The organism is Undibacter mobilis (assembly GCF_003367195.1).
Classification (GTDB): Bacteria; Pseudomonadota; Alphaproteobacteria; order Rhizobiales; family Xanthobacteraceae; genus Pseudolabrys; species Pseudolabrys mobilis.
In genome coordinates, this window is record NZ_QRGO01000001.1 from 994,206 (window position 1) to 1,049,285 (window position 55,080).

Genomic DNA, 55,080 nt, shown 5'->3' on the forward strand with positions numbered 1-55,080 from the left:
CATCCGCGTGACGGCGGTCACAGATTTGCGTTTTTACGGGACAGACCGACGCCGCTTGAGGCATGCCCGTAAAATAAGCAACGCCAACGAACCGGCTAACGTCCCGGCATCACTAAGATTTTAGGCTTTATTGGCAATGTCGTCTTGGAAATGACCGTCGATGGTATTTCCAGCACTTCGATCTCCCATTCCTGGCGCATGCGCGTGAGGAAGCGGTCGAGCGAGTGCCCGCTGAAGTAGTGCATCGGGATCAGCAGCGGCGCTTTCAGCGCGTGCAGCACCTCGATCATGCCATCGAGATCGAGCGTGTAACTGCCATCGACGGGCACCATCACCACATCGACGCGGCCCATCTCATCGAGCTGCGCCTGCGTCAGCGTGTGATGCAGATGACCCAGATGCGCGATGCACAGATTGGCGATTTCGAAAATGAAAATCGAATTGCCATGACGCTCGGTTTCGCCACCGCCCCAGGTGCGGATGTTGGTCGGCACGTTGCGCACGCGCACGTCCTTGAAGGTCATGTCGATGCGCGCGGGCCGCTCCTGACCGGCCCAGCCACGCAACACATGAGGAATACGCGGATCGGGACGATCGGTGTAATGCGTCGAATGGGCATGGTTCATCGTGATGATGTCCGGCAGCACATTCGGACGAATGTAGTCGTTGTAGTCCGTGGCGATGCGGACGAGCTGCGGACTTTCAAGCAGGAAAGTCGCGTGGCCGACAAAAGTGATGCGCACCTGATCGGCCGCCAGCGCGGCGAGCTGCAGCAACGCCGGATCGAACGAGGCGCGGCGGAACACCGGCGAACGTGACGCCACCAGCCCCGGGCAGTTCTCACGCATTTCCGGCTTGGCCGGCTGCGCCGGAGAGGCGCCTTGCGCCAGGGCCTGACCGCTGAAACCGGCGGCCAATCCTGCCGCGAGCAGCGCGATCCTCAGAGTCGTGCTTCCCATGTCCGACCGACCATGTCTCACCGACCGCACTCATCCGGCAGCGGGAAATCTGACACGGTTCGGACAAGGCCGCCACCGGCCTCACGGTAAAATGAAGCGGCGGTTGGTCGCCAGTGGACGCAGGTTCTTCGCCGCGATCAGAAGGAGCGGCGGTCCTGCATCGACACGATGATGCCCTTGGGGGTCGTCACCACCCAGCGGCCGTCGAGGCGACGGATCGATTCCACCGGCCCGAGGCCGGGCAGCGGCGCACCAGGAACCACCTGATAAATGTCGCCGTAACGGCCCTCGACATAGACATAGCCATTGCGCGCACCGCGCACCGACCAGTCGCTCACGACGGGCAGGCGCGGCGCCTGGCTCTGCGCCATCGCAGCACGCGGCGCCGGCTTCGGCGTCGGCACATCGGCAAAGATCGCCGACGGTGCGGCGGGCATTGTCTGCGGCGGCGAGATCGAGCCGGTGACGTCGGCCTGATCTTTCTTCAAGCGCTCGTTGATACGCTCATTGATCTTGTCGCTGATCCTCTTTTCGAGGCTCGCGGTCTGCGTCTGCGTCGTCTTGGTGGAGGCTTCGAGACTGGCTTTCAGCGTCGTCAGCTCCTTGGCCATTTTGGCCATGGACTGCTGCATCACCTTCTTTTCTTCCTGAGCGGCTACATCGACTTTCGGCGCATCGTTGAAACGGCCGATGGCATAGGTGCCGGCGATGGCGCCAAAGCCGGCGGCAAGTGTCACCGCCGCGGCAAGCCGCATGGCGCGCCAGTGGCGCGGCTTGAGAAATGCGCGCGGGCGCGGTTCTTCAACCTCAAGCGGTTCGAACGGTGGTGCCTCGCTGAAGTTGCGCGGCACCAGCACCAGCGCATTGAGCGCCTCGCGCCGGGCGGTTTCGACTTCCGGCTCGGCCTTCGGTTCGATCTTTTCTTCTTCGATGGCGACCGGCTCGCTCACGGCCGGCGAGATCGACGGCGAGTCGACCTCGGGCAGATCGCCCGGGATCTTCGCATTCGTCTTGGCCGTCGCCTCGGCCGTTGGCTCAGCGCCGGCGGCAGGCGGCAACAGGCCGCGATCGTCACCCTTATGTTCGAAATCTTTGCGCTCGAACTCGTTGGGGTCGGCCATGGGATTGCTCCGGGCAGGTGTTCACCAATCGGTAACCCTTCATGGTTACCAATTGGTTACCGGAGCATTCAGGAAGCAGTGCAGCTCGGCCGCAGGCCTACAGAACGAGGCCGTTTTCCGCCGCCAGTGCCTGCAGCGACACTGCCGGGCGGGCGCCCATGTGCTGGATGACCTCGGACGCCGCCAGCGCGCCCAGCTTCGCCGACGTCTTGTTGTCCTTGCCGCGCGCGAGGCCGGAAAGGAAGCCGGCGGCGAACAGATCGCCCGCGCCCGTCACATCGACCACATTGGCAACGCGCATGGCCTCGACCGCTTCGGTGCGGTCCGGCGTCACCACCACGCAACCCTTTTCGCTGCGCGTCACCACGGCCAACTTCGCATCCTTCTGCAACGCCACCGCGGCGGTCGCGAAATCGGACGTCTGGTAAAGGCTATGCAGCTCGTGCTCGTTGGCGAACACAATGTCGACGGTGCCCTTGCGAATCAGATCGAGGAATTCGCCGCGATAGCGATCGACGCAGAACGAGTCCGACAACGTGAGCGCGACCTTGCGGCCGGCCTTGTGCGCGATGCCCGCAGCCTTGACGAAGGCTTCCTTGGCGTGCGGCGGATCCCACAGATAGCCTTCGAGATAGACGACCGCGGCTGCCGCGATCATGTCCTCGTCGATATCGGCAGGCGTCAGGTCCTGCGCGGCGCCGAGATAAGTGTTCATGGTGCGCTCGCCATCCGGCGTCACCATGATGTAGCAGCGCGCCGTCGAGGGGCCGTGGGTTGCCGGCTTGGTCTCGAAAGCGACGCGCGCAGCGCGGATATCGTGCGCAAAGGCCTTCCCGAGCGGGTCGTCCTTCACCTTGCCGACGAAGGCCGCCTTGCAGCCGAAGGACGCGACACCGACGATCGTGTTGGCCGCGGAGCCGCCCGAGGCTTCCGTCGCCGGGCCCATGGCGTCGTAGATCTTGGCGGCGCGCGCCTCGTCGATCAGCGCCATGCCGCCTTTGTGCATCCCCTGCGCTACCAGGAAATCGTCCTCGGCGCGGGCAATCACGTCGACAATGGCGTTGCCGATGCCGAGAACGTCGTAGCGGGGAGCGGTCATGCGATACCTCGTTTGATAAAATCGCGCGCACTATAGCGGCGGGTGACGAGGTGGCAATGCGTGGGCGAGCGGCGGGCCGCTAGTGCGGCGGGGGCAGCCTGTTCAGCACTTCCAGACTCCACCACAGGAAGTAGCCGCCGATCAGGATGCCGAGGGCCACCTTCACCAGCTGGATGATCAGTTCGTCTTTTGTCATCTGAATTCCTTCCGATCGCAGCCGCGCCGCCTGTAACCTCGCCCCGTCGAAGCGGCGCGCCCCGTTTGATAATCCTCTGCGCCGCCTTGGCAACCCGGCCGGGGTTGCGCCCCAAACGCCGTTATGCGATGTGGCCCGCCATAATCTGCCCGGAGCAAGGTCCATGTCGTTCAAGGAATTGGTGTTTTCCGGCGTGCAGCCGACTGGCAATTTGCACCTCGGCAACTACCTCGGCGCCATCACGAAATTCGTGACGCTGCAGGAGACCCACGACTGCATCTATTGCGTCGTCGACATGCATGCGATCACGGTATGGCAGGACCCGGCGGAGCTGACCCGCAACACCCGCGAAGTCACCGCGGCCTTCATCGCCGCCGGCATCGACCCGAAGAAAAACATCGTCTTCAACCAAAGCCAGGTGACCGGGCACGCCGAGCTCGCCTGGGTGTTCAACTGCGTCGCCCGCATGGGCTGGCTCAACCGCATGACGCAGTTCAAGGAAAAGGCGGGCAAGGACCGCGAGAACGCGTCGGTCGGCCTCTACGTTTATCCGAACCTGATGGCGGCCGACATTCTCGTCTATCGCGCCACGCATGTGCCGGTCGGCGAAGACCAGAAGCAGCACCTCGAACTGGCGCGCGATATCGCGCAGAAATTCAACAACGACTACGGCGATTCGATTCGCGGCCGCGGCTTCGGCGACGTGTTCTTTCCGCTGCCGGAGCCGATCATCCAGGGCCCGGCGACGCGCGTCATGAGCCTGCGCGATGGCTCGAAGAAGATGTCGAAGTCGGAGCCGTCCGATTACTCGCGCATCAACCTCACCGACGATGCCGACGCCATCGCGCAGAAGATCCGCAAGGCCAAGACCGACCCGGAGCCTCTGCCGAGCGAATTGAAAGGGCTGGAGTCGCGGCCCGAAGCCGACAACCTCGTCGGTATCTTCGCCGCGCTCGATCACAAGACCAAGGCCGACGTGCTGCGCGACTACGGCGGCGCGCAGTTCTCGAACTTCAAATCGGCGCTGGTCGATCTCGCAGTGACCAAGCTCGGACCGATCGGCGGCGAAATGAAGAAGCTGGTGCAGGACCCGGCGCATATCGACGCCATCCTCGCCGACGGCTCGGAACGCGCCGCGAAAATCGCCGACGAAAACATGAAAGCCGTCAAGGATATCGTCGGCTTCGTGCGGCGATAACAGCCGGCCGCCATATACGCTGCGTAAAATGCGAGCAATACCGCAAACAAGCCAGGCTTGTGGTGCGATGGCGCGGCATGGCAGCATGAGAGGCTTGTGCGTCCGACATTGAGCCATACACAAGAGCCTAAACGTCCTTGTGTCTCCGACATCCACTTTGCCGACATTTGTCGGCGAACGCGTAAGGAGCCCCGATGCCGAAGAAGCGCCGCAGCAACGAGGCCGGCCACAAACGCAAATACCTGCTGATCATCGACGACTCGGAAGAATGCGACCGTGCGGTGTTCTGGGCCGCCTCGCGCGCCGGCCGCACCGGCTCGCAGATCGTCATGCTGCGCGTCATCGATACCAGCGAACGCAGCCAGCAATGGCTGGGTGTCGCCGACATCATGAAAGCGGAGGCGATGGAAGCGGCCAATGCCACGCTCGACCGATTCGGCGCCATGGTGAAGAAGATCACCGACGCTGTACCCGACCGCGTTATCCGCGAAGGCGCCGTCAACGATGAGATTCTCAAGTTGATCGAAGAGGATGCCGACATCGGCATTCTCGTGCTGGCCGCCGGCACCGGCAAGGAAGGCCCCGGCCCCTTGATCTCCGGCCTGTCGAAAACGGCGGCGACCTTCCCCATCCCGATCGCCATTGTGCCGGGCTCGCTCAGTGACGAAGAACTGGAGGCGATGGCGTAACACCCAGCGCAACACTCTTTGTCCCGCGCCGTCCGCCTTCTCGATCTCGTGCAACTGCTCCGCCGTCGCCGCCATCCGGTGCGCGGCGAGGTGCTGGCGCGCGAACTCGGCATCAGCCTGCGGACACTCTATCGCGACATCGCCAGCTTGCAGGCGCAGGGCGCACCGATCGAAGGCGAGCCGGGCTTGGGCTATGTGTTGCGGCCCGGCTTCACACTGCCGCCACTGATGTTCAACGAAGATGAAGTCGAAGCTCTCATGCTCGGCTCGCACTGGGTCTCGGAGAACAGCGACCCACGGCTAGCGCAGGCGGCGATGGACGTGGCGGCGAAAGTCGCGGCTGTTTTGCCGCCGGATAAGCGTGAACTGTTCGACAATCCGGGCTTGCTGATCGTGCGTCGCGGCAGCGGCGCTAACGACAACCTTGCGCCGATCCGCGAAGCGATCCGCAAGGAGCGCAAACTGAAGATCGACTACAACGATGTCGGCCGCTCGCCGAGCAGCCGCGCCATCTGGCCTTTCGCCGTCGGCTTTTTCGAACAGGCCCGCGTGGTCGCGGCCTGGTGCGAGCTGCGCCAGGACTACCGGCATTTTCGTATCGACCGCATTGTCCGTCTTACCGAAACCGATATCCGCTATCCAAAGCGGCGGGCGGTCCTTCTCAAAGACTGGCGCAAGCAAATGGGCATCGCGTCCCGCTGACGCACGCTACTGACAGAAACTGACAGGGCCGGCGTGTAACTCCTGGGCCTCAACAGGAGAAACAAGCCATGCTAACATTCGGATTGATCGTATTGTATGTGAAGGACGTCGCCGCCAGCACGGCGTTTTATCGGGATCTGCTCGGCGCCGCGCCGGTTGAATCCTCGGCCAATTTCGCGATGTTTCCGATGCCGCCCGTGATGCTCGGCCTCTGGAACCGCGACGAGGTCAAGCCCACGCCGTCCGGCAGCTCCGGCGCTCTGGAAATCGACTTCCGCGTCGCCGATGCCCAGGCAGTCCGCGACACCCATGCCGACTGGGCAAAACGAGACCTCAAGATCGCCCAGCCGCCGGTGCAAATGGATTTCGGCTATAGCTTCGTCGCTCTGGACCCTGACGGGCACCGCCTGCGCGTTATGGCCCCCAACCGGTCCTGAAAGCCTGTTTCGGGTCCGGTTGACCGGCTCTCCCAAACCTCCCATGTATGGTGTGTCCGCCGGGCCTTGAACCCGGCGGGATGGGAGATTTGAGCCATGTTTATCCAGACCGAATCGACGCCGAACCCGGCAACGTTGAAATTCCTGCCCGGCAAGCCGGTGCTCAAACAGGGCACGCTCGACATGCCGACGCGCGAGGCCGCCGCACAGTCGCCGCTGGCCGGGAAACTGTTCGATATTCCGAATGTCGGGGGCGTGTTCTTCGGCGCCGACTTCATCTCGGTGACCAAGACGGACGGCGACTGGCAGCAGATGAAGCCGGCAATTCTCGGCGCCATCATGGAGCACTACATGTCGGGCGCGCCGATCGTGGCCAACGAGGCTGCGGCCGCCGACGATGACGAATTCTTCGACGCCGCCGATACCGAGACGGTCGCAACCATCAAGGACCTGATCGAGACGCGCGTGCGCCCGGCCGTGGCCGGCGACGGCGGCGACATCACCTTCCGCGGCTTCAAGGAAGGCGTCGTATTCCTGCAGATGAAGGGCGCCTGCTCGGGCTGCCCATCCTCGACGGCGACTTTGCAGCACGGCATCCAGAACCTGCTCCGGCATTTCGTGCCGGAAGTGACGGAAGTCCGGCCGATTTAACCCGCCACCCCTGTCATGCCCCGCGCCAAGGCGCGAAGCGCGTCTTTTCGCTGGTGCGGGGCATCCAGTATTCCCGGCGCTTAAGATATAGTCGCCCCGACAAACGTTTACTGGATCGCCCGCCTTCGCGGGCGATGACACTGCCGGTTCAGCATGCACATTCTCGCCATCGATACCGCGCTTGAGGCGTGCTCCGTCGTCCTGATGAACGGCGACGCTGTCGTGGCGCGTGAGCATCAAGCGATGGCGCGCGGCCATGCCGAGGCGCTGATGCCGATGATCGAGCGCCTGCGCGAAACCGCTTCGCTCGATTTCGCCACGCTCGACCGCATCGCCGTGACCGTCGGCCCCGGCAGTTTCACCGGCTTGCGTGTCGGTATTGCTGCAGCGCGCGGTATCGGCCTCGCCGCCGGCAATCCGGTCGTCGGCGTCACCACGCTCGGCGCCTATGCTGCGCCGCTGATTGCGGCGGATACTTCGACGCCCGTGGTCGCCGCCATCGATGCGCGGCACCATCACGTTTATCTTCAGGCCTTCGACGGCGACGGTACGACGCGCATCAAGCCGGCCTACCTGTCCATTGCGGACGCCGCGCGCCGCATCGCGCCGTTCATACCGCGGCTGGTTGGCAATGCCGCGCAGCTCCTCGCGGCCGCGTGGCCTGACGACGAACCCTCGCCGGTCGCGGTCGAGCAGCAGGCCGCGCCGTCGATCGACTGGGTGGCCCGACTCGGCACCGTGGTCGATCCGGCTTCGGCGCCGCCCAAGCCGTTCTATCTCAAGGCGCCGGACGCGCAGCCGCAGGCCACAACGGCGCAAGTGCCAATTCAGGCGGCGCGGCCGTGATGTCGTGGCTCAAGCGGCTGCTCGGGCGCGGCGTGCCGCATATCGCGCCGGCGCACCTGCGCGACGCTTCCGGCATCGCCGCCCTGCATGCCGCCTCGTTTCACCGCGGCTGGAGCGATGAGGAGGTCGAAAATCTGCTGCTCGATCCCCAGGTGCTGGCGCACAGCCTGCGCGTCGGCGGCACTTTCGCCGGCTTCGTCATGTCGCGCTCGGCCGCCGACGAGGCCGAAATCCTGTCGATCGCGGTGACACGCCGCTCTCAGGGCCGCGGTCTGGCGCGCCAGATGCTGGATCTGCACATGCGGCGGCTCGCCGCGCTCGGTGTGAAAACGCTGTTTCTGGAGGTTGCCGAAAACAATCGGCCGGCCATCGGCCTGTACCGCAAGGCCGGTTTTCGTGACGTGGCCAAACGGCCGAACTATTATCCCTTGCCCGAGGGCGGCACCGCCGCCGCCTTGGTGTTGCGGCGGGATATCGCGTAAACTCATTCGACAATGACGACGGACAGCAAAACCAAACCCGGGCTGATCGCGTCGGCGCCCAACCGAGGCGTCGGCGGCAAGCCGAATATCGAAGCGCTCTGCGCGGCCAAGGGCATGCGCATGACCGAGCAACGCCGCGTCATCGCGCGGGTGCTCGCCGACGCCGAGGACCATCCCGACGTTGAGGAACTGTACCGGCGCTGCGCCAAGGTCGACGATCGCATCTCGATCTCGACCGTGTATCGCACCGTGAAGCTGTTCGAGGATTCCGGCATCATCGAGCGCCACGATTTCCGCGAAGGCCGCGCCCGCTACGAAACCAGCTCGGAAACGCACCACGACCATCTCATCAATCTGCGCACCGGCGAGGTGATCGAATTCCAGTCCGAGGAGATCGAGCGCCTGCAGGCCGAAGTGGCGCGCAAGCTCGGCTACAAGCTGGTCGATCACCGGCTTGAGCTCTATGCCGTGCCGCTCAAGGACGACAAGAACAGCTAGCCAATGTTGTATCCGCTGTTCGTCGCAATTTTCTTCTTCACCATGACGCCGCTGGTCATCGCGCTCCAGTGGACCATCGGCAAGCTCGGCCTGCCCGGCTGGGGCACGGTCGCCTCCGGCTATTACGCCGTGCTGTGCAAGCTGCTGCGCTTCAAGATCCGCATCGTCGGCGAGCCGATTCGCGACCGCGCCGTGCTGTTCGTGTCCAACCACGTATCGTGGGCCGACATTCTGGTCATCGGCTCGATCGCGCCGATCGCCTTCGTCTCCAAGGCCGAGGTCGGCAACTGGCCGCTGGTCGGGCCCACGGCGCGGCTGCAGCGCACCGTGTTCGTCGATCGCACGCGCCGCCAGCAGACCGGCGACGCCATCGCCGACATGGTGCAGCGCCTCGAATCCGACATCTCGGTGGTGCTGTTCGCCGAGGGCACCTCGAATGACGGCAACCGCGTGCTGCCCTTCCGTTCGGCGCTGATCGGCGCGGTGCGTGAGGCCGCCTCCCGCGCCGAAACCGGAATCATTATCCAGCCGATGTCGATCTGCTACACCGCGATCCATGGCATCCCGATGGGTCGCCAGCACCGGCCGCTCATCGCCTGGTACGGCGATCTCGATTTCCTGCCGCACTTCAAGGCGTTTCTGCGCCGCGGCGTCATCGACGTGGTGGTGAGCTATGGCGAGCCGATCGCCGCCGATGCCTCGACCGACCGCAAGAAGCTCGCCCGGCAACTCGAAGGCGCCGTGCGCGGTCTCACCACATCGACACTGCTCGGCCGGCCACGGCCGCTGCATGCCGGGCGCTGACGGCCCTCACGGCAAGTCGATCCAGCGCTCGAGGCTGTAGTCGAAGTAGCGCCGCACCCGCGCGCCGTCCCATTCGTATTGCAGGTGGCGCTCCTGAACCGGAATGCCCACCACATCCGGCCAGAATGCCGCCACGCATTCAAAGCCTGAGCGGCGGACGCTCGGATAGACAAAGCCATCGGCTCCGGCGTCACGGCGCGTCACCGCATAAGGCTGGCTCCGCGCATAACTGGCGTCGTCGAGCAGCCCGGCTTTGACGTCATCGCCGAGCGCGGCGATGTCGTCGAATGCGCGATCGACCGCGCCGACCAGCACGCGCATGTCCTCGCGGCGTGCCGGGTCGCCGGCATCTGCGGCGAAGAGGGCGAAGTGATAGACCGTTTCGGCGATCGCGGTCTCCAGCGTATCGGCGGCGTAATAGACGCCGAATGTGCCGTCCGAGAATCGCGAGCCGCGTTTGTCGATGTGCGTGAAGGCCGCCATCACCCATGAAGCATTGGCGCCCGACACGCGGCGCTCCGGCGGCACCAGACTGATCTCGCCTGTCTCGTCGCGCAGCCGGGGATTGGTCATCTGCTCGAGCGCGATGAGCGCGTCCCAGACTTTGGGATCGTCCGACACGCGCTCAAACAGATCGATGGGCGGAAAGCGCGAGGCGATGATGCGCCATGCCTTCGGCCAGACGACGTGGCGTCTTGGAACGTCAGGTCCAGGGAGCACTTCAAGACCAGGGAGATCTTGCGGCATCAATGTAGTCCCGGACCGCGGCGAGGTCGGTCACATCGCCCGCCGCCATCCGCGCCAAAGGTGTCTGGCCGCCGAAGGCGCGGTTCGGCCGGTTGACCCAGGAGTCGGCGAGTTGCGGATCGGAATAGACGATCTGCAGCGCCTTCCAGATGCCGGCGACGTAACCGATGCGGCGCAAAGTATCGTTCGGCAGGCGCGCGACCTTGCCCTTCTTCCATTCGAAGAAGGTGCGTTCCGGCGGCGCCCCCAGCACAGCCCGCATCACGGCGTTGTCGGCGCCCCAGCGATTCATGATGCCGACGAAGCCCTGCAGGGCAAGATCATGCGCCTCCACTGGAAGGGCGCTCGCTTTATGCGGATTTGCATTCATTTATTAAAATCCTGCATATTTGCAGAATATAGTCTAAAGCCCTGAATTGCAAGGTGGTTCCCGGCCCGCTACATAGGCCTGCCCTCGCTGGGCCGACAGCCTCTTGAAATTACTCGCTAAATCAGCGCGTCAGGGGGTGGGCGACAAACCTGGTACGGACCGGCTAGAATGGCGCTCGCTTTAAAGAACCGGCATGAACAGACCGCGCAAAGTCCACGTCAAATCCTTCGGCTGCCAGATGAACGTCTACGATTCGCATCGTATGGCGGACACGCTTGCGCCTGAGGGTTACGTCGAGACGCAGCTTCCGGCCGAGGCCGATCTCATCATTCTCAACACCTGCCACATCCGCGAAAAGGCGGTCGACAAGGTCTATTCCGAAATCGGCCGCATGCGCGAACTGAAAGACCAGGCCGAACGCGAAGGCCGTCGCATGCTGATCGCAGTCGCCGGCTGCGTGGCGCAGGCCGAAGGCGAAGAGATCGTGCGCCGCACCGATTCGGTCGATGTCGTCGTCGGCTCGCAGAATTATCACAAGCTGCCGGCGCTGATCGCCCGCGCACGCGACGGCGAAAAGATCGTCGACACCGAATTTCCGCTCGAGGACAAGTTCGACGCGCTGGCGCAACCGTCGCCGCAGGCCATCGCCAAGCGCGGCATCTCGTCTTTCGTCACGGTGCAGGAAGGCTGCGATAAATTCTGCACCTTCTGCGTCGTGCCTTATACGCGCGGCGCCGAAATCTCGCGGCCGGTCGCCAAGGTGCTGGCCGACGTCGAGCGGCTTGCCGCCAATGGTGTGCGCGAAATCTCGCTGATCGGGCAGAACGTCAATGCCTATCACGGCGTCGATGCAAACGGCGACGCGGTAACGCTCGGCGCGCTGATGCGCCGGATCGCCAAGGTGCCGGGCATCGCGCGGCTGCGCTACATGACCAGCCATCCGCGCGACATGCTCTCGCCGGTCTGCGACGATCTCATCGCCGCGCATGGCGATCTTCCCGAGCTGATGCCTTACGTGCATCTGCCGGTGCAGGCCGGCTCCGACCGCGTTCTTGCGGCGATGAACCGCAAGCACACCCGCAAGGAATACATGACCGCGATCACGCGCCTGAAGAATGCGCGTCCGGATATCGCCTTCACTTCGGACTTCATCGTCGGCTTTCCGGGCGAAACGGAAGAGGACTTCCGCGAGACCTTGGCCTTGGCGGAAGAGGTCAATTTCGCCACCGCCTACACCTTCATGTATTCGGCGCGGCCCGGCACGCCGGCCGCCAAGCTCGAAGACCAGGTTCCCGACGCCGAGAAATACGAGCGTCTGCAACGGCTGCAGGACCTGATTACCCGGCAGTGGCGGGCCTTCAATGGCTCTTTTGCTGGCAAAAGCATGGAAATTCTTCTCGAAAAGCCCGGAAAACTGACTGGGCAACTGGTCGGCCGCTCCCCATATCTCCAATCGGTCCATGTCATGGCGAAGCCGTCTCTGATCGGCCAGATCGTGCCGGTCAGCATTACCGATATCGGGACCAACACCTTGTTCGCCGAACTCGCGAACGCGACGCGCGGGCCGGCATTGGCCAGTCTGGGAGCTTGAGGACAACTTTGCGCACACCGGATCCCGTGATCCCCGCCGCCGCCGTTTCCGATGAAACGGCCACGACGCAGGTCGTGCTCGCTTTCGAGGACAACAAACTCGCATCGGTGCTGTTCGGCCAGTACGGCCAGAACCTGGCGCTGGTCGAACGCAAGCTCGGCGTGAAAGCCGACTCGCGCGGCAACCACGTCACGCTGGAAGGCTCGCGCAGCGGCGTCGAACAGGCGCGGCGCGTACTCGAAGGTCTCTACGAGCAGATCAAGCGCGGTCAGGACCTGTCATCGGGCGATGTCGAAGGCGCGATCCGCCAGGCCATCGCGCAGGGCTCGCTGTTTGATTTTGACTCAAGCCGGCCGCGCACCGCATTCGAGGAGATCAATCTGCGCAAGCGTCCTGTGCGCGCACGCACCGCCGCGCAGGATGCCTATATGCGCGCGCTCAAGCGCCATTCGCTGGTGTTCGGCATCGGCCCCGCCGGCACCGGCAAGACCTGGCTCGCCGTTGCGCAGGCGATCCAGATGTTTGAACGCAAGGAAGTCGATCGCATCATTCTGTCGCGTCCCGCCGTCGAAGCCGGCGAGCGCCTCGGCTTTCTGCCGGGCGACATGCGCGAGAAGGTCGATCCTTATCTCCGTCCGATCTACGACGCACTGCATGACCTCATGGACCCGCGCATCGTCGAGCGCGCGCTTGAGCAGGGCGACATCGAAATCGCCCCGCTCGCCTTCATGCGCGGCCGCACGCTCGCCAATGCCTGCGTCATCCTCGACGAAGCGCAGAACACGACCTCCATGCAGATGAAGATGTTTCTGACCCGCCTCGGCGAGAACAGCCGCATGATCGTGACTGGCGATCCGTCGCAGGTCGATTTGCCGAACGGTCAGGTCTCGGGGCTGGCCGAAGCGACGCGCCTGCTCAAGGGTGTCGAGGGCATCGGCATGGTCGAATTCGGCGCCGCCGACGTCATCCGCCACGAGCTGGTTCAGCGTATCGTCGAGGCCTACGATCGCCTCGGCACCGCGCGCGAGCCCCGGAAATGACCGCCGTCACCGCCGATATCGTGATCGAATCCGACCTCTGGGCGGCGGAGCCGCGCGCCGAAGCGACCGTCGGCGCTGCAATTTCAGCCGCCGCGGCACACTCAACACGCGGCGGCGAAGTCAGTATCCTGCTGTCCGATGATTCGGCTGTGCGCGACCTCAACCGGCAGTTTCGCGGGCTCGACAAGCCGACCAACGTGCTGTCGTTTCCGGCGGCCGATACGCCGGCGACGCAAGGTCATCTCGGCGATATCGTCATTGCCTATGAAACGCTGCGAAGGGAATGCGAAGCTGAAGACCGCTTGTTTATTCATCATCTCGCTCATTTGACCGCGCATGGGTTTCTTCACCTCATCGGCTACGATCATCAGACCGACGCCCAGGCGGACGAGATGGAAGCGCTCGAAAGCCGCATCATGACCGCGATGAACATGCCCGACCCTTGGCAGGATGCGCGCTCCGCGCGCGATCTCGAACACGGCGACGCGTAATGCCTGACAGCGACCCTACCAGTACCAACTTGCCGTTCGACGCGCGCAACCTGCCGGTCCCCGTGCCGGCCAAGCGCGAGAGCGACGGCAACTGGTTCCTGCGCCTGTTCCGCTCCGTGTTCGGCTCGCGCGCCAGCACCATGCGCGCCGATCTCAGCGACGTCCTCGACGCCATGACGCCCGGCGAATCCGGCTTCTCGCCGGAAGAAAGCCGGATGCTCAAGAACATCCTCGGCCTGCGCGAGCGCCGTGTGGTGGACGTCATGGTGCCGCGCGCCGACATCATCGCCGTGCAGCAGGACATCCAGCTCGGCGACCTCCTGATGGTGTTCGAGAAGGCCGGCCATTCGCGTCTCGTCATTTATAACGACACGCTCGACGATCCGGTCGGCATGGTCCACATCCGCGACCTCATCGGTTACATGACGACGCGCGCCACCATTGATCCCGCCAAGAATGCCAAGCGGCGCAAGCCGCTGCCGGCCGGGCTCGACCTCAAGGGCATCGATCTGGCGACACCGCTGACCGCGGCCCGGATCGTCCGCGAAGTGTTGTTCGTGCCGCCATCGGCGCGGGTGATGGACCTTCTGGCGCGGATGCAGGCCAAGCAAATCCATCTGGCGCTGGTCATCGATGAATATGGCGGCACCGACGGACTGATTTCGATCGAGGATATCGTCGAGCAGATCGTCGGCGAAATTGCCGACGAGCACGACGAAGACGACACCGCCGACATCGTGCGCCAGGCGGACGGCTCCTATGTCGCCGATGCCCGTGCCTCGCTCGAGGATGTTGTGGCCACGCTCGGCCAGGACTTCGTCGTCGAGGAGGATGTCGCCGACGAAGTCGACACCTTGGGCGGTTATCTGACCACGCGCGCCGGGCGCCTGCCGCTGCGCGGCGAACTGATTCCCGGCCCCGGCCTGTTTGAATTCGAAGTGCTCGATGCCGATCCGCGCCGCATCAAGCGCGTGCGCATCATGCGCCTGACCGAAAAACGCCAGAAGCCGCGGGAGTTGAAGAAGCGCGGCGAACCCGACGCCGTGCTCGCCGGCGTCGCGCCGCCGCAGCTCAACCTCGATGCTCCGCCGAATGACGCGGGCTCGCAGAACCCGCGGTCCTAGAATCTTGGCAGGCCCCGTCACCCGATTGGCCCACGCGATCGTGCTCGCCGATGGCTGGCGGCGCGCCGGCATTGCCCTGCTGGCGGGCGCGGCCTCGGCGCTCGCGATGGCGCCGCTCAATGCCTGGCCCATTCTTTTTGTCACGATCCCGGTTGCCGTCTGGCTGATCGACGGCTCGGCTTCGGGCCGCTGGAGCGGGGCCTGGTCGGCGGCGGTGGCAGGCTGGTGTTTCGGCTTCGGCTATTTCGTCGCCGGCGTTTACTGGGTCGGTTACGCGTTTCTCGTCGATGCCAAGACTTTCGGCTGGCTGTTGCCGGTCGCGGTGGCGGGACTGCCCGCTTATCTCGCGCTCTATACCGGCCTCGGCTTCGCGGCGGCGCGGCTCGTCTGGGTGCGGGGACCGCATCGGCTGCTGGCCTTGGCCATCGCGCTGTCGTGCGGCGAATGGCTGCGCGGCCATCTGCTCACCGGCTTTCCGTGGAATGCATTCGGTTATGCGCTGACGCAGCCTTTGGCGATGGCGCAAAGCGTGTCGCTGGTCGGCATTTGGGGGCTGACCTTTCTGGCGCTGCTGATCTTCGCGACGCCGGCGACGCTCGCCGACGATAGCGCCGATACGCGGCATCCTTATCGCCCGCTGGCGCTGGCGCTGGTCGCGCTCGCCGGGCTCTTCGCCTATGGCGCCGCGCGGCTGTCGATGCATCCGACGACCTACGTCAAGGATCTGAAGCTGCGCATCATGCAACCGAACCTGCAGCAGGACGCGCGCTTCAATTACGCCGCCAAGAACGAAGTGATGGCGCGCTATCTGACGCTGTCGGATCGCGCCACCGGACCGCAGTCGAATGGTGTGCGCGACGCCAACATTCTCATCTGGCCGGAATCGGCGTTCCCGTTCTTTCTGACGCGCGAACCGGACGCGCTGGCGCAGATCGTCAACCTCATCAGACCGGGCACGCGATTGATCACCGGCGCGGTGCGCCCGGGCAACGCCCCCGGCGCCAAAGGGCCGCGCGCCTACAACTCGGTTTATGTCATCGACCCCGATGGCTCGATCGGCGGCATTTACGACAAGCTGCACCTGGTGCCGTTCGGCGAATTTCTGCCTTTTCAGAGTTTCATGGAGCGGCTGGGCTTCCAGCAGCTGACCAAGGAAGTCGGCGGCTTTCTCACCGGCAGCCGCAGGCGCGCCATGGACGTGCCGGGCGCGCCGAAGATGTTGCCGCTGATCTGCTACGAAGCCGTGTTTCCGGATGAGGCCGTGCCAGCGGGCGAACGTCCCGGCTGGTTGATCAATCTCACCAATGACGGCTGGTTCGGAATCAGCAGCGGTCCCTACCAGCACTTCCACCAGGCGCGCGTGCTCGCGATTGCCGAGGGTCTGCCGATGGTTCGCGCCGCCAATACCGGTATCTCTGGCGTCATCGACCCGGTGGGCCGCGTGACCGCGTCGCTGCCGCTGGGCGTCGAAGGCGTCATCGACGCCAACCTGCCGCAGGCTCTGGGGCCGACAGTTTTTAGCAAATACGGAAACCTGCCATTTCTTCTATTCTTGATCATTACAACGCTATCACTAGGCAGACGCCGGTTTCGCGCCTAGATTGTAACTTGACGCTACCGCTGATTGTAGTTGCCGTGAATGCAAATTATTTTGTGAGTACCGAGAGGTACTTACAGATCAAATATGTAAAACCCATTGAAAGTAATAAGCTATTTTAAATTTGCGAGCGTTTCCGGTATCCGGCGCCATAAAATCATGGATTGCCTTGACGAACAGACCTGTGACATTACGCTCAGCGATGGTTTCATAGGAGATGTTTATGGCCAAGAAGGCGCCTAATCCGATCGACAAGCATGTCGGTTCGCGCGTGCGTATGCGCCGGATGATGCTGAGCATGAGCCAGGAGAAACTCGGCGACGCTCTTGGTCTCACCTTCCAGCAGGTGCAGAAATACGAGAAGGGTACTAATCGGATAGGCGCCAGCCGTTTGCAGGCGATCGCCAATATCCTGCAAGTTCCGGTTTCTTTCTTTTTCGAAGGCGCGCCGCACAGTCCTGGTGGCCCGGCGAGCACCGGCATGTCGGAAGCGCCGTCGCCGGCTTATGTGTCGGACTTCCTGGCCACCTCCGATGGCCTGTCCCTGACGAAGTCGTTCATGCGCATCAAGAGCTCCAAGCTTCGCCGTCGCATTGTCGATCTGGTCGAGCAGATCGCCGGCGACGAATAAGCAGCAGCCATCATCGCGGGCCGCTTTTACCTGATGACGAAGCGCAGGCCGCCTTACCGGCGGCCTTTGCTTTTGGGGCCGATGCGGGCGCAGGGACGTTTCCCCGCCGCCCCGCCACAAAGAACGACATTGCCCGTCTTGTTGGCTCGGCAACGCGGCTATTGCCCACGACAGCCCGCACCTTGACGTTGCGATTAGCCGCTGTAAGAACGGCCCCCCGATAGGCACCGGCGCGGCTCCCCCGCGCCCAAGGGGGAGATGAGCGTGGCTCACAAGAACTTTCTTTTTACCAGCGAGTCGGTTTCCGAAGGTCATCCGGACAAAGTCTGCGACCAGATTTCCGACGCTGTACTGGATGCCTTTCTTGCCAATGACGTGAAGCTCGGCATCTCCGACGACAGCGCGGTCAACACCCGTCTCGGCTGCGAAACGCTGGCCACGACCAACAAGATCGTCATCGCCGGTGAAGGCCGCGGCCAGGCGCCGTTCTTCCGCAAGCACGGCGACAAGGTCGTCGTCGATCGCGAATACATCACCCAGATCGCGCGCGATGTCGTCAAGGACATCGGCTACGACCAGGATGGCTTCTCCTATTACGGCGCCGACGTCGAAGTGCTGCTGCACGGCCAGTCGCCCGACATCGCGATGGGCGTCGATGCCAAGAAGAAAAAGAGCGGCGAAGAAGAAGGCGCCGGCGATCAAGGCATGATGTTCGGCTTCGCCTGCACCGAGAGCGAAGTCTACGAGAAGAACTCGTTCATGCCGGCGCCGATCTATTTCGCACACAAGATTCTCAAGTCGCTGGCCGACAAGCGCCACTCCAAGGCGCTGCCGGACCTGCAGCCGGACGCCAAGAGCCAGGTGACCGTGCGCTATGTCGACGGCAAGCCGGTCGGCTGCACCAAGGTGGTCGTTTCGACCCAGCACAATGAGCGCAGCCGCAACGGCAAGAAATATACGCCGGCCATGGTCAAGGACATGATCGAGCAGACCGTGACGCAGGCGCTGCCCAAAGGCTGGATGCCGGAGAAGTCGTCCGACTTCCTCGTCAACCCGACCGGCAACTTCGTCATCGGCGGTCCGGACGGCGACTGCGGTCTCACCGGCCGTAAGATCATCGTCGACACCTACGGCGGTTACGCCCCGCATGGCGGCGGCGCCTTCTCCGGCAAGGATCCGACCAAGGTCGATCGTTCGGCCGCTTACGCCGCGCGCTACCTCGCCAAGAACGTGGTCGCGGCCGGTCTTGCCGAGCGCTGCACCATTCAGGTCGCTTACGCCATCGGCGTCGCCGATCCGATGTCGCTGCTGGTCGACACCCACGGCACCGGCAAGGTCGATGAGAAGAAGCTGGAGAAGATCCTGCCGCAGCTCTTCCGCCTGACGCCGACCAACATCCGCCGCACGCTCAAGCTGAACAAGCCGATCTACCGCCGCACCGCTGCTTACGGCCACTTCGGCCGGGCGCCGGAAAAGGACGGCGGCTTCTCGTGGGAGAAGATCGATCTTGCCGCGCAGCTCAAGTCGGCGTTCAAGTGACCGGCTGCTGAGCGGGTATCCAGCTTTAAGGATTTAAAGGCCGGGCTCTTGCCCGGCCTTTTGCTTGTTACGTGATGTTTTCTGTTGTCATGCCCCGCGAAAGCGGGGCATCCAGTACCCACGAACGCCCGCGATTACTGGATCGTCCGCTTGCGCGGACGATGATGCATTATGAGCAACGACCGCGACGACGACATTCCCCAGCGCGCCTTCTTCGGCCGGCGCAAGGGCCACCCCTTGCGCGCGCGGCAGTCGGAGCTGTTCGACGAATTGCTGCCAAAGCTCGCGCTCGATCTGAGCAAGCCCGCGCCCGACCTTTCGACCTTGTTTCCGCACGCGCCGAAAACTTTGCGCCTCGAGATCGGCTTCGGCGGCGGCGAGCATCTGATCGCGCAGGCGATGGCGCATCCCGAGCAAGGCTTCATCGGCGCCGACGGCTTTCTCAACGCGGTCGGCAAATTGCTCGTCGCCATCGACGACGAAGACCTCACCAACATCCGCGTCTTCCACGGCGACGCCACGGACCTTCTCGACTGGCTGCCGGCCGGCGCTTTCACGCGCATCGATCTGCTTTATCCCGACCCGTGGCCGAAGCGGCGACAATGGAAGCGGCGCTTCATCCAGGATGAAAGCCTGCCGCGCATCGCACGGCTCCTGAAGAGCGGCGGCGAACTGCGCTTCGCCACCGACATTCCGAGCTACATGACCTATGCGCTGACGCGCATCGCGCGCTCGAACGATTTTGTCTGGACCGCCGAGCGGGCCGACGACTGGCGCAAGCCGTGGGATGGCTGGACCCGCACGCGCTATGAGGCGAAGGCGGTGCGCGAGGGAAGAACGCCGGCGTATTTTGTTTTTAGGCGACGCTAACTTGTCCCGGGCGCAGCGCAGCACGTCTTCGTGGTGCGCTGCTGAACCGGGACCATCTCGAATTCGGAGTCTGCGAAGGCCCCGGTTCTGCACAGCGTCACGCGCAAGAGCGCGCGCCGCTGTGCGCCCGGGGCAAGAGAATTACTCCCCAGTCCCCTGCCTGACCTGCCAGAAGCGCACGACGCGCTGGGCGGTCGGGCCGGTAAGCCGCTCGAAATTCTCGTGCGCGGCGTCGATCACCTGCTGCGACGGCTTGGGACCCGGGCGCGCGTTGATCACCGCCTTCACCGTCGGCCAGCCGAAATTGACCGAGCGCGCCAGAATGAGCACGGGGTCGGCGCGTTCGCCATTCATCAGACGATCGACGACTTCGACCGGCACGGCACAGATCGTCGACAGCGCCGCGATCGTCTCTTCGTATTTGCCGTTCTCGGCATAGTTGGCGACGTCGGCTTCGGTGAGCTTGCGCTCCTTGTGCAGCGTGCGCACCGCGGCCATGGCGGCGGTGTAGTTGCGCGGCGCCGCCTTGGCGCCGACTTCGTCGGTGACCTTGGCGAGAATCTTGCGGATCTCTGCCTGCGTCTCGGGCCGCGCGGCGGCCAGCAGACGTTTCTGCACGACCTCGCTCGCCTGCAGCAAAAGCTGGCGGAACAGGCGCGGCGGAATGTCGGTGCGCTTGCCGACCTTTTCGGCGAGATCGCCATCTTTCTGGGCGCGGCTGATCAGATTGGTGAAGGCGCCCTCGGACAGGCTGGCGCCGGTATTGGTGGCGATGCTGTGCGCAACGTCGCGGTCGCCGCGCTTGACCAGAACATCCGACACCACTTCGGAAAGCTGCCGGCGCGACGCCATCGCCAGCAAATGCGCCTGGCTTTTCGTTTCGGCAATCGCAACCAGGTCGGGATCGGACAAAGGTCCGGATTTGAGAACCGGGCCCGCGACATCGATGTCGTCATTTTTGGCGAGCGTGACGACCACGCCCACCGGCGCGTTATCGACATGAGCCAGGCGACGCGCCAGTTCGGCCAGCGCCTTGGCCTCGATCTCGGCGATCAGGCAGCCGATAACGTCGTCGAACAGGGCGACATGGTGATCGTTGAAGCTGGAAGCGCCGTCGAGAAATAGGGTCGTGATGCGTCGCAGCGTCTCGGCCCGCTTTTCGGCGGAGCCGTGCTGGACGACCTCTTCCAACTCGGGAAGCAGGGAGGCAGGAGCAGCCATCACGCAATACCTAATCGGCGCAGCTAATGACCCCGCGCGGCGCTTTAACCAATCGTAAGGGCAAGTCGTGAAGGAAGCGTTAGTCTTGCCGGTCGGCAGCCGCCCTTGCACAAGGCTGGAAATTCGCTATATTTCGGCTGTCAATCAATACACCCTCAAAACCAAATCAGGTTCTGAGAGTGGGTCCCCCGGGGCCCGCTCTTTTTCCGTTACAGGCATAGCGTCGATACCAGATGGCCTTGGGCGAACGCGACGAAAACCAGGTTTCCAGCGCGGAACCGGCTTCAGCCGGCGACGAGCCGCGCCTGATTGTCGAGACCGGCCTGCCGGCCCGGGTTGCCGCCATCGCCGATCCGGTGGTCGAGCAACTCGGCTATCGCCTTGTTCGGATTAGGGTTTCTTCCGGGGAAGAATGCACGATCCAGATCATGGCCGAGCGCCCGGACGGCACCATGACGGTGGATGACTGCGAAGCGATTTCGCGGGCTCTGTCGCCGGTTTTCGACGTCAATGAGCCCATCGACCGCGCCTACCGGCTGGAGATTTCCTCGCCCGGTATCGACCGGCCCCTGGTCCGCCGCTCGGATTTCGAGCGCTATGCCGGGCACCTGTTGAAGGTCGAAATGGAAGTGCCGGTCGGCGGCCGCAAACGCTTTCGCGGCATTCTCGACGGCGTCGAGGGCGACAATGCCCGCCTGACACGAGACGACCCCAAAGCGGGGGAAGACCCGGCAGTGCTGCTGCCGATCACGGATATGGACGAAGCAAAGCTTGTCCTCACCGATGAACTGGTGAGCGAGGCCTTGCGCGCCGAGAAGGCCGCCAAGCGCGAACTGCGCGAGGCGAAAAAGGAACAACGGCGTCTGAAGCAGGCCAAGAAGGCCGCCAAGACCGCCGCTCGATAAAACACGAGAGAAGGAGACAGAGCTATGGCTGTCAGCGCCAATAGGCTCGAACTGTTGCAAATCGCCGATGCGGTAGCCCGCGAAAAGTCGATCGACCGCAGCATCGTCATCGCGGCGATGGAAGACGCGTTTTCGAAAGCCGCGCGCTCGCGTTACGGCGCCGAAACCGACGTCCATGCCGAGATCGACCCGAAGACCGGCGAACTCAAACTGACCCGCCACATGTTGGTGGTCGAAAAGGTCGAGAACTCGTCGACCCAGATCATGCTCGAGGATGCGCGCAAGCGTCACCCCGCCGCGCAGGTTGGCGACACCATCGCCGATCCGTTGCCGCCGCTCGAATACGGCCGCATCGCCGCACAGTCAGCCAAGCAGGTACTCGTGCAGAAGGTGCGCGAAGCCGAGCGCGACCGTCAGTACGCCGAATACAAGGATCGCATCGGCGAAATCGTCAACGGCGTCGTCAAGCGCGTCGAATACGGCAACGTGGTGGTCGATCTCGGCCGCGGCGAAGCCATCGTGCGCCGCGACGAACTCCTGCCGCGCGAAGTGTTCCGCAACGGCGATCGCATCCGCGCCTATATCTACGACGCGCGCCGCGAACCGCGCGGCCCGCAGATTTTCCTGTCGCGCACGCATCCGCAGTTCACCGCCAAGCTGTTCGCCCAGGAAGTGCCGGAAATCTATGACGGCATCGTCGAGGTTCGCGCCGTGGCCCGCGACCCCGGCTCGCGCGCCAAAATCGCCGTGATTTCGCGCGATTCCAGCGTCGATCCGGTCGGCGCCTGCGTCGGTATGCGCGGCTCGCGCGTGCAGGCCGTGGTGAACGAGCTGCAGGGCGAGAAGATCGACATCATCCCGTGGTCGCCGGATATCGCGACCTTTGTCGTCAACGCGCTGGCGCCGGCCGAAGTCGCCAAGGTCGTGCTCGACGAAGACAAGGAACGCATTGAAGTCGTGGTGCCGGATGCGCAGCTCTCGCTCGCCATCGGCCGCCGCGGCCAGAACGTGCGTCTGGCTTCGCAGCTCACCGGCTGGGATATCGACATTCTGACCGAGCAGGAAGAATCCGAACGCCGCACCGCCGAGTTCGAAAGCCGCACCAAGACCTTTGTCGAAGCGCTCGATCTCGACGAAGTCGTCGGTCAACTGCTGGCGTCGGAAGGTTTCTCCTCGATCGAAGAACTGGCGCTGGTCGACGAAAAGGAAATCGCCGGCATCGAAGGCTTCGACGAAGACACCGCGCGCGAACTGCAGAGCCGCGCCCGCGAATACATCGCGCGGCAGGAGAACGAACTCGACGACAAGCGCAAGGAACTCGGCGTTGCCGATGAACTGCGCGATGTCGAGGGCATCACCACCGCGATGATGGTCAAGCTCGGCGAGAACGGCGTGAAAACCGTCGAGGATCTCGCCGGCTGCGCCGCCGACGATCTGGTGGGCTGGACCGAGCGCAAGGACGGCGAGACCAAGCACGAGCCGGGCTATTTCGACGGTCTCAACGTTGCCCGCGAAGAGGCCGAGGCCATCGTCATGCAGGCGCGTCTCAAGGCTGGCTGGATCACCGAGGCCGAACTCGCGGCGCAGGCTGCGCCGGCCGAGGCCGAAGCCGAAGCCGAAGGCGAACCGGCCTAAAGGGGAGAACCGGCCCAACCCATGCTCGCCATCGCGCAGACCGAAACAGACGATCTCGACCGCGGCGCGACCTCCGTCGCCGCGGGCGGTGAGCGTTTCTGCGCGCTGACGCGGGAGGTGAAGCCGGTGGCGGAACTGATGCGCTTCGTGGTGGGGCCGGCCGGCGAGGCTGTGCCCGACCTGAAGCGCAAATTGCCGGGCCGCGGTCTTTGGATCACGGCGACCCGCGAGGCGATCGAGGACGCGGTCAAACGCAACGTCTTTGCCCGCAGTTTCAAGCGCGAGATGAAGGTGTCGCGGGAGCTGGCCGCCGAGGTCGAGCGTCTGCTGGCGAAATCCGCGCTGGATGCGTTATCGATAGCCGGCAAGGCGGGGAACGTCGTGGCCGGCTTTGCCAAGGTCCAGTCGGTCATGACCGAAGGGCATGTTTTGGGCTTGATCCACGCCGCGGAAGCCGCCCCCGACGGCAAACGCAAACTGAATTCCGCCTTGCAGCGCAATAATCAGTCCCAAAACAGGGAAATTCCGCTGATCGAGACCTTTCCGGGCGCGGATTTGGATTTGGCATTGAACCGCCCAAATGTGGTACATGCTGCCGTGCTTGCCGGGCCCGCGAGCGAGACTTTTCTCGCCCGTGTCGCACGCTTAATGCGGTATCGGTCTGGAAATTCGCCCGATTCAATTAGCGCGGCCGCGCCCTGAAGGCGCCCGTGAATGCAATGCGTCCGAACTGAATGCGCCCTCCGGGGCAATAGGAAGAAGCAGTACTGAATGAGCGACACTAAGAACCCTGGCGAAAAGAAACTGACATTGACGCTGAAACCGCGCACGGAAACGGGCGTGGTGCGCCAGAGTTTCAGCCACGGCCGCAGCAAGTCTGTCGTCGTCGAGAAGATCAAGCGCCGCACCGTCGGCGGACCGGCCGAAGCCAAGGCCGAGCCGGCCCCCGTCGAAGCGCCGAAGAAGGCTGCCGCGCCAGCGCCGAAAGCGCCGCCCGCTCCGGAGGCGCCGAAGTCCGGCGTCGTGCTGCGCACTCTGACCGAAGAGGAAATGGCCGCGCGTGCTCACGCGCTCGCCGACTCGCGCGTCCGCGAAGCTGAAGAGCGCAAGCTGGCGGAAGAAGACGCCAAGCGCCGCGCCTCGCGTGAATACATCGAGAAGGCCGAGCGCGACGCCGCCGAAACGCGCAAGCGCGAAGAAGAAGCTCGCCACAAGGCTGAGGAAGAGCAGAAGCGCAAGGCCGGTGAAGTCGCCAAGAAACGTCTCGGCGATGACGAGAAGAAGCCGGCTCCGGGCGTCCGTCCAAAGCTCGAAGCCGAAGCCGATGAAGAAGCGCCGCGCACCTCGCGTCGTCCGGGCGCCGGTGCTGGCGCCGGACGTCCTGCCGCTGCACGTCCTGCTGCGCCGCGGGCCGCGCCGCCGAAGGAGCGCGGCCGCCTGACCTTGGTCACCGCCCTGCGCGCCGACGAAGTCCGTGAGCGGTCGGTGGCGTCGTTCCGCCGCCGTACCCAGCGCATGAAGGGTCATGCCGCCAACGAGCCGAAGGAAAAGCTCACGCGCGACGTGACGATCCCGGATGCCATCACCATCCAGGAACTCGCCAACCGCATGGCCGAGCGCGCGGTGGACGTTATCCGCCTGCTGATGAAGCAGGGCCAGATGGCGACCATCAATGACGTCATCGACGCCGACACGGCGCAGCTGATCGCCGAGGAAATGGGTCACACGGCCCGTCGCGTCTCCGAATCTGACGTCGAAGAAGGCCTGTTCGATACGGCCGACGATGAAGGTGCGCTCGAGCCGCGCGCGCCGGTCGTTACCGTCATGGGTCACGTCGATCACGGCAAGACGTCGCTGCTCGACGCCATCCGCCAGGCTGACGTCGTCTCCGGCGAAGCCGGCGGCATCACGCAGCATATCGGCGCCTATCAGGTCACCTCACCATCGGGCTCCAAGGTCACCTTCATCGATACGCCCGGCCACGCCGCCTTCACGGCGATGCGCGCCCGCGGCGCCAAGGTTACCGACATTGTCGTGCTGGTCGTTGCGGCCGATGACGGCGTCATGCCGCAGACGGTTGAAGCCATCTCGCATGCCAAGGCGGCGAAGGTTCCGATCATCGTTGCCATCAACAAGATCGACAAGCCGAGCGCGACGCCGGATCGCGTGCGCACCGAACTGTTGCAACATGAAATCCAGGTCGAGTCGCTCGGCGGCGATGTGGTGGACGTGGAAGTGTCCGCCACCAAGAAAACCAATATCGACAAGCTGCTCGAGATGATCGGCCTGCAGGCCGAAATCCTCGATCTGAAGGCCGATCCGCATCGCCCGGCCGAAGGCACCGTGATTGAAGCCAAGCTCGATCGTGGCCGCGGTCCGGTTGCGACCGTGCTCGTGCAGCGCGGCACACTTAAGGTCGGCGACCTCGTCGTTGCCGGTGCCGAATGGGGTCGCGTACGCGCCCTCGTTTCTGACACGGGCGCAACCATCGCCAGCGCCGGCCCGTCGACCCCGGTCGAGGTGCTCGGTTTCTCCGGCACACCGGATGCCGGCGATCGTCTGGCCGTGGTCGAGAACGAAAGCCGCGCCCGCGAAGTGACCGATTACCGCGTGCGCCAGAAGCGCGAGAAATCCTCCGCGCGCGCTACCGGCATGCGCGGTTCGCTCGAGCAGATGATGGCGCAGGCCAAGACTGCGGGCCGCAAGGAATTCCCGCTGGTCGTCAAGGCCGACGTGCAGGGTTCGCTCGAAGCCATCGTCGGTTCGCTCGACAAGCTCGGTACCGATGAAGTCGGCGCGCGCGTGTTGCACTCGGGCGTCGGCGGCATTTCGGAATCGGATGTCACCCTGGCGGAAGCCTCGGGCGTTCCGATCATCGCGTTCAACGTCCGCGCCAACAAGGAAGCGCGCGAGGCGGCGGAACGCGCCGGCATCGAAATCCGCTACTACAACATCATTTATGACCTCGTCGACGACGTGAAGAAGGCCATGTCGGGCCTGCTGCCGCCGACGATCCGCGAAACCATGCTCGGCAACGCGCAGATCCTCGAGGTCTTCAAAGTGTCCAAGGTCGGCAACATCGCCGGCTGCAAGGTCACCGATGGCACCGTGGAACGCGGCGCCAATGTGCGCCTGATCCGCGACAACGTCGTCGTCCACGAGGGCAAGCTGTCGCAGCTCAAGCGCTTCAAGGACGACGTGAAGGAAGTGTCATCCGGCATGGAATGCGGCATGGCCTTCGAGAACTACCAGGACATGCGCCAAGGCGATGTCATCGAATGCTACCGGGTGGAGCAGGTTGCACGCTCGCTGTAAGTCCAAGTCTTACACGCGCGTATAATCGACCGCCTCAAACACTAACACCGTCATGCCCCGCGAAAGCGGGGCATCCAGTAGCCCCGGTCCTCGCCGTGGTTACTGGATTGTCCGCTTTCGCGGACGATGACCGCGAGGATTGCTATGTCTCGTCAAAAGAATACTCGGCGCCACGAAACGGCGCCCGCCGGCGGCTCGCAGCGTCAGCTGCGTGTCGGCGAACTCGTCCGCCATGCCGTCGCCGAGATGCTGACCCGCGGCGATATCCATGACCCGGTGATCGAGGGCCACCTCATCACCGTGCCGGAAGTGCGCATGTCGCCGGATCTGCGACTCGCCACCGTCTATGTGATGCCGCTCGCCGGCCGCGACGCCGCCGAGGTCGTGGCCGCGCTCGAGCGCAACAAGAAATTCATGCGCGGCGAAGTCGCGCACGCCGTGAACCTGAAATTCGCGCCCGACCTGCGCTTTCACATCGACGACCGCTTCGCCGAAGCCGAGCGCATCGAGAAGCTGCTGCGCTCGCCGCAAGTCGCGCGCGATCTGGAAAAGGACGACGAGTGACCGATACCGTAAACGATCTCGTGGTCGAGAACGCAACGCCAGCGACCGATGGTCCGGCGCCGCGCAAACCCCGCAGGCAGCAGTTCAAGCGTGACAAGCGCGACGTCCACGGCTGGGTGGTGCTCGACAAGCCGGTCGGCATGACTTCGACCCACGCCGTCAGCATCATGAAGCGGCTGTTCTCGGCCAAGCGCTGCGGCCATGCCGGCACGCTCGACCCGCTCGCCTCCGGCTGTCTGCCGATCGCGATGGGCGAAGCGACCAAGACGGTCCCCTTCGTCATGGACAGCCGTAAGCTGTACCGATTTACCGTCCAATGGGGCGAGGAACGCGACACCGACGATTCCGAAGGCCGGGTGACCGAAACCAGCGCCAGTCGGCCAACGGCCGACCAGATCCGCGCCGCACTGCCCGCCTTTGTCGGCACCGTCCAGCAGGTACCGCCGCGCTATTCAGCCATCAAAATCGAAGGCGAACGGGCCTATGACCTGGCCCGCGATGGCCAAGAGGTCGAATTACAGGCAAGAACCGTGAATATCGGGCGTCTTGAGCTGATGGAGATTCCCGACGCTGACCACGCGGTGTTCGAGGCCGAATGCGGCAAAGGCACCTACGTCCGGTCGCTGGCCCGCGATATTGGCCGGCAGCTCGGCTGCTACGGCCACGTTTCAGCGCTGCGGCGCTGCTCGGTCGGCGGTTTCACGCCCGAAACCATGATTCTACTGGAAGATTTGGAGGCTCTGTGTCATAGAGCCGCCGCTGGCGAGGCTAGCCTCGCCGACGCGCTCATGCCCGTCGAGACCGCGCTGGACGACATCCCGGCGCTGGCCGTCAACGGGTCTGATGCGGCAAGGCTCCAGAGGGGCCAAGCCGTTTTGTTGCGCGGACGGGACGCTCCCAATTTCCGCGGTCCGGTCTACGTCACGGTCTCGGGCCGTTTGCTCGCCCTTGCCGAAGTCGACCGCGGTGAAGTCGTCCCCAAGCGCGTATTCAACCTCGCCGGCCTGCTGGGCAGAGCCGGTGTCAAGAAAGGATAACCGATGTCGCTGACGACTGCCCGCAAGGCCGAAGTGATCAAGGCCAACGCGACCAAAGCGAATGATACCGGCTCGCCGGAAGTACAGGTTGCGATCCTGTCGGAACGCATCACCCAGCTCACCGAGCACTTCAAGACGCACTCCAAGGACAACCACTCGCGTCGCGGTCTGCTCAAGATGGTGTCGACGCGCCGTTCGCTGCTCGACTACCTGAAGAAGACCGACGAAAAGCGTTACAAGACGCTGATCGAGAAGCTCGGCATCCGCCGCTAAACGAATTCGACGCGCGGGGCTTATCAAGGCCCCGCGCGTTTTCGCAATCGGCGGCAGCACATGCGGCCGGTTGACGACAAAGCGGGCGCCAGTCGCACCCGCTCATTGTGAACGGGCGTTTTGTTGCGTTCGTTTTTGAAAAGTCCAGGAAGCGATGGCGCTTCGGACAATCCGGGTCGGGACGAATACCCGGCCGCCAAAAGGCAAGGTTCTTGAGGTCATGGCAGGATCGCCAGACGCTGTTGCAGCCGCGCATGGAGCGCATCGCAGCAGTTTCTTGCCGTCTTGCACATGGCTTTCGGGAGCCTTTCCGAGAACCATGAGAGAAACAAGCTATGTTTAATATCCATCGAGTCGAACTCGATTGGGGCGGGCGCAAGCTCACCCTCGAAACCGGTCACGTCGCGCGCCAGGCCGACGGTGCCGTGCTCGCCACTTACGGCGAAACCACCGTGCTCGCCACCGTCGTCGCCGCCAAGTCGCCGCGCGAAGGCGTCGACTTCCTGCCGCTGACCGTCGATTACCAGGAAAAGTTCTACGCCGCCGGCCGCATTCCGGGTGGCTATTTCAAGCGTGAAGGCCGTCCGACCGAAAAGGAAACGCTGGTCTCGCGTCTTATCGACCGTCCGGTGCGTCCGCTGTTCGCCGATGGCTGGCGCTGCGAAACACAGGTGATCGTCACCACGCTGTCGCACGACCTCGAGAACGATCCCGACATCCTGGCGATGGTCGCCTCGTCGGCCGCGCTCACGCTGTCGGGCGCGCCCTTCATGGGCCCTATCGGCGCCGCGCGCGTCGGTTTCATCAACGGCGAATACGTGCTCAACCCGCAGCTCGACGAAATGCCGGAGAGCAAGCTCGACCTCGTCGTCGCCGGCACCAATGACGCCGTGCTGATGGTCGAATCGGAAGCCAAGGAGCTGTCCGAAGAGATCATGCTGGGCGCCGTGATGTTCGGTCACCGTCATTTCCAGCCGGTCATTCAGGCGATCATCCAGCTCGCCGAGAAGGCCGCCAAGGAGCCGCGCGAACTCGTCGTCAACGACAACGCGGAACTCGAAAAGGAAATTCTCGGCCTCGCCGAAAAGGATCTGCGCGCCGCGTACAGCATCTCGGTGAAGCAGGAGCGTTACGCCGCCGTCGGCAAGGTGAAGGAGCGCGTCATGGCGCACTTCTTTCCGGAAGGCGCCGAACCGAAATATCCGAAGCTGCGCGTCGGCGAAGTGTTCAAGGAACTGGAAGCGAAGATCGTTCGCTGGAACATCCTCGACACCAAGAAGCGCATCGACGGCCGTGATCTCGTGACCGTGCGCCCGATCGAAGTGCAGGCCGGCGTTCTGCCGCGCACGCACGGTTCGGCGCTGTTCACCCGCGGCGAGACTCAGGCGCTGGTCGTTACCACGCTCGGCACCGCCGAGGACGAACAGTGGATCGACGCGCTGCAGGGCACGTACAAGGAATCGTTCCTGCTGCACTACAACTTCCCGCCCTACTCGGTCGGCGAAACCGGCCGTCTCGGCGGCACCAAGCGTCGCGAAATCGGCCACGGCAAGCTGGCCTGGCGCGCGATCCATCCGGTGCTGCCGTCGAAGGAAGAATTCCCCTACACGATCCGTGTCGTCTCAGAGATCACCGAGTCGAACGGTTCGTCGTCGATGGCTTCGGTCTGCGGCGCCTCGCTGGCGCTGATGGACGCGGGCGTGCCGATGAAGCGCGCCACTGCGGGCATCGCGATGGGTCTCATCCTCGAAGGCGAACGCTACGCGGTGCTGTCGGACATTCTGGGTGACGAAGATCACCTCGGCGACATGGACTTCAAGGTTGCCGGCACCGAGGAAGGCATCACCTCGCTGCAGATGGATATCAAGATCGCCGGTATCACCGAGGAGATCATGAAGGTCGCGCTTGGCCAGGCCAAGCAAGGACGCATTCACATCCTCGGCGAAATGTCGAAGGCGCTCACCTCGGCCCGCGCCGAGCTCGGCGAGCACGCGCCGCGCATCGAGACCTTCAAGATCCCGACCGACAAGATCCGTGAAGTGATCGGCACCGGCGGCAAGGTGATCCGCGAGATCGTCGAGAAGACCGGTGCCAAGATCAACATCGAGGACGACGGTTCGGTGAAGGTCGCCTCGGCTTCGGGCGAGTCGATCAAGGCGGCGATCAACTGGATCAAGTCGATCGCCTCCGATCCGGAAGTCGGCGCCATCTACGAAGGCACTGTCGTGAAGGTGATGGACTTCGGCGCCTTCGTGAACTTCTTCGGCGCCAAGGACGGTCTCGTTCACATCAGCCAGCTGTCGGCCACGCGCGTGCAGAATACCAAGGACGTCGTCAAGGAAGGCGACAAGGTCAAGGTGAAGCTGCTCGGCATGGACGATCGCGGCAAGGTGCGCCTGTCCATGAAGGCCGTCGACCAGACGACCGGCGAGGACATTGAGAACAAGGGCAAGTCCGAGGGCGGCGAGCAGCCAGCGGCAGAATAAACCTTTCTCTCGTCAGAATGCGAAAAGGCGGCCCTGTGGGCCGCCTTTTTTGTTGCCGTTTCAATGGCTTGATGGATTGCGCCATTTTGTGACTCCGGTCACAGCCGGCCGTCGGTCATCGGCCTAGTTTTAAAACATCGGGGACGAGACGTTCCCACCGCAACACGAACACAAGAAGGGAAGGCCAATGAGCGCAAATCTGCCGAAGACTGTTCTGCTCGCGACCGCCACCCTGCTTCTCGCTTTGGCGGCGTTGGTGACCGACATCATCAGCCCCTATGCCGACGTCGCCGTGACCAAGCCGGCGCAAGTCCAGCAAGTGCCCTCGTCTCTTCGGGTGCCGGTCAGAACCGGCCCCAGCGAAGTTGCCTTCATTAGCTCTCACCCTGCGAGCTAACCCCCGACCGGCCTCGCCCCCCCAAACAACAACCACCGAGGCCGGTGGCTTACCCCAGCCCACCTGAGGCGGCCCGCTTGCGGGCCGCTTTTTTTTGCCCAGAGCCGAAACCGCCGCGGTTGTGACTCCGGTCACAGCGCGGAACCCCGTCCTTCAATAGGTTGTTAACCATAGACAACGCCACCGCCGCACTGCGGCTCCGGCCCAACCGGAAGGAAACAGGTCATGAAATCCGCCCTGATCAGCGTCGCCTTCCTGGTGCTGGCCGGTGCTGCTTTTGCCGCCAACCTCGTTATTCACGCGCCGCAGTTCAACGACGGTATCGATCCGCTTAAGCCGATCGCCGTATTCGTTGCCATCGATTAACGGTGCTTTGGCCCTGCGGCCAACGAACGCCGCGGCCGCACTGTCTCCTTGTCGCTCGCCATCCCGGAACTCTGCTACATTGCCCGGCGGGCGGCACGGCTGTGGCGCCCCGTTTTGATATGGGGTTTCGCATGGCGGCCGCCGGACCGGCGAAGAACAACCTTCTGTCGGATCTGCCCAAGGACCTGTCATCCGAGCTGATGGCTGGAGCGACGACGCGCAAGCTCGACGCCAACGAAGTGCTGTTTTTGGCCGGCGATCCTGGCGACGGGCTTTATCGTGTCGATGAGGGCCTGTTGAAGGTGAGCATTGCCTCGGCGAGCGGCGCGGAACGCATTCTGGCCATTCTCGGGCCCGGCGCCGTGGTCGGCGATCTCGCCATCATCGACGGCCTGCCGCGTTCGGCGACGGTCACGGCGCTGCGCGACTGCAAACTCAGCTTCCTCAGCCGCGCCGCCTTCGACGCCTTCGTCATGAAGGAGCCGCGAACTTATAAATATCTGGTCACCATGTTGGCCGCGCGGCTGCGCGACACCGACCAGCTTGTCGCCGCGGGAAGCTTCCTGCCGCTGAAGGGGCGCGTCGCCCGTGCGCTGCTCGATCTGGCGCATGCCTTCGGCAACGAAGTCGCCGGCGGGCGCGTCGTCATCCGCCAGAAGGTGAGCCAGAGCGAGCTTGCCGCGATGGCCGGCATTGCGCGCGAGAATGTCAGCCGCATCATGAACGACTGGATGCGTGCCAAGACCGTGACGCGGTTGTCGGGTTACTACTGTCTGGAAAAGCCGGCCGCGCTCAAGCGCGAGAGCGAGCTTTGACGTCGGCGGCCTGATCGCGCGCATGGGCGGCAATCATGACCTCGCCCAAAGCCTCGAAATCTCTGGCCCGCGGCGATGTTTTGCGCCACGCCAGCCCGACCGAGCGACCCGGTTCGGGGTCGCGGAAACGCAGCAGCTTAACGCGCGGGTCCTGCATCTTCGCATCGATCGCGACTTCCGGTACGAGCGTGACGCCGTAACCGTTGGCGACCATCTGCATCACGGTTGAGAGCGACGTCGCGCCCAATCCGGCCGGCTGATCGCCGCGCCTTGTGGCGCAAAAGGCGAGCGCCTGGTCGCGCAGACAATGACCTTCCTCGAGCAGGATCAACCGCCGCTGATCGACATCGCCCACGCCAATGCGCGCGCGTGGCGGCAGCGGGTCGTCCGCCGGCACAGCGAGCAGAAAGGCGTCGTCGAACAGAGGCAAGGTTTCGACATCGGCGCCTTCGGCGGGCAACGCCAGCATCACGACATCGAGACTGCCGTTCGCCAGTTCGTCGAGGAGCACGGTGGTCTGAGTTTCGCGCACTTCAAGCCGCAACTGCCGATACTGCCGTTGCAGATGCGGCAGCACCCGCGGCAGGATGTAGGGCGCGAGCGTCGGAATGATGCCGAGCTTCAAGGGACCGGCGAGTACTTCGCGATGGCGAGCAAAATCGACAAGGTCGCGCGTTGAAGCGAGGATGTGTTCTGCGCGGCGCGCCACTTCGGCGCCGATTTCGGTAAGGACGATATCGCCGGGACGACGCTCGACCAGCTCGGCGCCGATTTCGCGCTCAAGCTCGCGCACCTGCATCGACAGAGCGGGCTGGGTGACGGCGCAATCATCGGCCGCGCGACCGAAATGGCGGTGGCGGGCGAGCGAACTGAGATAACGCAACTGACGCAAGGTGATCATTTGGCCTTCCCGGCCGATAAGATATTCTTATCAGGAGGCGCAATCAATACGATTGGACCTGATTGGAACCTTTCAATAGAACGCCATCAAGCACCGGCAGGGTGCTACCAGAATATCCGGACATCAAAACGGACCCGCCCCCAGTTGGGCCCGAACGACAGCAGAATCGGAGAGACGCATGGATGCAAAAACCGAGGGCAAATGCCCATTCACCGGCGGCCGTGGCCCGACCAACCGCGACTGGTGGCCGGATCAACTCGACATCCAGGTCCTGCATCACAATTCGACACTGTCCGACCCGATGGGCGCGGGCTTCGACTATGCCAAGGAATTCAAGAGCCTCGACCTCAACGCCGTTATCGCCGACCTGACGAAACTCATGACGGACAGTCAGGACTGGTGGCCCGCCGACTTCGGGCACTACGGCGGCCTTATGGTCCGCATGGCCTGGCACTCGGCCGGTACTTACCGCATCACCGACGGCCGCGGCGGAGCGGGCGCTGGCCAGCAGCGCTTCGCGCCGCTCAATTCGTGGCCGGATAACGCCAACCTCGACAAGGCCCGCCGCCTCTTGTGGCCGATCAAGCAGAAATACGGCCGCAAGATCTCGTGGGCCGACCTGATGATCCTCGCCGGCAACGTCGCGCTGGAGTCGATGGGCTTCAAGACGTTCGGTTTTGCCGGCGGCCGCAAGGACGTGTGGGAGCCGGAAGAGCTGTACTGGGGTCCTGAAGGTTCGTGGCTCGGCGACGAGCGCTACTCAGGCGAGCGTCAGCTCTCCGAGCCGCTGGGCGCGGTGCAGATGGGCCTCATCTACGTCAACCCGGAAGGCCCGAACGGCAATCCCGACCCGGTCGCCGCCGCCAAGGACATCCGCGAGACCTTCGCGCGCATGGCGATGGATGACGAAGAGACCGTCGCGCTGATCGCCGGCGGCCACACCTTCGGTAAGACCCATGGCGCCGGTGATCCGTCGCTGATCGGTCCCGCACCGGAGGGCGGAGCGCTCGAAGATCAGGGCCTCGGCTGGAAGAGCAAGCACGGCACCGGCATTGGCGCCGACACCATCACCGGCGGCCCGGAAGTTACCTGGACGACGACGCCGACCAAGTGGAGCAACAACTTCTTCTGGAACCTGTTCGGCTATGAATGGGAGCTGGAAAAGAGCCCTGCCGGCGCCAAGCAGTGGCGCGCCAAGGGCGCGGGCGCCACGGTCCCCGACGCTTTCGACAAGAACAAGAAGCATGTCCCGAAGATGCTGACGACCGACCTGTCGCTGCGCTTCGACCCAGCCTACGAGAAGATCTCGCGGCGTTTCATGGAGAACCCGGATCAGTTCGCGGACGCTTTCGCCCGCGCCTGGTTCAAGCTCACGCATCGCGACATGGGCCCGCGCGTTCGCTATCTCGGCCCGCTGGTGCCGAAGGAAGAACTGATCTGGCAGGACCCGATCCCGGCACCGAGCGGTGACGTCATTGGCGACAAGGACGTTGCGGACCTCAAGGCGAAGATCCTCGCCTCAGGCCTCACGGTGTCGCAGCTCGTCTCGACGGCGTGGGCTTCGGCCTCGACCTTCCGTCGCTCCGACAAGCGCGGCGGTGCCAATGGCGCGCGCATTCGCTTGGCTCCGCAGAAGGACTGGGACGTCAACAACCCGCCGGAACTCGCCAAGGTGCTGAAGACGCTTGAAGGCATCCAGAAGGACTCGGGCAAGAAGGTGTCGCTTGCCGACCTCATCGTGCTCGGCGGCGTCGCCGCCATCGAGAAGGCGGCGAAGGATGCCGGCGTTGCCGTAACGGTGCCGTTCGCGCCGGGCCGCATGGATGCGTCGCAGGAGCAAACCGACATTCCATCTTTCGCACCACTCGAACCGCGCGCCGATGGCTTCCGCAACTACGTCAACGCCAAGAAGCATCAGTTCATGTCGCCGCAGGAAGCCCTGATCGACAAGGCGCAGCTTCTGACGCTGACCGGTCCGGAAATGACGGCACTGATTGGCGGCCTGCGCGTTCTTGGCGCGAACGTTCACAACTCCTCGCACGGCGTCTTCACCAAGACGCCGGGCAAACTGACCAACGACTTCTTCCTCAACCTGCTCGACATGGGCACGGTGTGGTCGCACAAGGACGGCGACATCTATGAGGGCAAGGATCGCAAGTCGGGTGAGTTGAAGTGGACGGCAACGAATGTCGACCTGATCTTCGGCTCGCACGCGCAACTCCGTGCCTTTGCCGAAGTCTATGGCTGCGCCGACTCGAAGGAGCAATTCGTCAAGGACTTCATCGCCGCCTGGACCAAGGTGATGAACGCCGACCGCTTCGACCTCGCCGGGCCCGGCAAGCAGCAAGCAGCGTAAGGCTCGCGCATTCACAACAACAAACGGCCGGAGGAAACTCCGGCCGTTTTTTATCGCTTCTGAGATTCCTTCGAAGGCCACTTCCGGATTTCGCCGCGCCTCATTCCGGCAACAGAAAAACGCTGGGTGGGCATGCCTAGGCCGCGGCCTTCATCCCATCCAGCTTGGCGCGGGCGGCGTCGCGATGATCGGGCTTGATGTGACTGGCGACGATTTTGAGTGCGGTCATCAGCACCGCGGCATCGTCAGTAAAGCCGAGCACCGGGAGCAGATCCGGCACGGCATCGAACGGCAGCACGAAATAGGCGAGAGCGCCGATCAGCGTGCCCTTCACCTGCAGCGGCGTCGCTCGGTCGAAGGCGCAGTAATAGGCAGCCAGCAAATCCTCAGCGAATGGGATATACGCCGCGACGCGCCCGAATTTGCGCCAGAATCGACGCGGCAGCGACGGATCGTTGCCGGTAGCCGAAGTTCCGAAGGTGGTGTCTGCGCTGCGCATAGTGAAACAGGTGGTGAGACCCAGCCCCGAGTTCAAGCGTCGAGAGATTGAACCCTTCGGCTCAGGAATCCGCAATCATCTCCATGGCTTCGGCCAATTCGAGATCGAGCTCGGTGACGCCACCGGCGTCGTGGGTCGACAACGTGACCTCGACGGTCCGATACACGTTGGACCATTCGGGATGATGGTTCATTTTCTCGGCAACCAGCGCCGCCCGCGTCATGAAGCCGAAGGCCTCGTTGAAATCGCCGAAAGTGAATTTCCTGACGATGGCGTCGCGGTCCTTCGCGTCAGCCCAATTGGGCAATCTGCTCAGCGCCGCCTTGCGGGACTCGGGGGAAAGTTTTTGCGCCATGTCAGGAGCCTCGCTTGCAATCGTGGCATGATGATGCCCGGCAACGCGCCGGCCTCGCAGGAGGTTCGTCGCGTGCTTATTTTATCGGTTTGGGCGAGATTTTCAGCGAGGGTTTCATGTCCTGGTCCCTGAGCATCGGCAAGATCGCCGGCACTGTCGTGCGTATCCACCTGACGTTTCTGCTGTTCCTGGCCTGGATTTTCGCCGCCGGCTACGCCCGCGGCGGCGGCACGGCGGCGTGGGACAGCGTCATTTTCATGCTCCTGCTGTTCGGCTGCGTGCTGCTGCACGAATTTGGCCACATCTTCACGGCCCGCGCCTTCGGCGTCTCGACCCCTTTTGTGACGCTGCTGCCGATCGGCGGCGTCGCACAGCTTGAGCGAATTCCGGAAGAGCCGAGCCAGGAGTTCCTGATCGCCATTGCTGGCCCGCTGGTGAATGTTGCTATCGCCGCGCTGCTCATTCTGTTTGGCGGCGCGGAGCTGACGCAGAATGCCGCGGCGGCCATCGACAACAGCCAGATCTCGATGGTCGACCGGCTCGCTGCCGTGAACCTATTTCTGGCATTGTTCAATCTGATCCCGGCCTTCCCGATGGATGGCGGCCGTATCCTGCGCGCCGCGCTCGCGGCGAAGCTCGGCTACGTGCGCGCCACCGAAATCGCCGCGGCGATCGGCCAGTTCGTCGCCTTCGCGCTCGGTTTTATCGGCCTGATGGTCAATCCGATCCTGATCTTCATTGCGATCTTTGTTTATCTGGCGGCTTCAGGCGAAGCGCATATGGTGGCGCTGCGCGCCGTGTCACGCGGCGTGCCGGTGAGCCATGCCATGATGACACAGTTCGCCGCCCTCGCCCCGGAGGCGCATGTCGACGAAGCGGTGCAGACGCTGCTCGCTACCAGCCAGGGCGAGTTTCCCGTGGTCGACGCCGGCGGCAAGCCGGTCGGCCTGCTGGCGCGCGGCGACATCATCAAGGCGATCAAAACGCTCGGCCCGGATGCCCGCGTCGCCGACTCAATGAACCCGGATTTTCCAACCATCGGCCATCGCAGCTCGCTCGATGAGGCGTTCAAGCTGTTGCAGGAAAAGGCTGCGGTCGCCGTCGGCGTGACCGATGCGTCCGGGCGCCTGACCGGGCTGATTACCTCCGAAACCATCGCCGAAATGGTGATGCTGGGCGATTCACTGCCGAAGGACATGCGAGGCCCCTGGGGACGGACCGCGGGCGTCTGAGGCGTCCGGTCGACGAGTCCTGCCCGCCGTTCATCATCCGGCGTATTTTCGGCTGATTCAGGCCTAAAATACGCGTCGGTGGCGGTTGCCAGTTGTTATTTCATCGCTATATTGCGCCGCAAAAGTGCTGCGTCGCGGGCCCTTGGAAAGCGGCCCGCGCTTTGGTTTTTGGAACACCCGCGCCCCGCCTCCGAGACAGGAACCGGCTCCTCCTCAAGGCCGCGCGCAAAAGGCAAATTTTATGGATCTCCGCAATATCGCGATCATCGCGCACGTCGACCATGGCAAGACCACCCTCGTGGACCGCCTGCTGCAGCAGTCGGGCGTCTACCGCGAGAACGAGCGCCAGGTCGAGCGCGCCATGGACTCCAACGACCTTGAGCGCGAGCGTGGCATCACCATCCTCGCCAAGGCCGCCTCGGTCGAGTGGAAGGGCACGCGCATCAACATCGTCGATACGCCGGGCCACGCCGACTTTGGCGGCGAGGTCGAACGCATCCTCAACATGGTGGACGGCGCGCTGGTGCTGGTCGATGCCGCCGAAGGTCCGCTGCCGCAGACCAAATTCGTCGTCTCCAAGGCGCTGAAGATGGGTCTCAAACCTATCGTCGTCATCAACAAGGTCGACCGCCCCGACGCGCGCGCCAACGAAGTGCTCAACGAGGTGTTTGACCTGTTCGCAGCGCTCGATGCCACCGACGAGCAGCTCGACTTCCCGATCCTGTTCGGTTCAGCCAAGCAAGGCTGGATGGCGACATCGCTCGAAGGTCCGCAGGACCAGGGCATGACGCCGCTGTTCGATCTCGTGCTCAAGCACGTCAGACCGCCGGTGGTCGAGGACGGTCCGTTCCGCCTGCTCGGCACCATCATCGAATCCAATCCCTATCTCGGCCGTATCGTCACCGGTCGCATCTTCTCCGGCGGCCTCAAGCCGAACCAGGCGGTGAAGGTGCTCGACCGCGATGGCAAGCTCATCGAGAGCGGCCGAGTCACCAAGGTGCTGGCATTCCGCGGTCTCGAGCGTGTGCCGATCGACGACGCCGAAGCCGGTGACATCGTCGCCATCGCCGGCCTGCCGAATGCTACCGTCGCCATGACCATTTGCGATCCGGCCGTGGAAACCGCGTTGCCGGCGCAGCCGATCGATCCGCCGACGCTGGCCATGACCTTCCGCGTCAACGACTCGCCGCTCGCCGGCACCGAAGGTTCGAAGGTCACGAGCCGCATGATCCGCGACCGCCTGATGGCCGAGGCCGAAGGTAACGTTGCGCTGCGCGTGCGTGAGTCGGACGAAAAGGACGCCATGGAAGTCGCCGGCCGCGGTGAATTGCAGCTCGGCATTCTGATCGAAACGATGCGTCGCGAAGGCTTCGAGCTGTCGGTGTCGAGGCCGAAGGTACTGCTGCGCAAGAATGACGACGGCCAGGTTGAAGAGCCGATCGAGGAAGTCGTCATCGACGTCGATGAAGAACATTCGGGCGTCGTTGTGCAGAAGATGTCGGAGCGCAAGGCCGACCTTATCGAAATGCGACCGTCCGGCGGCGGACGTACCCGCGTCGTATTCCACGCGCCGACGCGCGGCCTGATCGGTTATCAGGGCGAACTGCTCACCGACACCCGTGGCACCGCGATCATGAACCGCCTATTCCACGGCCACGCGCCCTACAAGGGCGCGATCCAGGGCCGCCGCAACGGCGTGCTGATCTCAAACGACAAGGGCGAGGCAGTCGCCTACGCGCTGTGGAACCTGGAAGACCGCGGCCCGATGATGATCGAGCCGGGCTGGAAGGTTTACACCGGTATGATCGTCGGCGAACACACCCGTGACAATGACCTTGTCGTCAACGTCCTTAAGGGCAAACAGCTCACCAACATCCGCACCACATCGAAAGACGAGGCGGTGCGCCTGACACCGCCGATCCGCATGACGCTGGAGAAGGCATTGGCCTACATCCAGGACGATGAACTGGTGGAAGTGACGCCGTCCTCAATCCGCCTGCGCAAGAAGATGCTCGACGAAAACGACCGCAAGCGCGAAGAGCGCAAGAAGGAAGCCGAAGTCGCCTAACCGCTTTTCGCCGCGCCGCGCTGCCGCCATTGCGATGGCGGCACGCCGGTACGCTTCTTGAAGGCGCGGCTGAACGACGCTTCGGAATCGTAGCCGATCTTTTCCGCGATCTCGGCCATGTTGCGCTTGCCGTGGCCGAGCATGTCGGCCGCCACCTGCATGCGCCATTTCGCGAGATAGGCCATCGGCGGGATTCCGACCAGTTCGGCAAAGCGCTCGGCCAGCACCGAGCGTGACACTCCGACCGCCTTGCCCAGACTTTCGATCGTCCATTCCTGCGCCGGATCGGCATGCAGAAGGGCCAGCGCCCGCCCGACCGACGGATCGCGCAGGCCCGCAAGCCAGCCGGCGCGCTCGTCCGGCAAAGTCTCGATGTAGTTGCGCAGCAGGTCGATCAGCATCAGTTCGCTGAGCTTGGTGAGCACGGTGCCGCTACCGGGACGCTTCTCGGCCATTTCGGTCAGCGCATAACGAAACAGGCGGTTGAGGCCGTCGTCACGGCCGTCGTCGGCACGCGCGCCCTTGATCACGCGCGGCAGATTGTCGAGTAGCATATTGAAGGGGCTGGCGTCGCAGGCAAGATAGCCGCAGACGATTTTGGTTCGCACCTGGCCGGAACATCCGAACTGAATGCAATGCGCTATGCCGCCCGCCGCCGCGCTGTCCGCTTCATCGGCGGTCAACTGAATGTGCGGCAGCCCTGGCGCGCTCGACATCACATGCGCATCGGCGCGCGGAAACACGATCACGTCACCGGCCTCGAGCCGCATCGCTTCGCCACCGGCCAGCGCGCCGTAGCAATGACCCGCGGTCACGGCGTGGAATGCGGCGAGATGATCGACGTTCGGCAGAAGGCGCGGCAGCATGACATCGGGTGTCAGCGCGCCGATCGACCAGTCCTCGCCCGCGGTGATCTCGAAGAACACCGCACCGGCGATACGTACCGTTTTCAGAACATCCGACAGCGTGTCATGGCTCATGGCGCATCACGTTCAGCATCGGGCCGTTGAATGACGGACGCCTTGTCATGAAGCCCGGACGATTGGGCATTCAGCGGCGCGTCGCCTGTGTGTTTGAAAGCGCCCGTGAGTTATCACGCAACAATCACTCAGGATAGAAAAACGATGCCGACGTACAAAGGCGCCTGTTTCTGCGGCGCAGTGGAACTGGAAGCGACCGGTAAACCCGAAGCTATGGGCTACTGCCATTGCGGCTCCTGCCGCTCCTGGTCGGCGGGACCGGTGAACGCCTTCACTTTGTGGAAGCCGGAGAACGTTACGGTCACCAAGGGCGCGCAATTCGTCGGGCATTTTCAGAAAACGCCGCTGAGCGACCGCCAGTATTGCACCCAATGCGGCGGTCACCTCATGACCGATCATCCGCCGCTCGGTCTGGTCGATGTTTACGCGGCGACGCTGCCCGGGCTCGACTTCAAGCCCGGCGTCCACGTTAACTATGCCGAGACGGTATTGCCGATCAAAGACGGTTTGCCGAAGCTGAAGGACTTTCCCGCGGCATTCGGCGGCTCCGGCCAAGAGGTTCCGGAATAGCGCCAGACCAAGAAAAGGAGCCGTGCCGGCGAGTCTTTTGTGCGACTTCGCCGGCGCTTTGCATGGCGTAAAACGACGCGCGAAAAAGCCGCTAAGTGCTTGTGACTGTGTCCCGTTGGGCCACCTGTGGCCGGTAATCCACACCCGTTAACCCATCGTTAGTCATAGGGCTTGAAGCGCACAGGGTTCATTGCTTGAATTCCGAAATGAGCACGACCCTTATCGAGATTCGACGCGCCAGGACCGCCGACGCCCCAGACGTCGCAGCAACGCATGACGAGGCGTGGCGGACCGCCTATCAGGGCATCATTCCGGGGGCCGAGCTCGACAAGCTGATTAACCGCCGCGGCCCCGATTGGTGGCAGTCGGCGATCCGCAAGGGCAGCCGGATTACCCTGCTACAGTTTGGCGATCGCATTGCCGGTTATGCTAATTACGGGCGCAATCGCGCCCGCAGCCTTTTCTACGAAGGTGAAGTCTACGAGCTTTATCTGCGCCCTGAGTTCCAGGGGCTCGGCTTCGGCCGCCGCCTGTTCAACGCCGCGCGCAAGGATCTCGGCCAGAGCGGGCTGAAGAGCCTCGTGGTTTGGGCGCTGTCGGACAACGAGCCGGCGATGGAATTCTACCGCGCACTCGGTGGCCGTGCGGTGGCCCGCTCGTCCGAGAAGTTCGGGCCGAAGACCCTCGACAAGGTTGCTTACGCCTGGCCGCAGGGTTGATTTTCTGCGGTGCGCGCCTTTTGACGCGCTGTACGGATCAAAGTCTGGGCGCCTTCACCCCGTTCTGCGCACACGCCGCGCGCAGGGTGTTGAGCATCAAGCAGGCAATCGTCATCGGGCCGACCCCGCCAGGCACCGGCGTGATCGCACCAGCGACCTTGACGGCTTCGTCGAAAGCGACATCGCCGACGATACGCGATTTGCCGCCATCACCCGCCACGCGATTGATACCGACGTCGATGACAATAGCGCCCGGCTTCACCCAGTCGCCGCGCACAAGTTCCGCTTTACCGATGGCTGCGATCAGGAGATCGGCGCGGCGCGCCAATGCAGGCAGATCCTTGGTCTTGGAATGCGCAACCGTCACGGTGGCATTCTCCGCCAGAAGAAGCTGCGCCACCGGCTTGCCGACTATGTTGGAGCGGCCGATCACCAGCGCGTCGAGCCCGGCAAGCGACGGCCACACCATCTTTGCCAGCATGATGCAGCCTGACGGTGTGCATGGCACCAGCGCCGGGAGGCCAAGCGACAAGCGCCCAACATTGACCGGGTGAAAACCATCGACATCCTTGGCGGGATCGATAGCCGCGATCACCTTCTGCGGATCGATCTGCGGCGGCAACGGCAACTGCACCAGAATGCCGCTGACGGCCTTGTTCTTGTTGAGCTTGTCGATCAACGCCAGCAGTTCGGCCTCGCTCACCGTCTCAGGCAGCTTGTGATCGGACGGCGTCATGCCGGCCTCAACCACCGCTTTCGACTTGGAACGCACATAGACTTCGCTTGCGGCGTTCTGCCCGACCAGCACGACAGCGAGCCCCGGCGTAACGCCATGTTCGCGCTTGAGCTGCGCCACTTCAAAGGCGACCTTGCCGCGCAGTTCGGCCGCTATTGTCTTGCCGTCGATGATCGTTGCGGTCATGCCTCGGTCCGTAATTCGGTCAGCAACCACTAGCCACTTCCGGCCGCTGCGTTCAATCGCGACGCCAACGCGTTTCCATCACCTGCGATTTCGAGCCGCTTTACCCGTGATGTCGCACCGGCGGCCAGCGTTACGTCGCGCGCCGGCACGTGCAGCGACTTGGCGATGAGCTTGCACAGGGCCGCGTTGGCCTCGCCTTCGCTCGGCGCGGCACGTACGCGCACCTTGAGCACGCTGCGGCCGTCGCTCATCGTCTCAATGCCGTCGATGGCGTCACGGCCGCCTTTCGGCGTCAGACGCACATGAAGCACGAGCCCGCCGGACGTTGCCGACCACGGCTGTCCGGCCATGAACCGCTAGAACACGTTCGGATAGATGTAGCGGACGATGACGTTCTCGAGCAACAGAATGAGCAGGATCAGGACCACCGGCGAGACGTCGATGCCGCCGAGATTCGGCATGGCATTGCGGATCGGACGCAGCACCGGCTCGGTGATGCGATAGAGGAAGTCGCCGATGGTCGACACCACTTGATTGCGGGTGTTGACGACGTTGAACGCGACCAGCCACGACAGCACGGCCGAGGCGATCAGGAGCCAGATATAGATCTGGAGAACCAGAAGAACGATATCGAGAATGGCGCGCATGAGACGGTTTTCCGATCCGAACGATGGGCGGAAACTAGCTTGTCGCACCGACAGGAACAAGCAGCCGCCCCGCCGCAGGCACAGGACCCTCCCGGCCGCGATCCTTGACAGGAAGGATGCCCGGTCCTAAATGGCGCCACTCAGCAAAAAGCGCGGGTTTCGGGTTCTCCCGGCACCGCCTTTGGGAAGGGGCCATAGCTCAGCTGGGAGAGCGCGTCGTTCGCAATGACGAGGTCGGCGGTTCGATCCCGCCTGGCTCCACCACCCACCCTCCCGGAACCTGACCCTCGGTCATGAATCCGGTACTCTGCCTCAGACATGAAGCCGGCATCCTGCCCGAATCAAGAAGCGCAGCATCCTGCGCCGGATCATGAATCCCCGCGCCGGCGTCAACCGGCGGAATTTTCGGCCGCGGACGTCCGCCGGCGCTGCCGCCGCCCGACCAGACCGAGCACGATCCGGCGCGGCAGAATGCGTGCCAGCACCATCACCAGCCTGTTGGCAAAGCCCGGCACGACGACGCGGTGGCCTTCCATGAAGCCGCGATAGCCAGCCTCGGCCACCTCCGTGGCGGTCTGCGTCAGCAGCCTGGGTCCCATCTTGTCCTTGACCCCGGCCCGCTCGGCGAATTCGGTCGGCACCGGCCCGGGACACAGCACCGTGACGCGAACACCGCGCTCCCTGAGCTCGGCATAGAGCGCTTCGGAGAACGACAGCACATAGGCCTTGCTGGCGTAATACACTGCACTGCCCGGACCGGGCAGAAAACCGGCCACCGATCCGACATTGAGAATGCCGCCCTCGTGACGCGCGATGCTGTCGACGAAGGCGAGCGACAATTCGGTCAGCGCCCGCACATTGACGTCGATGATCTGAAGCTGCTCCGCGCGGTCGAGACTGGAAGCCTGCCCGACCAGACCGAAACCGGCATTGTTGACGACATATTGCGGCTCGACGCCGGCGGCGTTGAGCGCATCGGCAATGCCGCGCGTCGCGCCGGACAGCGCAAGATCCGCCGAGATCACCAGCGGCCGTGGCTGGCCCATCTTCTCGATCTCGTCGGCCAGCGCATTGAGCCGTTCGACGCGGCGCGCAGTGAGCGCCAGCGCAAAACCGTTACGCGCAAAAATGCGCGCCAGTTCAACGCCAATGCCGGACGACGCGCCGGTAATAAGGGTAATGGGTTTCATCATTCGTCGGTGCCTTGCGCCGCGGCGACGCGCGTCTTGAGCGCAATGCGCTCCTCGCGCGACACATGCAACAGGTCGGCGGCACGCCAGATCAGGTTGTCCTCGAACTCGGTCACCTTGCCGTCGGCAAACACCACCTGCCACATCATTTCAACGACGCGGGCGCGCTGCTTGTCGTCGAGCGCGCGGTTGAGGCGCGTGGTGAACTGATAAAGGTCGATGGCCTTCTCATCGGCTTCCTCGGCGCGCATGATCAGCTTGTCGGCAGCCTTGTCGTCGAGCTTGAAGCGCTCCTTGATCAGGTCATGCAGCCGCACATGCTCGGAGTCGCTGATGCCGCCGTCGATCGCCGCGGTATGGACGAGCAGCGCCGCCGCGGCGAGGCGGTAGTCGGTTTCGGCGAATTCCTCCGGGCGCGAGTCGTCCTCGCTCAGGTCGCCAATGAATTTCATGATCGCGTCGAACATATAGCCGGTCCTGCTCGTCGGGCGCTTCGGAATAGGCCCCGCATCCCCCTCAATCTAGGGCGGATGCGACCGGATGCTCGTGACAAATTCGCAAGGTTTAGGCAACGCGGCTCTGGGCCGCGACCGCAGACCCGCAGCTCAGCGGCGGGTCTTGCCCTCGTTGGACGCCAGCAGCGCCAGATTGTTGGCGACGTATGTGTTGGCGGGGTCGAGGCGCTGGGCCGCGTTCAGGCTGTCGCGGGCGCGTTTCATGTCGCCGCGCAGCATGTAGGAGTAGCCCTGATTGTTGAGCACCTCGGCGGTCGGCCCGGCAATTTCGCGGGCCTTGCTGTAGGCGCGGTCCGCTTGCGCGAAATCGCGCAGCCGGTCGGCCGAAGCAGCCAGCCCGATCCAGGCTTCGGAACTGCGCGGGTCGAGCTGGGTAGCCCGATGGAACAGGCGTTCGGCCTCGCGGAAATGGTTGGCGCGATAGGCGGCCCGGCCCTCGGCGATGGCTCCGGCGGCGCCGTTGTTGCCGCCCGTCGCGGGCTCGTCGCCGGGCAGGACGGGCGCCGGCTTGGCTTCGGCGACTTTCGGTTTCTCGGCGGCCCTGACGCTCCCAATGGACCCGGTCACTTCAGTGGGCGGCGGCAGGGTGTCGCGGGCCGTGCTGGCGGCCAGCCGGTCGCCAGTCGTGTTGCAGGCGGCAAGCATGAGCGCCACCCCGGTCAGAAAAAGAGCTTTGCTGGGAGCGATAGGCATCGGCCGGACCCATGGAATCGCGGTGAGCATGCGAGCCGGAGGCTAGGGCGACATGGTTAACGGAACATTACAGATGGTAATTTGGTGCTTCCCGGCGCCGGCTGGTTACCCGCCCGGCTGGCCCTGTGGTATGGCCCGGTTAAAGCCCAGGGAGCCCTCGATGCCGTCGACCTATCTCGATTCCGCGGTGTTCCGCGACGTCTTCACAACGCCGGCGATGCGCCAGGTGTGGTCGGACGAGAATCGCACCCAGAAGTACCTGGATTTCGAGCGGGCCCTGGCGGTGGCGCAGGGGCGGCTGAAGATCATCCCGCAGGACGCCGCCGACGAGATCGCCCGCCATTGCGTGCTGGCCGAAATCGACATGGCCAAGCTCAAAGAGGCCACCGAGCGCGTCGGCACGCCGGTGATGCCGGTGGTCCAGCAACTGGTGAAGCTGTGCAACGGCAAGCTTGGCGAATGGGTTCACTGGGGCGCCACCACACAGGACGTGATGGACACTGCGACCGTGCTGCAGATCGCCGAGTCGCTCGACCTGATCGGCGCCGAACTCGACGGCATCTGCGACGGTCTCGCCGCGCTGGCGAAAAAATATCGCGACACGCCGATGGCCGGCCGCTCCTATCTGCAGCAGGCGGTGCCGATCACCTTCGGCTACAAGATGGCGACCGTGCTCGCCGGTTTCGAGCGTCACCGCGAGCGCTTGAAGCAACTCAAGGCGCGCGTGCTGGTTGGCGAATTCGGCGGTGCCGCCGGCACCTTGTCCTCGCTCGGCAAAGACGGCTTGACGTGCCAGGCCGAGCTGATGAAGGAACTCAAGCTCGCGCCGCCGGCCATCTCCTGGCACACGGTGCGCGACACGATCGCCGAAGCCGGCACGTTCCTCGCGCTAGTCACCGGCCTATGCGGCAAGATCGCACTCGATGTGAAGCTTCTGATGCAAACCGAAATCGAGGAGGTCTATGAGCCGTCGGCACCGGGCCGCGGCTCGTCATCGACCATGCCGCAGAAGCGCAATCCCGTTTCGTCGGTCTTCATCTCGGCGCAGAATGCCATCGTCAAGCAGCACGCTGGCGCGTTGTTGGAGTCCATGGTCCAGGACCATGAGCGCAGCGCCGGCCCGTGGCAGATCGAATGGATCGTGCTGCCGGAAATCTTCATGTTGGCGGCCGGCGCGCTGGCGCAGACGCGCTTCCTCGTCGAAGGCCTGCAGATCAACGACAAGAACATGACCGACAATCTGACGATCACCAACGGTCTCATCATGTCGGAAGCGGTGATGATGAAGCTCGGCGACCGCATGGGCCGCGACCATGCGCATCATCATGTCGCGGCGATCGGCCGCGAGGCCGCCAAATCGGGACGGCCGCTGATCGAGCTGCTCGCCGAGGACAAGGAGATCGCGCAATACGCAACCCGTCAGGATCTCGAGGCGATGATGAGACCCGCCAACTATCTGGGCGTCGCCGGCGAGATGGTCGACCGGGTGCTGGCGATGCGCAAGTCCTGATCCTCATAGTGAGGAGCGCCGTGCAAGCGGCGCGTCTCGAACCATGAGGCCTCATCCTTCGAGACGCACGCCTTCGGCGTGCTCCTCAGGATGAGGAGGGCATCGTCCGCCCGATCAGCGAGGCGACGATGAAAGTCGCGACGCCGATGCCCGCGAACAGCATCGGCAAGGTCGCGCCGAGATGCTGCAACAACGCCACCAGCACCGTGCCGCCGGTCATGAAGGCGGCGTTGAGCACGTTGACCGCGGCGACCGTGCGCGCGCGATAATCCTTGTCCGACCAGGCTTGCACCGCGGCAAAAGCCGGCACGATGAACAGACCGCCGGCGATCGCGAGACCGGCGAGATCGATAGCAACGCGAATGCCGAGCGCGGTTGAAAACACTTGCGCCGGCGTCTGGCCCGCCGATGAGGCGATTTCGCCGAAGGTGGCGAGGCCGAGATCGCAGGCAAAGACGCCGAGCAGCAGCGCGCCGAAGAAGGTGATGCGCAACACGATGCGGCCGCGCGCCAGCATGGCGGCGAGCCCCGAACCGATCCCGACCGCGACCGAGAACAGCGCGAGATAAGCGGTGACGGTGTCCTCGTTGCCGCCGATCAACGTCTTGATCAGCGGCGGCAGCAGCGACAGCACGACGATGCCGACCAGCCAGAACCAGCTCGTCACCAGCGCACCCCACCACAGCCGGGGATCGGCGCGGAGATGGCGCAGCATCGCCACCGTGGAGCGCGCGATGTTGCGGGTAATCGTCAGATGCGGCGCGCCCTCGCCGCTGGGCGGAATGCGCAGCGCCGACAGCCAGCACGACAGCGCAAAGCCGATCACCAGCACGCCGAAAACGCGTGGCCCGCCCTGATGCGCGGCCATGCCGCCGACAATGGTGCCGGTGAGAATGGCGATGAAGGTCGCCCCTTCGATCAGCGCATTGGCCGCCGGCAGTTTTTCGGGCGGCTGATGGTCGGGCAGGATGCCGTATTTGATCGGCCCGAACAGCGCGGCGATGACGCCGAACAGGCCGAGCGCCACGAACATGACGGCGACCGACTTGTGCATGTAGCCGTAAAGCGCGAGCACCGCGACGAAGATCTCAACGAACTTCACCCATTGCGCGACGCGCGCCTTGTCGAAGCGGTCGGCGAGTTCGCCGCCGAGACCGGACAGGAAAAAATAGGGTGCAATGAACACGGCGCCGGCGAGCGTGATCAGCACCTCGGCCTCGCCCGGCGTCACATCGGCGCCGAACAGGATGAGGAAGACCAGCGAGGTCTTAAGGAAGTTGTCGTTGAACGCGGCGAAGAACTGGCACCAGAACAACGGTGCAAACCGGCGCGACAAAAGGAGCGGCGTGGCCATGCCGCTCCTTAGCATGGCGCCCGGCACAGAGCGCTGGATTTACATCAGGCGCTCACAGGCAATGTAAGGGATTTATACGCGGGCGCGGCCCAGCCGGCGGCGGCGCTTCGGCTCGGCAGGCTGCAAGTCGCGGTTCTGCACAATCAACGCGGCGGTGCCGCAGGCAAGAGCGATGGCGAGCGCGATCGTGAACAAATTGATCCACATGGTCTGGCCTCCTTCGCTGGCGCGGGACTGACCGCGCTTATTCCGAAAAACCGGCGGACTAAAACGCAGAACGGGCTCATTCGTTCCCGTCTCGAGCTACCCTCATGGAATCACGTGGAAAATTCTAGCCGCTCCGACCTGTCGTCACAACCGCAGGGACGATTGCAGTTCCCCGAGCAAGACGCGCAGGTCGAGTTCGCGCAATTCGAGATAAGATTTCCGCAACCAGCGCTGCAACTCGATATGCGCCTCGATCGGAATATGCCGCGCGTTGGCGAGATTGTCCTCGGCGAACGAGAACGGCGGCGTCTCGACGAATTTGCGCAGGCCCGGCGCCAAGGCCGGCAGGCGCAGGATGGCGCCGCTACGGCCCGCGGTCGGAAAACGGTCGCGATGCTGCGTCGGCCCCAGCATTTCGTTATGGACCGGCGTCAGCGCCGCGCTCGGAAAGCGCGCGCGCAAACTGCGATAGGCGTCGCCCGCGGCCTTGTCGGATGAAATGACGAACAGGATGACCGGCGCAATCGCGCGCTTGCGCGCTTCTTCGGCAAAGCCGATGCGATAGGCGATGTCAAAGAAGGCCTGAAACGATTCAGCGCCGACATCAACGATCTTGCTGCCGCCGTCCTCGCCGACCAGTTTGTCGAACAGCGCCATCTGGCCCTGCACGCCGCCGATCTCCGCCGCGACCGTGTCGTCGGGCGCGAATTGCCGAAGCGTCTGCTCGCCATGACCGAGATCGAAAGCGCGAGCGCTGCGGCCCTCGTGCTTCTGATAATCGATCAGCACGCGGGACAGCAGCGTCTTGCCGACACGCGGCCGCGGCGAAGCGACGATGTAGACGGAGTGGCGGAACGACATCGTCTTTAAAGCCAACTGACGAACGCGGATAGTCTACGTCCAATAGAGATAAACGGCGCTGTCGTCGAGACAAGCGCCGTTCGCAAAGCGGATTCGCGTGGTAAGCCGGAAAGGTGCTAGCCGGCGACCTGACGGACGTTGCTTTCCGCCTTCGGCGACAGCAGATCGACGAGCTTGACCTTGTCGTATTCGGCCCAGACCTGACCGAGCCAGTGGCGCACATAACCGCGCAGCACGAACGAGTAATTGGCGGCCTCGCCCTTGCCCGACTTGTTGGCGACGAACTGGACGTAGGGCACGCTGGCCACCTCGACCTGCTCGGTCGCCATCTCGTTGAGCTTCGGGATGGTGATTTCCTGGGCGTTCTTGATCTGGTTGAAATACGAATTGTAGGTCGCCGGATCCCAGTCGAAGAACGAGGTGTCGTTGATGTGGTTCTTGACCAGGAAGTAGCTGGCGTCGCCGACGAAGCGCGCGGTCTCGGCAATCTCCTGCAGCGAGGCAATCGACGGTCCGAGAATGTGGAACACCGCGAAGGTGATCTGGCCCTTCTTGGCGGATTCGAGGAAGCCGATGTCGCTCAGCGCCTGCAGCGTCGACGACAGAAGGCCGGCGCGGATGTCGATCACCGTGACCTGCGCCGGCGTCGAGCCCAGCGTGTCGAAAATCTTCATCTGGTCGGCGACCGAATTCACATCGACGATTTCGGTGTGATCGGGATGGAACCGGGCCAGCGTGCCGCGCGGCGTCTCGGTGTCGAAGGCGCGCGTCGGGACGTGGTGCGCGCCGAAATAGTCGAGCAGCGTGCGGGAGACGGTGGTCTTGCCGACTCCGCCTTTGTCGGCGCCCACGATAACGACGGCTGGTTTTGCCATTTGGTCACTCTAGAAGCCAATTGCGACAGTCATGGTGTCGCGCCACCGCCAACATACGCCCCGGCTATTGGATCGTGAAGCTGCCCGGAATCCGATTCACTGGCAAGATTGAAAGCTATTCCCGACGAAACGCCGGGATTTTGGGCATTTCGGGGAGCCGGCCGGTGGAGCGCTTGTAACCGGATTGCCGCAAGGCCAGGCGCTGGTGCCGATGGAGGGATTCGAACCCCCGACCACCCGCTTACGAAGCGGATGCTCTACCACTGAGCTACATCGGCGCCGTGGCGATTAAAGGCCAAAGGCGAGGCCTTCAGTATCTGCTCAAACCTTGCAGGAAACATGAACCTCGCGGCGCCTTACTATCGGCGCAGCCCGGGCTTGGCAAGCACAGGCCGGGCCGAAACCCGGCACCGGCAGGTCCGGGTGGGGCGATCAGCGGAACAGCTGTTTCAGGCGCGACCAGCCATCGGCGGGCGAGGTCTTTTCGGTCAGCGGATCGGGGTCGAGGCCGGAATCGGGGCCTGGATCGTCGGGAACCTGGACCAGCGGGATCACCGGTTCGGCCAGCACGGGCTTGGCCACCGGCTTCGACACCGGCGGGGCCATCGGCGGGGCCGGCGATTCGTCAGGGCCGGCCGCCGCGATCTCGATCGGCGGAGAATGTTCGACGACCGGCTTGAAGTCCGGCAAAGGCGGCGGCGGCGCGTCGACCACCGGATGGGTCATGCCGATCTCGGCCAGCGGCACGCGCCACTCATAGCCGTCGAGGCGGCCACGCGGCGATACCGGCAGCCAGCGGTCCGACACCACGCCATCGGCGGTCCAGACCGGATCGGGCGCCGCGCGCATGGCGCGGCCGAGCCACTCGCGCACGCGGCCTTCGTCGCCGTGCTCAGTTTCCTCGATCTCCGCCATTAGCGTGGCGGTGCGCCTGGATGGCGCGTTGACATAGAGCGCCAGCGCCTCGCGCGCCACCTTGAACTCGCGCGCATCGATGGCGGCGCGGGCGACCGCGATGGCGCTTTCGCGAATGCTGGCCGGATCCTCCGGCGATTTCTCGGCAAGCGACTGCATACGGGTGAGCCGCGCCCGCGCGGTGTCGCCGGGCCGCAGGTCCGCATAGGCGTCGGCAATATCCGGGTGCGGATTGAGACGCCACGCCGCGATCAGCACTTTGCCGGCGCGGCGCGGATCGCCGGCTTCGGCCAGACGGCGGCCGGCGAGCGCCGCGGCGGGCACCAGCCCCGGCGCCAGCTTGACGGCATCGAGCGCGGCAAGCCGCGACGCATCGCGATCCTTGTCCTCGAGCGCCAGCGCCTGCGCCGTCAGCAGCACCGCGCGCTTGCGGCGGTAATCGTCCTTCTCCAGCGACGAACGCATGGCGTCGAGCGACTTGAGCGCGGCGCTCCAGTCACCTTGCGCGCAGCGATCGTCGAGCATTGCCTGTCCGGCCCAGGCCAAAGCCGGATCGGCCTCGGCCGCCTGTTCGGCAACGCGGCGCGCGGTGACGGCATCGTTGCGGCGCTGCGCCTCGATATAGAGACCACGCAGGCCGAGCAGTTTCGTATTGTCGTGCCGCGTCATCTCATGGAAGGCGCGCTCGGCGCCGATACGATCGCCGGCAAGCTGCGCCGACTGCGCGGTGAGCAACAATGTCAGCGGATCGCCCGGCGACAAACGCGCGGCTTCATCAGCGGAGCGGCGCGCAAGGCGTGCGTCACCGGAGCCGATGGCGACGAGACCGCGCGAAATCGCGAGATAACCCTTCATGGCGCGGCGATGACGGAAGAACAGCGATACCTGTTCCGGCGAGCGCCAGATGGCGCGCGCCAGCGACCAGAACATCACGCCGATGACAATCAGCGCCGCGACCGCGAGCAGCAGCACCATCACCGATGTTTCGACGTGATAGCCGAGCCAGGTGACGACCACGTCGCCGGGACGGTCCGCGAGCCAGACGAAACCGGCGGCGATCAGTGCGACGGTGATGAGAAAGAGGACGACCTGGATCATGCCGTCCTCACTTCGAACCGAGAGCGCGCGTCGTGCCGGTCGCGAAATCACGCGCGGCGTCCAGGGCCTTTTGCCGCGCCGTGGCGCGCGTCACCCAATTGGCGGCGACCTGCCGGCCCGCTTCCGGCAGCGTACCGATATCGTTGAGAGCCGCGGCAATATTGTCCTGCGCGGCATTCTGCTCGATGCGCGCCAGCACCGCTGATGCATCGGTTCCCGCCGGCGCATTCGCCGGGCGCACCCGCACCAGATTTTCGGCGTTGGCCTGCAGTCGCTCGAGGAAGCCGCCGTTCGGCGGCGAGCCAGCGACTTTCTTCATCTGCGGCAACAGATCAATCAACTCCTTGGCCAGCGTCTTTGCATTCGGCACACCGGAAGCCGCGAAAGGCCATAGCGGCGCCAATACCTTTTCATCAGCGCCGAGCGATTTTGATTGCGCCAGTTCTTCCGCAAACGGCACGCCGCGCAGCACGGCGTCACGCACCGCCGCCGCACTCAAGGCCAGCCGCGCCGCGCGATCGGATTCGGTGGCTTTCGCCAATTCGGCGCGCGCCGTCTTCGATTGCTCTTCCAGCGCGGTGAGCCGCTGCTGCAATGACGACAGATCAGCGGACGACGCCGATGCGCCGGCCGCCGCAGCTTTCGAAACATCCAGCACATTGCTGCGCAAATCGGCGGCAGCCCTCTCGGCGGCTTCGGCGCGGGTCTGTGCATCGCGCACGGTGGTGGAAAGTTCGTCATAGCGGCGGTTGAGCGCCGTGAGCGCCACGCCGAGCGATTTCATCGCATTGTCGTCGGCCGGCGCCGACGGCAGCTTGGCAACACTGTCTTCGACTTTGGCGATGCGCGCGGCAAGGGCATCGCTCGCGCCGGCATTCGTCGCCGGAGCTGCCGGCCGGTTCTGCAACTGCTTGAGCTGTGCTTCGAGCGAGGCGATGCGCGGGTCAGGCGTCGCGGCGCCATTGCCCGCGAACAAACCGGCGGACCAACCGATCGCTATCACGATTGCAGCGGCAGCGGCTCCGGCCGCGCCGCCCAGGACAAGCGGCCTGACCTTACCATCGCGCTCGACAACCGGCGGCGCGTCGCCCGCCGATGGGGAACCCGGCAATACCGCGTCCGGCGGTGTCGCTTCGTCGGCAGGCGGCGGCACGGTCTCTGCTTCTGCGACCACCTCGTCCGGTCCCGCCGCGGGCGGTATTTCCTTCGCCTCGAGATCGATGGTCGGCGCGGCGCGCTTGCGGCGGCCGGCGGATTTGTCAGGCGTGGGATTCCGGTCGTTCATGTTGTGCGAATCCTAGCGATTTGAAGCCCTGACCGCAGCAATTAAAACCGCGAAGATGACGAAACCATAAAGCGTCAGGTCTCGATAAGCGCCATCATCGACGGTTCATCGGGCCTTTTCGCGACAGCCACATTGCGCGCACCGGCCTGGATGAGAACTTCCGCGATCGGGCCCGACAGACACAATTGCCGCAATCGCAGGGCTTGGGTAGCAACGCCGGCCGCTTTGGCGCCGGCGACGAACTGCTCGGCGCTACGTCGCGAATAGTGCAGCACGGTTTCGACCGCACCGCTTTGCAACGCACCGATCAGTTCCGCTGTAAACGATACCGGTGCGGCGCGATAGATGACCGCCAGTTCGGCGGCAACGCCGTGCATGGCAAGATCGCCGATCAAGTCACCGCTGCGATCCTCGCCGGCAAGATAAAGGAGCGGCGCGCGCGCATCGGGACGCCGTTCGACGATCAGCCGCACCAGATCGTCCATATCGCCGCCAGCGACATGGATGTCGGTAAACCCGGCGGCTTGCGCCGCTTCGGCGCTGCGCTTGCCGACGGCATAGAGCGGCAACGCCGTCAGCGCGGCGCGCGCCGCATGATCGGCAATGGCCGCCACCGCGTTGGCACTGGTGAT

Annotated in this window: 57 protein-coding genes and 2 tRNA genes (1 of these 59 cut by a window edge); 35 read left to right on the top strand and 24 right to left on the bottom strand. The window is 64.0% G+C overall.

Features of this window, described 5'->3' with window-relative positions:
- Positions 1–95: 95 nt before the first annotated feature.
- The 3 genes from DXH78_RS04615 to DXH78_RS04625 all read right to left on the bottom strand — a co-directional run bounded on the left by DXH78_RS04615 (position 96) and on the right by DXH78_RS04625 (position 3,179).
- Positions 96–959, bottom strand: coding sequence for an MBL fold metallo-hydrolase (locus tag DXH78_RS04615; protein ID WP_115515955.1), 864 nt, complete (start codon positions 957–959; stop codon positions 96–98).
- 137 nt (positions 960–1,096) lie between these two features.
- A complete protein-coding gene (locus DXH78_RS04620) occupies positions 1,097–2,080 on the bottom strand; it encodes an OmpH family outer membrane protein (protein WP_115515956.1) in 984 nt (327 codons plus the stop codon).
- Between the two features lie 97 nt (positions 2,081–2,177).
- On the bottom strand, positions 2,178–3,179 hold the full coding sequence (locus tag DXH78_RS04625) for an adenosine kinase (RefSeq protein WP_115515957.1): 1,002 nt from the start codon (positions 3,177–3,179) through the stop codon (positions 2,178–2,180).
- Positions 3,180–3,538: 359 nt separating this feature from the next.
- Here DXH78_RS04625 and trpS point away from each other — a divergent pair, with 359 nt between their 5' ends.
- The 9 genes from trpS (at position 3,539) to DXH78_RS04670 (ending at position 9,682) form a co-directional block, all read left to right on the top strand.
- Positions 3,539–4,573 carry a tryptophan--tRNA ligase gene (gene trpS / locus DXH78_RS04630; protein WP_115515958.1) on the top strand — a complete coding sequence of 345 codons (1,035 nt, stop codon included), beginning with the start codon at positions 3,539–3,541 and terminating at the stop codon, positions 4,571–4,573.
- Between the two features lie 194 nt (positions 4,574–4,767).
- On the top strand, positions 4,768–5,262 hold the full coding sequence (locus DXH78_RS04635; protein ID WP_115515959.1) for a universal stress protein: 495 nt from the start codon (positions 4,768–4,770) through the stop codon (positions 5,260–5,262).
- Between the two features lie 18 nt (positions 5,263–5,280).
- Positions 5,281–5,964: a helix-turn-helix transcriptional regulator gene (locus DXH78_RS04640; protein WP_115515960.1), complete on the top strand. Its 684-nt coding sequence runs from the start codon at positions 5,281–5,283 to the stop codon at positions 5,962–5,964.
- A 68-nt stretch (positions 5,965–6,032) separates the two neighbouring features.
- The gene (locus DXH78_RS04645; protein WP_115515961.1) at positions 6,033–6,401 is read left to right on the top strand and encodes a VOC family protein; all 369 of its coding nucleotides are present in this window, start codon (positions 6,033–6,035) and stop codon (positions 6,399–6,401) included.
- Positions 6,402–6,497: 96 nt separating this feature from the next.
- Complete coding sequence (locus tag DXH78_RS04650) at positions 6,498–7,052, top strand: NifU family protein (protein WP_115515962.1); 555 nt, start codon at positions 6,498–6,500, stop codon at positions 7,050–7,052.
- Between the two features lie 153 nt (positions 7,053–7,205).
- Entirely contained in the window at positions 7,206–7,898 is a 693-nt protein-coding gene (tsaB, locus tag DXH78_RS04655; RefSeq protein WP_115515963.1) for a tRNA (adenosine(37)-N6)-threonylcarbamoyltransferase complex dimerization subunit type 1 TsaB, read from the top strand.
- Positions 7,898–8,380, top strand: coding sequence for a GNAT family N-acetyltransferase (locus DXH78_RS04660; protein ID WP_115515964.1), 483 nt, complete (start codon positions 7,898–7,900; stop codon positions 8,378–8,380). Before tsaB ends, DXH78_RS04660 begins: the two co-directional genes overlap by 1 nt.
- 12 nt (positions 8,381–8,392) lie before the next feature.
- Positions 8,393–8,878, top strand: coding sequence for a Fur family transcriptional regulator (locus tag DXH78_RS04665; protein WP_115515965.1), 486 nt, complete (start codon positions 8,393–8,395; stop codon positions 8,876–8,878).
- Between the two features lie 3 nt (positions 8,879–8,881).
- Positions 8,882–9,682 carry a lysophospholipid acyltransferase family protein gene (locus DXH78_RS04670; RefSeq protein ID WP_245416734.1) on the top strand — a complete coding sequence of 267 codons (801 nt, stop codon included), beginning with the start codon at positions 8,882–8,884 and terminating at the stop codon, positions 9,680–9,682.
- A 6-nt stretch (positions 9,683–9,688) separates the two neighbouring features.
- Here DXH78_RS04670 and DXH78_RS04675 read toward each other — a convergent pair whose 3' ends face one another.
- Positions 9,689–10,429: an RES family NAD+ phosphorylase gene (locus tag DXH78_RS04675; protein WP_115515966.1), complete on the bottom strand. Its 741-nt coding sequence runs from the start codon at positions 10,427–10,429 to the stop codon at positions 9,689–9,691.
- Entirely contained in the window at positions 10,404–10,799 is a 396-nt protein-coding gene (locus tag DXH78_RS04680; RefSeq protein WP_115515967.1) for an MbcA/ParS/Xre antitoxin family protein, read from the bottom strand. The genes DXH78_RS04675 and DXH78_RS04680 overlap by 26 nt, the downstream gene beginning before the upstream one ends.
- A 193-nt stretch (positions 10,800–10,992) precedes the next feature.
- Here DXH78_RS04680 and miaB point away from each other — a divergent pair, with 193 nt between their 5' ends.
- The 8 genes from miaB to trmB all read left to right on the top strand — a co-directional run bounded on the left by miaB (position 10,993) and on the right by trmB (position 19,682).
- Positions 10,993–12,390 carry a tRNA (N6-isopentenyl adenosine(37)-C2)-methylthiotransferase MiaB gene (miaB, locus tag DXH78_RS04685; protein ID WP_115515968.1) on the top strand — a complete coding sequence of 466 codons (1,398 nt, stop codon included), beginning with the start codon at positions 10,993–10,995 and terminating at the stop codon, positions 12,388–12,390.
- An 8-nt stretch (positions 12,391–12,398) separates the two neighbouring features.
- Positions 12,399–13,430, top strand: coding sequence for a PhoH family protein (locus tag DXH78_RS04690; protein WP_245416735.1), 1,032 nt, complete (start codon positions 12,399–12,401; stop codon positions 13,428–13,430).
- Positions 13,427–13,921 carry an rRNA maturation RNase YbeY gene (ybeY, locus tag DXH78_RS04695; RefSeq protein WP_115515970.1) on the top strand — a complete coding sequence of 165 codons (495 nt, stop codon included), beginning with the start codon at positions 13,427–13,429 and terminating at the stop codon, positions 13,919–13,921. The genes DXH78_RS04690 and ybeY overlap by 4 nt, the downstream gene beginning before the upstream one ends.
- Positions 13,921–15,045 carry a hemolysin family protein gene (locus DXH78_RS04700; RefSeq protein WP_115515971.1) on the top strand — a complete coding sequence of 375 codons (1,125 nt, stop codon included), beginning with the start codon at positions 13,921–13,923 and terminating at the stop codon, positions 15,043–15,045. Before ybeY ends, DXH78_RS04700 begins: the two co-directional genes overlap by 1 nt.
- Positions 15,014–16,645 (top strand): apolipoprotein N-acyltransferase, encoded by a 1,632-nt coding sequence (lnt, locus tag DXH78_RS04705; RefSeq protein ID WP_115515972.1) that lies wholly within the window; start codon positions 15,014–15,016, stop codon positions 16,643–16,645. The genes DXH78_RS04700 and lnt overlap by 32 nt, the downstream gene beginning before the upstream one ends.
- A 220-nt stretch (positions 16,646–16,865) precedes the next feature.
- Positions 16,866–17,273 carry a helix-turn-helix domain-containing protein gene (locus tag DXH78_RS04710; protein ID WP_115517722.1) on the top strand — a complete coding sequence of 136 codons (408 nt, stop codon included), beginning with the start codon at positions 16,866–16,868 and terminating at the stop codon, positions 17,271–17,273.
- 264 nt (positions 17,274–17,537) lie between these two features.
- Positions 17,538–18,812 carry a methionine adenosyltransferase gene (gene metK / locus DXH78_RS04715; RefSeq protein WP_115517723.1) on the top strand — a complete coding sequence of 425 codons (1,275 nt, stop codon included), beginning with the start codon at positions 17,538–17,540 and terminating at the stop codon, positions 18,810–18,812.
- A 171-nt stretch (positions 18,813–18,983) separates the two neighbouring features.
- A complete protein-coding gene (gene trmB, locus DXH78_RS04720; RefSeq protein WP_115515973.1) occupies positions 18,984–19,682 on the top strand; it encodes a tRNA (guanosine(46)-N7)-methyltransferase TrmB in 699 nt (232 codons plus the stop codon).
- Positions 19,683–19,823: 141 nt separating this feature from the next.
- On the opposite strand, the gene DXH78_RS04725 is transcribed toward trmB, so the two are convergent.
- Positions 19,824–20,903 carry a DUF2336 domain-containing protein gene (locus tag DXH78_RS04725; RefSeq protein ID WP_115515974.1) on the bottom strand — a complete coding sequence of 360 codons (1,080 nt, stop codon included), beginning with the start codon at positions 20,901–20,903 and terminating at the stop codon, positions 19,824–19,826.
- Between the two features lie 233 nt (positions 20,904–21,136).
- On the opposite strand from DXH78_RS04725, the gene rimP reads away from it, so the two are divergent.
- The 11 genes from rimP (at position 21,137) to DXH78_RS04775 (ending at position 32,696) form a co-directional block, all read left to right on the top strand.
- Positions 21,137–21,808, top strand: a complete 672-nt coding sequence (rimP, locus tag DXH78_RS04730) for a ribosome maturation factor RimP (protein ID WP_115515975.1) — start codon at positions 21,137–21,139, stop codon at positions 21,806–21,808.
- Positions 21,809–21,832: 24 nt separating this feature from the next.
- Entirely contained in the window at positions 21,833–23,443 is a 1,611-nt protein-coding gene (nusA, locus tag DXH78_RS04735) for a transcription termination factor NusA (protein WP_115515976.1), read from the top strand.
- Positions 23,444–23,464: 21 nt separating this feature from the next.
- On the top strand, positions 23,465–24,145 hold the full coding sequence (locus DXH78_RS04740) for an RNA-binding protein (RefSeq protein WP_115515977.1): 681 nt from the start codon (positions 23,465–23,467) through the stop codon (positions 24,143–24,145).
- Positions 24,146–24,214: 69 nt separating this feature from the next.
- Positions 24,215–26,758, top strand: a complete 2,544-nt coding sequence (gene infB, locus DXH78_RS04745; RefSeq protein ID WP_115515978.1) for a translation initiation factor IF-2 — start codon at positions 24,215–24,217, stop codon at positions 26,756–26,758.
- 144 nt (positions 26,759–26,902) lie between these two features.
- Positions 26,903–27,322 (top strand): 30S ribosome-binding factor RbfA, encoded by a 420-nt coding sequence (gene rbfA, locus DXH78_RS04750; protein ID WP_115515979.1) that lies wholly within the window; start codon positions 26,903–26,905, stop codon positions 27,320–27,322.
- Between the two features lie 20 nt (positions 27,323–27,342).
- Positions 27,343–28,359 (top strand): tRNA pseudouridine(55) synthase TruB, encoded by a 1,017-nt coding sequence (truB, locus tag DXH78_RS04755; RefSeq protein WP_245416736.1) that lies wholly within the window; start codon positions 27,343–27,345, stop codon positions 28,357–28,359.
- 3 nt (positions 28,360–28,362) lie between these two features.
- Positions 28,363–28,632 (top strand): 30S ribosomal protein S15, encoded by a 270-nt coding sequence (rpsO, locus tag DXH78_RS04760; RefSeq protein ID WP_115515981.1) that lies wholly within the window; start codon positions 28,363–28,365, stop codon positions 28,630–28,632.
- A 335-nt stretch (positions 28,633–28,967) separates the two neighbouring features.
- Positions 28,968–31,118 (top strand): polyribonucleotide nucleotidyltransferase, encoded by a 2,151-nt coding sequence (pnp, locus tag DXH78_RS04765; RefSeq protein WP_115515982.1) that lies wholly within the window; start codon positions 28,968–28,970, stop codon positions 31,116–31,118.
- Positions 31,119–31,305: 187 nt separating this feature from the next.
- A complete protein-coding gene (locus tag DXH78_RS04770) occupies positions 31,306–31,515 on the top strand; it encodes a hypothetical protein (protein WP_115515983.1) in 210 nt (69 codons plus the stop codon).
- A gap of 225 nt (positions 31,516–31,740) precedes the next feature.
- A complete protein-coding gene (locus DXH78_RS19765; protein WP_168192705.1) occupies positions 31,741–31,881 on the top strand; it encodes a hypothetical protein in 141 nt (46 codons plus the stop codon).
- Positions 31,882–32,012: 131 nt separating this feature from the next.
- Positions 32,013–32,696 carry a Crp/Fnr family transcriptional regulator gene (locus tag DXH78_RS04775; RefSeq protein ID WP_168192706.1) on the top strand — a complete coding sequence of 228 codons (684 nt, stop codon included), beginning with the start codon at positions 32,013–32,015 and terminating at the stop codon, positions 32,694–32,696.
- Here the strand turns inward: DXH78_RS04775 and DXH78_RS04780 are convergent.
- On the bottom strand, positions 32,674–33,597 hold the full coding sequence (locus DXH78_RS04780) for a hydrogen peroxide-inducible genes activator (RefSeq protein WP_115515985.1): 924 nt from the start codon (positions 33,595–33,597) through the stop codon (positions 32,674–32,676). The genes DXH78_RS04775 and DXH78_RS04780 overlap by 23 nt on opposite strands.
- Positions 33,598–33,775: 178 nt before the next feature.
- Between DXH78_RS04780 and katG the strand changes: the two genes are divergently transcribed.
- Positions 33,776–35,953: a catalase/peroxidase HPI gene (gene katG, locus DXH78_RS04785; RefSeq protein ID WP_115515986.1), complete on the top strand. Its 2,178-nt coding sequence runs from the start codon at positions 33,776–33,778 to the stop codon at positions 35,951–35,953.
- A 136-nt stretch (positions 35,954–36,089) separates the two neighbouring features.
- Here the strand turns inward: katG and DXH78_RS04790 are convergent, their stop codons facing one another.
- Positions 36,090–36,452 carry a YkvA family protein gene (locus DXH78_RS04790; RefSeq protein ID WP_115515987.1) on the bottom strand — a complete coding sequence of 121 codons (363 nt, stop codon included), beginning with the start codon at positions 36,450–36,452 and terminating at the stop codon, positions 36,090–36,092.
- A gap of 61 nt (positions 36,453–36,513) precedes the next feature.
- Complete coding sequence (locus DXH78_RS04795; protein WP_283805629.1) at positions 36,514–36,828, bottom strand: 4a-hydroxytetrahydrobiopterin dehydratase; 315 nt, start codon at positions 36,826–36,828, stop codon at positions 36,514–36,516.
- A gap of 95 nt (positions 36,829–36,923) precedes the next feature.
- Here DXH78_RS04795 and DXH78_RS04800 point away from each other — a divergent pair, with 95 nt between their 5' ends.
- The gene (locus tag DXH78_RS04800) at positions 36,924–38,039 is read left to right on the top strand and encodes a site-2 protease family protein (RefSeq protein WP_115517724.1); all 1,116 of its coding nucleotides are present in this window, start codon (positions 36,924–36,926) and stop codon (positions 38,037–38,039) included.
- Positions 38,040–38,280: 241 nt separating this feature from the next.
- A complete protein-coding gene (gene typA / locus DXH78_RS04805) occupies positions 38,281–40,107 on the top strand; it encodes a translational GTPase TypA (RefSeq protein WP_115515989.1) in 1,827 nt (608 codons plus the stop codon).
- On the opposite strand, the gene DXH78_RS04810 is transcribed toward typA, so the two are convergent.
- The gene (locus DXH78_RS04810) at positions 40,104–41,087 is read right to left on the bottom strand and encodes an AraC family transcriptional regulator (RefSeq protein WP_115515990.1); all 984 of its coding nucleotides are present in this window, start codon (positions 41,085–41,087) and stop codon (positions 40,104–40,106) included. The two genes, typA and DXH78_RS04810, sit on opposite strands and share 4 nt — an antisense overlap.
- Before the next feature lie 144 nt (positions 41,088–41,231).
- Between DXH78_RS04810 and DXH78_RS04815 the strand changes: the two genes are divergently transcribed.
- Both DXH78_RS04815 and DXH78_RS04820 read left to right on the top strand, forming a co-directional pair.
- Positions 41,232–41,657, top strand: coding sequence for a GFA family protein (locus tag DXH78_RS04815; protein WP_115515991.1), 426 nt, complete (start codon positions 41,232–41,234; stop codon positions 41,655–41,657).
- A gap of 206 nt (positions 41,658–41,863) precedes the next feature.
- Positions 41,864–42,376: a GNAT family N-acetyltransferase gene (locus tag DXH78_RS04820; RefSeq protein WP_115515992.1), complete on the top strand. Its 513-nt coding sequence runs from the start codon at positions 41,864–41,866 to the stop codon at positions 42,374–42,376.
- A gap of 37 nt (positions 42,377–42,413) precedes the next feature.
- On the opposite strand, the gene folD is transcribed toward DXH78_RS04820, so the two are convergent.
- The 3 genes from folD to DXH78_RS04835 are packed head-to-tail and all read right to left on the bottom strand — an operon-like array spanning position 42,414 to position 43,945.
- Positions 42,414–43,298 carry a bifunctional methylenetetrahydrofolate dehydrogenase/methenyltetrahydrofolate cyclohydrolase FolD gene (gene folD, locus DXH78_RS04825; RefSeq protein WP_115515993.1) on the bottom strand — a complete coding sequence of 295 codons (885 nt, stop codon included), beginning with the start codon at positions 43,296–43,298 and terminating at the stop codon, positions 42,414–42,416.
- Between the two features lie 29 nt (positions 43,299–43,327).
- Entirely contained in the window at positions 43,328–43,648 is a 321-nt protein-coding gene (locus tag DXH78_RS04830; RefSeq protein ID WP_115515994.1) for a DUF167 family protein, read from the bottom strand.
- A gap of 6 nt (positions 43,649–43,654) precedes the next feature.
- A complete protein-coding gene (locus DXH78_RS04835; RefSeq protein ID WP_115515995.1) occupies positions 43,655–43,945 on the bottom strand; it encodes a YggT family protein in 291 nt (96 codons plus the stop codon).
- A gap of 188 nt (positions 43,946–44,133) precedes the next feature.
- On the opposite strand from DXH78_RS04835, the gene DXH78_RS04840 reads away from it, so the two are divergent.
- Positions 44,134–44,209: transfer RNA gene (locus DXH78_RS04840), tRNA-Ala, on the top strand.
- A 125-nt stretch (positions 44,210–44,334) separates the two neighbouring features.
- Here DXH78_RS04840 and DXH78_RS04845 read toward each other — a convergent pair.
- The 3 genes from DXH78_RS04845 to DXH78_RS04855 form a co-directional block, all read right to left on the bottom strand.
- Positions 44,335–45,138 (bottom strand): SDR family NAD(P)-dependent oxidoreductase, encoded by an 804-nt coding sequence (locus DXH78_RS04845; RefSeq protein WP_115515996.1) that lies wholly within the window; start codon positions 45,136–45,138, stop codon positions 44,335–44,337.
- Positions 45,135–45,602 (bottom strand): tellurite resistance TerB family protein, encoded by a 468-nt coding sequence (locus DXH78_RS04850; protein ID WP_115515997.1) that lies wholly within the window; start codon positions 45,600–45,602, stop codon positions 45,135–45,137. The genes DXH78_RS04845 and DXH78_RS04850 overlap by 4 nt, the downstream gene beginning before the upstream one ends.
- Before the next feature lie 138 nt (positions 45,603–45,740).
- Entirely contained in the window at positions 45,741–46,373 is a 633-nt protein-coding gene (locus tag DXH78_RS04855) for a tetratricopeptide repeat protein (RefSeq protein ID WP_115515998.1), read from the bottom strand.
- Positions 46,374–46,503: 130 nt separating this feature from the next.
- Between DXH78_RS04855 and pcaB the strand changes: the two genes are divergently transcribed.
- Positions 46,504–47,853 carry a 3-carboxy-cis,cis-muconate cycloisomerase gene (gene pcaB, locus DXH78_RS04860; protein ID WP_115515999.1) on the top strand — a complete coding sequence of 450 codons (1,350 nt, stop codon included), beginning with the start codon at positions 46,504–46,506 and terminating at the stop codon, positions 47,851–47,853.
- A gap of 85 nt (positions 47,854–47,938) precedes the next feature.
- Here the strand turns inward: pcaB and DXH78_RS04865 are convergent, their stop codons facing one another.
- The 8 genes from DXH78_RS04865 to DXH78_RS04895 all read right to left on the bottom strand — a co-directional run.
- Positions 47,939–49,207, bottom strand: a complete 1,269-nt coding sequence (locus DXH78_RS04865; protein ID WP_168192707.1) for an MFS transporter — start codon at positions 49,205–49,207, stop codon at positions 47,939–47,941.
- A 72-nt stretch (positions 49,208–49,279) separates the two neighbouring features.
- Positions 49,280–49,414 carry a hypothetical protein gene (locus tag DXH78_RS20195; RefSeq protein WP_283805605.1) on the bottom strand — a complete coding sequence of 45 codons (135 nt, stop codon included), beginning with the start codon at positions 49,412–49,414 and terminating at the stop codon, positions 49,280–49,282.
- 144 nt (positions 49,415–49,558) lie between these two features.
- Positions 49,559–50,275, bottom strand: a complete 717-nt coding sequence (locus tag DXH78_RS04870) for a hypothetical protein (protein WP_115516001.1) — start codon at positions 50,273–50,275, stop codon at positions 49,559–49,561.
- Between the two features lie 116 nt (positions 50,276–50,391).
- Entirely contained in the window at positions 50,392–51,150 is a 759-nt protein-coding gene (locus DXH78_RS04875; RefSeq protein WP_115516002.1) for a P-loop NTPase family protein, read from the bottom strand.
- Positions 51,151–51,353: 203 nt separating this feature from the next.
- Positions 51,354–51,428 (bottom strand) — tRNA-Thr (locus DXH78_RS04880).
- A gap of 154 nt (positions 51,429–51,582) precedes the next feature.
- Positions 51,583–53,163, bottom strand: coding sequence for a heme biosynthesis protein HemY (locus DXH78_RS04885; protein WP_115516003.1), 1,581 nt, complete (start codon positions 53,161–53,163; stop codon positions 51,583–51,585).
- Between the two features lie 7 nt (positions 53,164–53,170).
- The gene (locus DXH78_RS04890) at positions 53,171–54,448 is read right to left on the bottom strand and encodes a COG4223 family protein (protein ID WP_115516004.1); all 1,278 of its coding nucleotides are present in this window, start codon (positions 54,446–54,448) and stop codon (positions 53,171–53,173) included.
- 74 nt (positions 54,449–54,522) lie between these two features.
- On the bottom strand, positions 54,523–55,080 hold the 3' portion of the coding sequence (locus tag DXH78_RS04895; protein WP_168192708.1) for a uroporphyrinogen-III synthase. The gene runs 147 nt beyond the window's last position; 558 of the gene's 705 nt are visible here — the last part of the coding sequence; its start codon lies off the right edge, out of view; it ends in the stop codon at positions 54,523–54,525.

Excerpts from the sequence above, each read along its gene's own strand:
- DXH78_RS04670 (WP_245416734.1), top strand. The coding sequence starts at position 8,882 with ATGTTGTATCCGCTGTTCGTCGCAATTTTCTTCTTCACCATGACGCCG.
- DXH78_RS04725 (WP_115515974.1), bottom strand. The coding sequence starts at position 20,903 with ATGGCTGCTCCTGCCTCCCTGCTTCCCGAGTTGGAAGAGGTCGTCCAG.
- DXH78_RS04650 (WP_115515962.1), top strand. The coding sequence starts at position 6,498 with ATGTTTATCCAGACCGAATCGACGCCGAACCCGGCAACGTTGAAATTC.
- DXH78_RS04660 (WP_115515964.1), top strand. The coding sequence starts at position 7,898 with ATGTCGTGGCTCAAGCGGCTGCTCGGGCGCGGCGTGCCGCATATCGCG.
- DXH78_RS04620 (WP_115515956.1), bottom strand. The coding sequence starts at position 2,080 with ATGGCCGACCCCAACGAGTTCGAGCGCAAAGATTTCGAACATAAGGGT.
- pnp (WP_115515982.1), top strand. The coding sequence starts at position 28,968 with ATGTTTAATATCCATCGAGTCGAACTCGATTGGGGCGGGCGCAAGCTC.
- DXH78_RS04710 (WP_115517722.1), top strand. The coding sequence starts at position 16,866 with ATGGCCAAGAAGGCGCCTAATCCGATCGACAAGCATGTCGGTTCGCGC.
- DXH78_RS04810 (WP_115515990.1), bottom strand. The coding sequence starts at position 41,087 with ATGAGCCATGACACGCTGTCGGATGTTCTGAAAACGGTACGTATCGCC.
- DXH78_RS04835 (WP_115515995.1), bottom strand. The coding sequence starts at position 43,945 with ATGCGCGCCATTCTCGATATCGTTCTTCTGGTTCTCCAGATCTATATC.
- DXH78_RS04875 (WP_115516002.1), bottom strand. The coding sequence starts at position 51,150 with ATGGCAAAACCAGCCGTCGTTATCGTGGGCGCCGACAAAGGCGGAGTC.
- nusA (WP_115515976.1), top strand. The coding sequence starts at position 21,833 with ATGGCTGTCAGCGCCAATAGGCTCGAACTGTTGCAAATCGCCGATGCG.
- infB (WP_115515978.1), top strand. The coding sequence starts at position 24,215 with ATGAGCGACACTAAGAACCCTGGCGAAAAGAAACTGACATTGACGCTG.
- miaB (WP_115515968.1), top strand. The coding sequence starts at position 10,993 with ATGAACAGACCGCGCAAAGTCCACGTCAAATCCTTCGGCTGCCAGATG.
- rbfA (WP_115515979.1), top strand. The coding sequence starts at position 26,903 with ATGTCTCGTCAAAAGAATACTCGGCGCCACGAAACGGCGCCCGCCGGC.
- DXH78_RS04790 (WP_115515987.1), bottom strand. The coding sequence starts at position 36,452 with ATGCGCAGCGCAGACACCACCTTCGGAACTTCGGCTACCGGCAACGAT.
- tsaB (WP_115515963.1), top strand. The coding sequence starts at position 7,206 with ATGCACATTCTCGCCATCGATACCGCGCTTGAGGCGTGCTCCGTCGTC.
- trmB (WP_115515973.1), top strand. The coding sequence starts at position 18,984 with ATGAGCAACGACCGCGACGACGACATTCCCCAGCGCGCCTTCTTCGGC.
- DXH78_RS04820 (WP_115515992.1), top strand. The coding sequence starts at position 41,864 with ATGAGCACGACCCTTATCGAGATTCGACGCGCCAGGACCGCCGACGCC.
- DXH78_RS04770 (WP_115515983.1), top strand. The coding sequence starts at position 31,306 with ATGAGCGCAAATCTGCCGAAGACTGTTCTGCTCGCGACCGCCACCCTG.
- folD (WP_115515993.1), bottom strand. The coding sequence starts at position 43,298 with ATGACCGCAACGATCATCGACGGCAAGACAATAGCGGCCGAACTGCGC.
- DXH78_RS04615 (WP_115515955.1), bottom strand. The coding sequence starts at position 959 with ATGGGAAGCACGACTCTGAGGATCGCGCTGCTCGCGGCAGGATTGGCC.
- DXH78_RS04830 (WP_115515994.1), bottom strand. The coding sequence starts at position 43,648 with ATGGCCGGACAGCCGTGGTCGGCAACGTCCGGCGGGCTCGTGCTTCAT.
- lnt (WP_115515972.1), top strand. The coding sequence starts at position 15,014 with ATGACGCGGGCTCGCAGAACCCGCGGTCCTAGAATCTTGGCAGGCCCC.
- katG (WP_115515986.1), top strand. The coding sequence starts at position 33,776 with ATGGATGCAAAAACCGAGGGCAAATGCCCATTCACCGGCGGCCGTGGC.
- DXH78_RS20195 (WP_283805605.1), bottom strand. The coding sequence starts at position 49,414 with ATGTGGATCAATTTGTTCACGATCGCGCTCGCCATCGCTCTTGCCTGC.
- DXH78_RS19765 (WP_168192705.1), top strand. The coding sequence starts at position 31,741 with ATGAAATCCGCCCTGATCAGCGTCGCCTTCCTGGTGCTGGCCGGTGCT.
- DXH78_RS04780 (WP_115515985.1), bottom strand. The coding sequence starts at position 33,597 with ATGATCACCTTGCGTCAGTTGCGTTATCTCAGTTCGCTCGCCCGCCAC.
- rpsO (WP_115515981.1), top strand. The coding sequence starts at position 28,363 with ATGTCGCTGACGACTGCCCGCAAGGCCGAAGTGATCAAGGCCAACGCG.
- DXH78_RS04625 (WP_115515957.1), bottom strand. The coding sequence starts at position 3,179 with ATGACCGCTCCCCGCTACGACGTTCTCGGCATCGGCAACGCCATTGTC.
- DXH78_RS04845 (WP_115515996.1), bottom strand. The coding sequence starts at position 45,138 with ATGATGAAACCCATTACCCTTATTACCGGCGCGTCGTCCGGCATTGGC.
- DXH78_RS04890 (WP_115516004.1), bottom strand. The coding sequence starts at position 54,448 with ATGAACGACCGGAATCCCACGCCTGACAAATCCGCCGGCCGCCGCAAG.
- DXH78_RS04870 (WP_115516001.1), bottom strand. The coding sequence starts at position 50,275 with ATGTCGTTCCGCCACTCCGTCTACATCGTCGCTTCGCCGCGGCCGCGT.
- DXH78_RS04680 (WP_115515967.1), bottom strand. The coding sequence starts at position 10,799 with ATGAATGCAAATCCGCATAAAGCGAGCGCCCTTCCAGTGGAGGCGCAT.
- DXH78_RS04700 (WP_115515971.1), top strand. The coding sequence starts at position 13,921 with ATGCCTGACAGCGACCCTACCAGTACCAACTTGCCGTTCGACGCGCGC.
- ybeY (WP_115515970.1), top strand. The coding sequence starts at position 13,427 with ATGACCGCCGTCACCGCCGATATCGTGATCGAATCCGACCTCTGGGCG.
- DXH78_RS04740 (WP_115515977.1), top strand. The coding sequence starts at position 23,465 with ATGCTCGCCATCGCGCAGACCGAAACAGACGATCTCGACCGCGGCGCG.
- DXH78_RS04815 (WP_115515991.1), top strand. The coding sequence starts at position 41,232 with ATGCCGACGTACAAAGGCGCCTGTTTCTGCGGCGCAGTGGAACTGGAA.
- rimP (WP_115515975.1), top strand. The coding sequence starts at position 21,137 with ATGGCCTTGGGCGAACGCGACGAAAACCAGGTTTCCAGCGCGGAACCG.
- DXH78_RS04800 (WP_115517724.1), top strand. The coding sequence starts at position 36,924 with ATGTCCTGGTCCCTGAGCATCGGCAAGATCGCCGGCACTGTCGTGCGT.
- DXH78_RS04675 (WP_115515966.1), bottom strand. The coding sequence starts at position 10,429 with ATGCCGCAAGATCTCCCTGGTCTTGAAGTGCTCCCTGGACCTGACGTT.
- trpS (WP_115515958.1), top strand. The coding sequence starts at position 3,539 with ATGTCGTTCAAGGAATTGGTGTTTTCCGGCGTGCAGCCGACTGGCAAT.
- pcaB (WP_115515999.1), top strand. The coding sequence starts at position 46,504 with ATGCCGTCGACCTATCTCGATTCCGCGGTGTTCCGCGACGTCTTCACA.
- DXH78_RS04635 (WP_115515959.1), top strand. The coding sequence starts at position 4,768 with ATGCCGAAGAAGCGCCGCAGCAACGAGGCCGGCCACAAACGCAAATAC.
- DXH78_RS04885 (WP_115516003.1), bottom strand. The coding sequence starts at position 53,163 with ATGATCCAGGTCGTCCTCTTTCTCATCACCGTCGCACTGATCGCCGCC.
- DXH78_RS04665 (WP_115515965.1), top strand. The coding sequence starts at position 8,393 with ATGACGACGGACAGCAAAACCAAACCCGGGCTGATCGCGTCGGCGCCC.
- DXH78_RS04865 (WP_168192707.1), bottom strand. The coding sequence starts at position 49,207 with ATGGCCACGCCGCTCCTTTTGTCGCGCCGGTTTGCACCGTTGTTCTGG.
- DXH78_RS04850 (WP_115515997.1), bottom strand. The coding sequence starts at position 45,602 with ATGTTCGACGCGATCATGAAATTCATTGGCGACCTGAGCGAGGACGAC.
- DXH78_RS04645 (WP_115515961.1), top strand. The coding sequence starts at position 6,033 with ATGCTAACATTCGGATTGATCGTATTGTATGTGAAGGACGTCGCCGCC.
- DXH78_RS04855 (WP_115515998.1), bottom strand. The coding sequence starts at position 46,373 with ATGCTCACCGCGATTCCATGGGTCCGGCCGATGCCTATCGCTCCCAGC.
- typA (WP_115515989.1), top strand. The coding sequence starts at position 38,281 with ATGGATCTCCGCAATATCGCGATCATCGCGCACGTCGACCATGGCAAG.
- DXH78_RS04775 (WP_168192706.1), top strand. The coding sequence starts at position 32,013 with ATGGCGGCCGCCGGACCGGCGAAGAACAACCTTCTGTCGGATCTGCCC.